The 55,679-nt window shown below is 56.4% G+C and carries 55 protein-coding genes and 5 tRNA genes (1 of these 60 running past the window's edge); 42 read left to right on the top strand and 18 right to left on the bottom strand.

Annotated elements, in window-relative coordinates; translation table 11 throughout:
* Window positions 1–156: 156 nt before the first annotated feature.
* Genes MJ257_RS13490 through MJ257_RS13500 form a run of 3 tightly spaced genes read right to left on the bottom strand, consistent with a single transcriptional unit; the run spans window position 157 to window position 3,583 of the window.
* The gene (locus MJ257_RS13490; RefSeq protein ID WP_240269731.1) at window positions 157–1,329 is read right to left on the bottom strand and encodes an ABC transporter permease; all 1,173 of its coding nucleotides are present in this window, start codon (window positions 1,327–1,329) and stop codon (window positions 157–159) included.
* Window positions 1,326–2,027 (bottom strand): ABC transporter ATP-binding protein, encoded by a 702-nt coding sequence (locus MJ257_RS13495; RefSeq protein WP_240269732.1) that lies wholly within the window; start codon window positions 2,025–2,027, stop codon window positions 1,326–1,328. The genes MJ257_RS13490 and MJ257_RS13495 overlap by 4 nt, the downstream gene beginning before the upstream one ends.
* The gene (locus MJ257_RS13500) at window positions 2,027–3,583 is read right to left on the bottom strand and encodes an efflux RND transporter periplasmic adaptor subunit (protein ID WP_240269733.1); all 1,557 of its coding nucleotides are present in this window, start codon (window positions 3,581–3,583) and stop codon (window positions 2,027–2,029) included. The genes MJ257_RS13495 and MJ257_RS13500 overlap by 1 nt, the downstream gene beginning before the upstream one ends.
* A gap of 236 nt (window positions 3,584–3,819) precedes the next feature.
* On the opposite strand from MJ257_RS13500, the gene MJ257_RS13505 reads away from it, so the two are divergent.
* Both MJ257_RS13505 and MJ257_RS13510 read left to right on the top strand, forming a co-directional pair.
* Window positions 3,820–4,176, top strand: coding sequence for a DUF4190 domain-containing protein (locus MJ257_RS13505; protein WP_240269734.1), 357 nt, complete (start codon window positions 3,820–3,822; stop codon window positions 4,174–4,176).
* Window positions 4,177–4,325: 149 nt separating this feature from the next.
* Window positions 4,326–6,560, top strand: a complete 2,235-nt coding sequence (locus MJ257_RS13510) for a Tex family protein (RefSeq protein WP_240269735.1) — start codon at window positions 4,326–4,328, stop codon at window positions 6,558–6,560.
* Between the two features lie 101 nt (window positions 6,561–6,661).
* Here the strand turns inward: MJ257_RS13510 and MJ257_RS13515 are convergent, their stop codons facing one another.
* Window positions 6,662–7,345 carry a Crp/Fnr family transcriptional regulator gene (locus MJ257_RS13515; protein ID WP_240269736.1) on the bottom strand — a complete coding sequence of 228 codons (684 nt, stop codon included), beginning with the start codon at window positions 7,343–7,345 and terminating at the stop codon, window positions 6,662–6,664.
* A 238-nt stretch (window positions 7,346–7,583) separates the two neighbouring features.
* Here MJ257_RS13515 and MJ257_RS13520 point away from each other — a divergent pair, with 238 nt between their 5' ends.
* The 4 genes from MJ257_RS13520 (at window position 7,584) to MJ257_RS13535 (ending at window position 14,029) form a co-directional block, all read left to right on the top strand.
* Entirely contained in the window at window positions 7,584–8,738 is a 1,155-nt protein-coding gene (locus MJ257_RS13520) for an HD-GYP domain-containing protein (protein ID WP_240269737.1), read from the top strand.
* A 162-nt stretch (window positions 8,739–8,900) separates the two neighbouring features.
* Window positions 8,901–10,679 carry a CHASE2 domain-containing protein gene (locus tag MJ257_RS13525; protein ID WP_240269738.1) on the top strand — a complete coding sequence of 593 codons (1,779 nt, stop codon included), beginning with the start codon at window positions 8,901–8,903 and terminating at the stop codon, window positions 10,677–10,679.
* The gene (locus MJ257_RS13530; protein WP_240269739.1) at window positions 10,676–12,502 is read left to right on the top strand and encodes a FecR family protein; all 1,827 of its coding nucleotides are present in this window, start codon (window positions 10,676–10,678) and stop codon (window positions 12,500–12,502) included. Before MJ257_RS13525 ends, MJ257_RS13530 begins: the two co-directional genes overlap by 4 nt.
* 171 nt (window positions 12,503–12,673) lie before the next feature.
* On the top strand, window positions 12,674–14,029 hold the full coding sequence (locus tag MJ257_RS13535) for a stalk domain-containing protein (RefSeq protein WP_240269740.1): 1,356 nt from the start codon (window positions 12,674–12,676) through the stop codon (window positions 14,027–14,029).
* Window positions 14,030–14,131: 102 nt separating this feature from the next.
* Here MJ257_RS13535 and cmpA read toward each other — a convergent pair whose 3' ends face one another.
* Both cmpA and MJ257_RS13545 read right to left on the bottom strand, forming a co-directional pair.
* Window positions 14,132–14,272, bottom strand: a complete 141-nt coding sequence (cmpA, locus tag MJ257_RS13540) for a cortex morphogenetic protein CmpA (RefSeq protein ID WP_178023892.1) — start codon at window positions 14,270–14,272, stop codon at window positions 14,132–14,134.
* An 854-nt stretch (window positions 14,273–15,126) separates the two neighbouring features.
* Entirely contained in the window at window positions 15,127–15,477 is a 351-nt protein-coding gene (locus MJ257_RS13545) for a hydrolase/acyltransferase (RefSeq protein WP_240269741.1), read from the bottom strand.
* A gap of 120 nt (window positions 15,478–15,597) precedes the next feature.
* On the opposite strand from MJ257_RS13545, the gene MJ257_RS13550 reads away from it, so the two are divergent.
* Together MJ257_RS13550 and brfA are read left to right on the top strand one after the other, a co-directional pair.
* Complete coding sequence (locus tag MJ257_RS13550) at window positions 15,598–16,068, top strand: SprT family protein (RefSeq protein WP_240269742.1); 471 nt, start codon at window positions 15,598–15,600, stop codon at window positions 16,066–16,068.
* A gap of 45 nt (window positions 16,069–16,113) precedes the next feature.
* Window positions 16,114–16,344 carry a ribosome rescue factor BrfA gene (gene brfA, locus MJ257_RS25075; RefSeq protein ID WP_240269743.1) on the top strand — a complete coding sequence of 77 codons (231 nt, stop codon included), beginning with the start codon at window positions 16,114–16,116 and terminating at the stop codon, window positions 16,342–16,344.
* Here brfA and MJ257_RS13560 read toward each other — a convergent pair.
* Window positions 16,307–16,864 carry an ArsR/SmtB family transcription factor gene (locus tag MJ257_RS13560; RefSeq protein ID WP_240269744.1) on the bottom strand — a complete coding sequence of 186 codons (558 nt, stop codon included), beginning with the start codon at window positions 16,862–16,864 and terminating at the stop codon, window positions 16,307–16,309. The genes brfA and MJ257_RS13560 overlap by 38 nt on opposite strands.
* Window positions 16,865–16,954: 90 nt before the next feature.
* Window positions 16,955–18,223: an MFS transporter gene (locus MJ257_RS13565; RefSeq protein ID WP_240269745.1), complete on the bottom strand. Its 1,269-nt coding sequence runs from the start codon at window positions 18,221–18,223 to the stop codon at window positions 16,955–16,957.
* Between the two features lie 243 nt (window positions 18,224–18,466).
* On the opposite strand from MJ257_RS13565, the gene MJ257_RS13570 reads away from it, so the two are divergent.
* The 4 genes from MJ257_RS13570 to MJ257_RS13585 all read left to right on the top strand — a co-directional run bounded on the left by MJ257_RS13570 (window position 18,467) and on the right by MJ257_RS13585 (window position 18,979).
* Window positions 18,467–18,542, top strand: a tRNA-Asn gene (locus MJ257_RS13570).
* Between the two features lie 10 nt (window positions 18,543–18,552).
* Window positions 18,553–18,641: transfer RNA gene (locus MJ257_RS13575), tRNA-Ser, on the top strand.
* Window positions 18,642–18,791: 150 nt separating this feature from the next.
* Window positions 18,792–18,866: transfer RNA gene (locus MJ257_RS13580), tRNA-Glu, on the top strand.
* Between the two features lie 30 nt (window positions 18,867–18,896).
* A tRNA-Leu gene (locus MJ257_RS13585) sits at window positions 18,897–18,979 on the top strand.
* A gap of 67 nt (window positions 18,980–19,046) precedes the next feature.
* On the opposite strand, the gene MJ257_RS13590 is transcribed toward MJ257_RS13585, so the two are convergent.
* Entirely contained in the window at window positions 19,047–19,898 is an 852-nt protein-coding gene (locus MJ257_RS13590) for a Cof-type HAD-IIB family hydrolase (RefSeq protein WP_240269746.1), read from the bottom strand.
* A 96-nt stretch (window positions 19,899–19,994) separates the two neighbouring features.
* Between MJ257_RS13590 and MJ257_RS13595 the strand changes: the two genes are divergently transcribed.
* Together MJ257_RS13595 and MJ257_RS13600 are read left to right on the top strand one after the other, a co-directional pair.
* Entirely contained in the window at window positions 19,995–20,315 is a 321-nt protein-coding gene (locus tag MJ257_RS13595) for an AzlD domain-containing protein (protein ID WP_240269747.1), read from the top strand.
* Window positions 20,316–20,354: 39 nt separating this feature from the next.
* Window positions 20,355–21,104, top strand: coding sequence for an AzlC family ABC transporter permease (locus MJ257_RS13600; protein ID WP_240269748.1), 750 nt, complete (start codon window positions 20,355–20,357; stop codon window positions 21,102–21,104).
* Window positions 21,105–21,115: 11 nt separating this feature from the next.
* Here the strand turns inward: MJ257_RS13600 and MJ257_RS13605 are convergent, their stop codons facing one another.
* A complete protein-coding gene (locus tag MJ257_RS13605) occupies window positions 21,116–21,748 on the bottom strand; it encodes a nitrogen regulation protein NR(II) (protein ID WP_240269749.1) in 633 nt (210 codons plus the stop codon).
* A 208-nt stretch (window positions 21,749–21,956) separates the two neighbouring features.
* Here MJ257_RS13605 and MJ257_RS13610 point away from each other — a divergent pair, with 208 nt between their 5' ends.
* The 16 genes from MJ257_RS13610 to MJ257_RS13685 all read left to right on the top strand — a co-directional run bounded on the left by MJ257_RS13610 (window position 21,957) and on the right by MJ257_RS13685 (window position 36,425).
* Window positions 21,957–22,346, top strand: a complete 390-nt coding sequence (locus MJ257_RS13610; protein WP_372489802.1) for a helix-turn-helix domain-containing protein — start codon at window positions 21,957–21,959, stop codon at window positions 22,344–22,346.
* 69 nt (window positions 22,347–22,415) lie between these two features.
* A tRNA-Leu gene (locus MJ257_RS13615) sits at window positions 22,416–22,498 on the top strand.
* A 256-nt stretch (window positions 22,499–22,754) separates the two neighbouring features.
* Window positions 22,755–23,033 (top strand): hypothetical protein, encoded by a 279-nt coding sequence (locus MJ257_RS13620; RefSeq protein WP_068787039.1) that lies wholly within the window; start codon window positions 22,755–22,757, stop codon window positions 23,031–23,033.
* Window positions 23,034–23,140: 107 nt separating this feature from the next.
* A complete protein-coding gene (locus MJ257_RS13625; RefSeq protein ID WP_240269751.1) occupies window positions 23,141–23,566 on the top strand; it encodes a thiol-disulfide oxidoreductase DCC family protein in 426 nt (141 codons plus the stop codon).
* A gap of 174 nt (window positions 23,567–23,740) precedes the next feature.
* Window positions 23,741–24,883 carry a nucleotide-binding protein gene (locus tag MJ257_RS13630; protein WP_240269752.1) on the top strand — a complete coding sequence of 381 codons (1,143 nt, stop codon included), beginning with the start codon at window positions 23,741–23,743 and terminating at the stop codon, window positions 24,881–24,883.
* A gap of 3 nt (window positions 24,884–24,886) precedes the next feature.
* Window positions 24,887–26,107: a TadA family conjugal transfer-associated ATPase gene (locus MJ257_RS13635; protein ID WP_240269753.1), complete on the top strand. Its 1,221-nt coding sequence runs from the start codon at window positions 24,887–24,889 to the stop codon at window positions 26,105–26,107.
* Window positions 26,107–26,943: a type II secretion system F family protein gene (locus tag MJ257_RS13640; RefSeq protein ID WP_372489803.1), complete on the top strand. Its 837-nt coding sequence runs from the start codon at window positions 26,107–26,109 to the stop codon at window positions 26,941–26,943. The genes MJ257_RS13635 and MJ257_RS13640 overlap by 1 nt, the downstream gene beginning before the upstream one ends.
* A gap of 15 nt (window positions 26,944–26,958) precedes the next feature.
* Window positions 26,959–27,834, top strand: a complete 876-nt coding sequence (locus MJ257_RS13645) for a type II secretion system F family protein (RefSeq protein ID WP_240269755.1) — start codon at window positions 26,959–26,961, stop codon at window positions 27,832–27,834.
* A gap of 22 nt (window positions 27,835–27,856) precedes the next feature.
* Entirely contained in the window at window positions 27,857–28,051 is a 195-nt protein-coding gene (locus tag MJ257_RS13650) for a Flp1 family type IVb pilin (RefSeq protein WP_240269756.1), read from the top strand.
* Between the two features lie 2 nt (window positions 28,052–28,053).
* On the top strand, window positions 28,054–28,713 hold the full coding sequence (locus MJ257_RS13655) for a pilus assembly protein (protein WP_240269757.1): 660 nt from the start codon (window positions 28,054–28,056) through the stop codon (window positions 28,711–28,713).
* 26 nt (window positions 28,714–28,739) lie between these two features.
* The gene (locus MJ257_RS13660; protein ID WP_240269758.1) at window positions 28,740–30,974 is read left to right on the top strand and encodes a hypothetical protein; all 2,235 of its coding nucleotides are present in this window, start codon (window positions 28,740–28,742) and stop codon (window positions 30,972–30,974) included.
* The gene (locus tag MJ257_RS13665; protein ID WP_240269759.1) at window positions 30,943–32,019 is read left to right on the top strand and encodes a pilus assembly protein; all 1,077 of its coding nucleotides are present in this window, start codon (window positions 30,943–30,945) and stop codon (window positions 32,017–32,019) included. Before MJ257_RS13660 ends, MJ257_RS13665 begins: the two co-directional genes overlap by 32 nt.
* A gap of 7 nt (window positions 32,020–32,026) precedes the next feature.
* Window positions 32,027–32,542 (top strand): A24 family peptidase, encoded by a 516-nt coding sequence (locus tag MJ257_RS13670; protein ID WP_372489804.1) that lies wholly within the window; start codon window positions 32,027–32,029, stop codon window positions 32,540–32,542.
* A gap of 20 nt (window positions 32,543–32,562) precedes the next feature.
* Window positions 32,563–34,185 carry a DUF6382 domain-containing protein gene (locus MJ257_RS13675; protein WP_240269760.1) on the top strand — a complete coding sequence of 541 codons (1,623 nt, stop codon included), beginning with the start codon at window positions 32,563–32,565 and terminating at the stop codon, window positions 34,183–34,185.
* 171 nt (window positions 34,186–34,356) lie between these two features.
* Window positions 34,357–35,394, top strand: a complete 1,038-nt coding sequence (locus MJ257_RS13680) for a FecCD family ABC transporter permease (protein ID WP_240269761.1) — start codon at window positions 34,357–34,359, stop codon at window positions 35,392–35,394.
* Entirely contained in the window at window positions 35,391–36,425 is a 1,035-nt protein-coding gene (locus tag MJ257_RS13685) for a FecCD family ABC transporter permease (protein ID WP_240269762.1), read from the top strand. The genes MJ257_RS13680 and MJ257_RS13685 overlap by 4 nt, the downstream gene beginning before the upstream one ends.
* Before the next feature lie 70 nt (window positions 36,426–36,495).
* On the opposite strand, the gene MJ257_RS13690 is transcribed toward MJ257_RS13685, so the two are convergent.
* Both MJ257_RS13690 and MJ257_RS13695 read right to left on the bottom strand, forming a co-directional pair.
* Window positions 36,496–37,425 carry a TIGR01777 family oxidoreductase gene (locus MJ257_RS13690; RefSeq protein ID WP_240269763.1) on the bottom strand — a complete coding sequence of 310 codons (930 nt, stop codon included), beginning with the start codon at window positions 37,423–37,425 and terminating at the stop codon, window positions 36,496–36,498.
* A gap of 80 nt (window positions 37,426–37,505) precedes the next feature.
* Window positions 37,506–37,919, bottom strand: a complete 414-nt coding sequence (locus MJ257_RS13695) for a DUF2621 domain-containing protein (RefSeq protein WP_240269786.1) — start codon at window positions 37,917–37,919, stop codon at window positions 37,506–37,508.
* Window positions 37,920–38,155: 236 nt separating this feature from the next.
* Here MJ257_RS13695 and MJ257_RS13700 point away from each other — a divergent pair, with 236 nt between their 5' ends.
* Both MJ257_RS13700 and purU read left to right on the top strand, forming a co-directional pair.
* Window positions 38,156–39,271 (top strand): deoxyribonuclease IV, encoded by a 1,116-nt coding sequence (locus MJ257_RS13700; protein ID WP_240269764.1) that lies wholly within the window; start codon window positions 38,156–38,158, stop codon window positions 39,269–39,271.
* Window positions 39,272–39,308: 37 nt separating this feature from the next.
* Window positions 39,309–40,208 (top strand): formyltetrahydrofolate deformylase, encoded by a 900-nt coding sequence (gene purU, locus MJ257_RS13705; protein WP_240269765.1) that lies wholly within the window; start codon window positions 39,309–39,311, stop codon window positions 40,206–40,208.
* A 77-nt stretch (window positions 40,209–40,285) separates the two neighbouring features.
* Here the strand turns inward: purU and MJ257_RS13710 are convergent, their stop codons facing one another.
* Window positions 40,286–40,633 carry a RidA family protein gene (locus tag MJ257_RS13710; RefSeq protein WP_240269766.1) on the bottom strand — a complete coding sequence of 116 codons (348 nt, stop codon included), beginning with the start codon at window positions 40,631–40,633 and terminating at the stop codon, window positions 40,286–40,288.
* Window positions 40,634–40,933: 300 nt separating this feature from the next.
* On the opposite strand from MJ257_RS13710, the gene tkt reads away from it, so the two are divergent.
* Window positions 40,934–42,958, top strand: a complete 2,025-nt coding sequence (tkt, locus tag MJ257_RS13715; RefSeq protein WP_240269767.1) for a transketolase — start codon at window positions 40,934–40,936, stop codon at window positions 42,956–42,958.
* A 33-nt stretch (window positions 42,959–42,991) separates the two neighbouring features.
* On the top strand, window positions 42,992–43,312 hold the full coding sequence (gene ppnP, locus MJ257_RS13720) for a pyrimidine/purine nucleoside phosphorylase (RefSeq protein WP_240269768.1): 321 nt from the start codon (window positions 42,992–42,994) through the stop codon (window positions 43,310–43,312).
* A 98-nt stretch (window positions 43,313–43,410) separates the two neighbouring features.
* Here the strand turns inward: ppnP and MJ257_RS13725 are convergent, their stop codons facing one another.
* Window positions 43,411–44,298, bottom strand: coding sequence for an NAD(P)-dependent oxidoreductase (locus MJ257_RS13725; RefSeq protein ID WP_240269787.1), 888 nt, complete (start codon window positions 44,296–44,298; stop codon window positions 43,411–43,413).
* Between the two features lie 227 nt (window positions 44,299–44,525).
* Here MJ257_RS13725 and MJ257_RS13730 point away from each other — a divergent pair, with 227 nt between their 5' ends.
* From MJ257_RS13730 to MJ257_RS13750, 5 genes are all read left to right on the top strand, one after another.
* Window positions 44,526–45,881, top strand: coding sequence for a glucose-6-phosphate isomerase (locus MJ257_RS13730; protein ID WP_240269769.1), 1,356 nt, complete (start codon window positions 44,526–44,528; stop codon window positions 45,879–45,881).
* 99 nt (window positions 45,882–45,980) lie between these two features.
* Window positions 45,981–46,613 carry a YigZ family protein gene (locus MJ257_RS13735; RefSeq protein ID WP_240269770.1) on the top strand — a complete coding sequence of 211 codons (633 nt, stop codon included), beginning with the start codon at window positions 45,981–45,983 and terminating at the stop codon, window positions 46,611–46,613.
* Between the two features lie 5 nt (window positions 46,614–46,618).
* Window positions 46,619–47,215 (top strand): TetR/AcrR family transcriptional regulator, encoded by a 597-nt coding sequence (locus MJ257_RS13740; protein WP_059046549.1) that lies wholly within the window; start codon window positions 46,619–46,621, stop codon window positions 47,213–47,215.
* 339 nt (window positions 47,216–47,554) lie between these two features.
* Window positions 47,555–48,619 (top strand): sulfate/molybdate ABC transporter ATP-binding protein, encoded by a 1,065-nt coding sequence (locus MJ257_RS13745; RefSeq protein ID WP_240269788.1) that lies wholly within the window; start codon window positions 47,555–47,557, stop codon window positions 48,617–48,619.
* Window positions 48,620–48,631: 12 nt separating this feature from the next.
* Window positions 48,632–48,934: a hypothetical protein gene (locus tag MJ257_RS13750; RefSeq protein WP_240269771.1), complete on the top strand. Its 303-nt coding sequence runs from the start codon at window positions 48,632–48,634 to the stop codon at window positions 48,932–48,934.
* Here the strand turns inward: MJ257_RS13750 and MJ257_RS13755 are convergent.
* The 3 genes from MJ257_RS13755 to MJ257_RS13765 are packed head-to-tail and all read right to left on the bottom strand — an operon-like array spanning window position 48,903 to window position 52,177.
* Window positions 48,903–50,003 carry an ABC transporter permease gene (locus tag MJ257_RS13755; protein ID WP_240269772.1) on the bottom strand — a complete coding sequence of 367 codons (1,101 nt, stop codon included), beginning with the start codon at window positions 50,001–50,003 and terminating at the stop codon, window positions 48,903–48,905. The two genes, MJ257_RS13750 and MJ257_RS13755, sit on opposite strands and share 32 nt — an antisense overlap.
* On the bottom strand, window positions 50,000–51,013 hold the full coding sequence (locus MJ257_RS13760) for an ABC transporter ATP-binding protein (RefSeq protein ID WP_240269773.1): 1,014 nt from the start codon (window positions 51,011–51,013) through the stop codon (window positions 50,000–50,002). The genes MJ257_RS13755 and MJ257_RS13760 overlap by 4 nt, the downstream gene beginning before the upstream one ends.
* Window positions 51,014–51,016: 3 nt before the next feature.
* The gene (locus MJ257_RS13765) at window positions 51,017–52,177 is read right to left on the bottom strand and encodes a COG1470 family protein (RefSeq protein ID WP_240269774.1); all 1,161 of its coding nucleotides are present in this window, start codon (window positions 52,175–52,177) and stop codon (window positions 51,017–51,019) included.
* A gap of 161 nt (window positions 52,178–52,338) precedes the next feature.
* Between MJ257_RS13765 and MJ257_RS13770 the strand changes: the two genes are divergently transcribed.
* The 3 genes from MJ257_RS13770 (at window position 52,339) to MJ257_RS13780 (ending at window position 54,929) form a co-directional block, all read left to right on the top strand.
* The gene (locus MJ257_RS13770; protein ID WP_240269775.1) at window positions 52,339–52,947 is read left to right on the top strand and encodes an RNA polymerase sigma factor; all 609 of its coding nucleotides are present in this window, start codon (window positions 52,339–52,341) and stop codon (window positions 52,945–52,947) included.
* Window positions 52,925–53,866 (top strand): anti-sigma factor, encoded by a 942-nt coding sequence (locus MJ257_RS13775; RefSeq protein ID WP_240269776.1) that lies wholly within the window; start codon window positions 52,925–52,927, stop codon window positions 53,864–53,866. The genes MJ257_RS13770 and MJ257_RS13775 overlap by 23 nt, the downstream gene beginning before the upstream one ends.
* Before the next feature lie 277 nt (window positions 53,867–54,143).
* Window positions 54,144–54,929: an MBL fold metallo-hydrolase gene (locus MJ257_RS13780; RefSeq protein ID WP_240269777.1), complete on the top strand. Its 786-nt coding sequence runs from the start codon at window positions 54,144–54,146 to the stop codon at window positions 54,927–54,929.
* 273 nt (window positions 54,930–55,202) lie between these two features.
* On the opposite strand, the gene MJ257_RS13785 is transcribed toward MJ257_RS13780, so the two are convergent.
* On the bottom strand, window positions 55,203–55,679 hold the 3' portion of the coding sequence (locus tag MJ257_RS13785; RefSeq protein ID WP_240269778.1) for a Cof-type HAD-IIB family hydrolase. It continues 321 nt past the right edge of the window; 477 of the gene's 798 nt are visible here — the last part of the coding sequence; its start codon lies off the right edge, out of view; the stop codon is at window positions 55,203–55,205.

Genomic DNA, 55,679 nt, shown 5'->3' on the forward strand with positions numbered 1-55,679 from the left:
CCGAAGGGGATATTCTATATGAAATTTCATATACATTTCGCCCGAAACCGCGGAATCGAGTGAATTCTATTCGATTTTTCATATATAAATGTGCTAATCACCGGGCTAACGGCGAAATGTATTCGATTTTTCGAACACATTTGGTGACTAAGCGGCTTAATCGGTCCGCAGGGCGTAAATCGGGCGGAGCTTGGCGGCCTTGTTGGCCGGAATCATCCCAAACACGACGCCGATAAACAGCGAGAAGCCGAAAGCGATGAGGACGATCGGGATGGATACGGTGGTCGTCAGCGACGAGTAGCGGCCGATCAACGCGCTGGCCCCGTAGCCCAGCCCGATGCCGATCAAGCCGCCGAAACCGCTGAGCGCCGTCGATTCGACCATGAACTGCATCAGGATGTCGCGCTTCTTGGCGCCGATCGCTTTGCGGACGCCGATTTCCCGGGTACGTTCGCTGACCGAGACGAGCATGATGTTCATGATACCGATGCCGCCGACGAGCAGCGAGATGCCGGCGATGCCGCCCAGCGCCAGCGATAGCATCTGGGTCGTCGAGTTCAGCGTATCCAGCATCTCCTGGGAGTTAAAGATGCTGTACGCGTTGTCGGCGTTCAGAAACTTTTTGTCCAGGGCGGCTTCCAGCGACGTTTTGACTGTTTCGATCTCCTTCGTGTCCTGCACCTGGACCGTAATGGAGCGCACGCCGCGGCTTTGGAGAAAACGCTCCGCCGTGGCGATCGGAATCAACAGCTTGTTATCGTTGGAGGCGGTCAGGCTCGAGCCTTTGGACTCCAGCAAACCGACGATGGTGAAGCTGCTTCCGTTCAACTGAATCGTTTGTCCGACCGGGTTATCCGTACCGAAGTAAGTGCTGGCCGCCTCGGTGCCGATCAGCGCCACCTTCATGCGGAACTCGTTGTCCATATCGATGATGTAACGTCCGGCTTGGACGTGGAAATCCTGGACCTCCTCGTAGGAAGGGGCAATGCCCTCGATCGATAGGGTATCGTTGGTCGTCCCTTTCTTGGCGGTGACGGAGCCGCTGATCACGGGCGATACGGCCTTCACTCCTTCAAGGTCTCCCAAAGCCATCGCCTCTTCGAAGGATAGCGAAGTAGCGCTGCCCCGGCCCATGATATTCACCGTGAGCAGGTCGGTTCCCAGACCTTCGAGCTGGTCGGTAATTTGCGACGTCGTGCCTTGCCCTACGGAAACGAGCGTGATGACGGAGGAGACGCCGATAATGATGCCCAGCATCGTGAGAAAAGAGCGGATCTTGGCGCCGGCGATGCTCTTCCAAGCCATTTTGATGCTTTGCAGCAGGTTCATGCCGGGTTCCCCCGATCTTCGACGATCCGTCCATCCTGAATCCGAATGAGCCGCTTGGCTTGCTCGGCGATGGAGAGGTCATGGGTGATGATGATGATCGTATGACCCAGCGCATTTAGCTCCTTCATCTTGTCCATCACCTCGACGCCGGTTTTGCTGTCGAGCGCTCCGGTGGGTTCGTCCGCCAGCAACATCGGCGGCGCGCCGGCGATCGCCCGGGCGATCGCGACGCGCTGCTGCTGCCCGCCCGACAATTCGGACGGGCGATGGTGCATCCGGTCGTCCAAACCGACGAGACGGAGCGACTCCTCGACGGAGATTTTCCGCTCCTTATGCGGGACATTGCGGTAGATCAACGGCAGCTCGACATTTTCGTAGGCGGTTAATTTGGGCAACAGGTTAAACTGCTGGAAAATGAACCCGATCTTCTCGTTGCGAATCGTGGCCAGTTTATTGTCGGACAACTTGCGAACGTCCTGTCCGTCGAGCAGATACGTGCCTTCGTTCGCCACGTCCAGGCACCCCAGCATGTTCATCAGCGTGGATTTACCGGAGCCGGACGGCCCGATAATGGCCACGAATTCGCCGTGCCGAACCTGAAAGCTGATGTCGCTGAGCACGGTCATCATTTCACCGGCCATGCGATACCCGTGACCGAGGTGCTGCACGTCGATCAAGGGGGGAGTTGCCGTGCCCATTATCTTCCACCTCCGCCGCCGAATCCGCCTGCGCCGGTTGGAGCAGTCGCGCCCCCGCCGGGAGCCGCGCCTCCGCCGAAGCCGGCACCGTCTCCGCCGCCGAATCCGCTGCTTCCGCCAAATCCGCCTTGCATTCTCATCTGCTGCTGTTGGGCAGCGGAACCGGAGGAGGTGCTGATGACCGTCGGGATCACGACTTCTTGGCCTTCGGTTAATCCGCTGACGATTTCGATCAACGTTTCGTTATGCACGCCGACTTCCACGACCTGCATGCGGCCGCCCGTGCCGCCGGTTACCCCGGTAGCTCCGGGCGTTCCGTTGTCCCGAGCCTGGCCTTGGCGGTTCGTCGGGGCTTCCGCGGCGCTGCCGCTGCGGGCGGCGGCCCCGGCTTGCGGCGGCGTCCCCTCGGCAGCCGGCGCTGGTCCGCCGTCCGGCGCGGCCCCGGACTGGCCCTGGTCCACCCGGCCGTTGCCGGACGAACCCGCGCTAGGCGCACTGCCCGCGCCGGGGGTCGCATCGCCCGCGCTCGGCGCGTCGCCCGCACCAGAGCTGCCAGCGCCCGGCCGGCTCTCGGCGGCCCCGCCGGCGGGATTCGCCGCTCCGCCAGCCGCGCTCTCCGCGCCGCCCCCGGTCCCCGGCAGCAGGACCACGTACCGGCCGCCCCGCTGCTGAACCGCCTCGATCGGCAGGGTCAAGACGTCCTGCTTCTCCTCGGTGATGATCGTCGCTTCCGCCGACATGCCTACCCGCACGCCTTCGGAATCGTTCAGCGCGATCGTGACGTCGAATAACGACACGCCGCCCGAGGCCACCCCTTCGTCGGCGATGTCGGAGACGGTACCTTCAAAGGTCTGTTCCGGCAAAGCGTCGACCTTTACGGTCGCCTTCATGCCTTCCTTGACGCTGGGGATATCCAGCTCATCAACCTGAATCTTGACGCTCAGCTTCTGGTAATCGTTGATGACGAACAGCTCGCTTCCGCTTTTGGCCTGCTCGCCGGCCGTGATGTTGACGGCGGTGACGGTGCCGTCGATCGGCGAGGTTAACGGATCGGGCGGTACCGTGTCTTCCTGCAGCTTGGCAATCTCCGCCTCGGTGTTGCCGATGTTCAGCTCCTGCTTGGTGATCGACTTTTTCGTGGCGTTCAGCGTCTGCTCATCAGCGCCTTCCTGGACTTGCCGCTTAAACTGGTCCTGCAGATCCGCCAGGTCCAATTTTTGCGATTCCAGGGAGGATTGCTGCGCTTTGAGGTTGTCGGAGTTATCGGTGCCCTCAAACGTAAGCAGCACCTGCCCTTTCTTTACGACGTCGCCCGCCTTTACGCGGACCTCGCTGACTTTGCCTTCGTCCTTCGTGCGGACGCTTTCGCTCTCGGTGGAGACGGTAGAGCCCGAGCCGGACACGCTGACGGTAATGTCGCCTTTGCTGACCCGCGTCGTATTCTGAACGGGCGCCGCTGCTTGCTTGGGCTTGTTCGAAATCGTCAGGATTAAAATAAGCGCGATGGCGATTATCCCCACGCCTCCGATCCCGATCCACAACCACTTCTTGTTCAATCGAATCCCTCCAGCCTATGTATTCCGCCTGCAAGCTTCAGAGCTTGTACGGCATTTTGCACTAAACAAGTCGAGCTTATTTTAAAGGACGAAGATGAGGCCAACCTGAAGCCTAGCTGAAAGTTTTCTGAATGGATTTTTTTGCATGGACGGGGCAATCGGAAAAATATATCATGGCGTCATCTGCTGCGATCTAGTACAATAAATGTAACATTTTCCGGGGAGGACCTTTTTTCATGGATCAACGTCCGTCTGAAACGCCTTATTCGTATTCCACTTTCAACCAATATCCGCCGTCGGCACCGCCGGCGCCGCCAAAAACGAACGGCAAATCGATCGTATCGCTGGTGCTGGGCATTCTCTCGATTGTCATTCCGTACGTCGGATTTATTTTGGGGATCGTCGCCATCGTATTCTCCAGCTTGTCGTTTAAGGAGATTAAACGCACGGGCGAGCAGGGCAAGGGATTAAGCGTTGCCGGCCTCGTTTGCGGCATCATCGGCACGGCGCTGTACGGCATCATTATCGTGATCGCGATTATCGCGGTTTTGGTATATGCCACAACGTGGGATTCGACGTACAGCACGTTTTAAACGACTAGAACCAAAGCACCGCTGCCCCTGGGCGCGGTGTTTCTTCATTTTTCTCCGGCGTTGATCAAGCCGGGCGTGCTGGAAAAGGCGCGCAAAGTTTGTGATAATAGAAACAATCGCAATTTTTAGAATGAAAGAGGGATTCTGCCATGACGCAAACGGAGACGAACGGAACAGCGGGGCAAGGTAAGGCCGATGCGGGGGAACAGGAGCGGATCATCGCCCAAATCGCCAAGGAGCTGGGACTATCTCTGAAGCAGGTGCGAACGACGATCGGGCTGCTGGACGAAGGCAATACGATTCCGTTTATCGCGCGTTACCGGAAGGAAATGACCGGGGAGCTGGATGAGAACCAGCTTCGCAGCATCGAGGAGCGGACGCAATATCTCCGCAACCTGGAGGAGCGGAAGCGGGAAGTCGTGCGGATCATTGACGAGCAGGGCAAGCTGACGGACGAGCTGTCGGCGGCGATTGCCAAAGCGGTGAAGCTGCAGGAAGTGGAGGACCTCTATCGGCCATACCGGCAGAAACGGAAAACCCGGGCGAGCGTGGCCAAGGAGAAAGGGCTGGAACCGCTGGCGGAATGGCTGCTGTCGCAGCCGAAGCAGGGCGATCCGTTAGGGGAAGCGGCGAAGTTCACGGCGGCGGCCGGGATCGAAAACGGCGTGGAGACGGCCGAGGAGGCGCTGCAGGGGGCGATGGATATCGTCGCCGAGCAGGTTGCGGACGAAGCCGCCACCCGGGCCTGGGTCCGCAAATATACGATGGATCACGGACTGATGGTGTCCGAGGCGAAGACGCCGGAAGAGGAATCCGTCTACGAGATGTATTACAACTACCGGGAAGCGGCCAAAAAAATGCCGTCCCACCGCATCCTCGCCATGAACCGCGGCGAGCGGGAGAACGTGCTGAAGGTGTCGCTGGAATTGGACGCCGAGGCGATCTGCCGCTACATCGCCGGCCAGGTCATTCGCGGACGTTCCGCGACGGAGGACGTGTTGCGCGCGGCGATCGACGATGCTTATAAGCGCCTGATCGCCCCGTCGATCGAGCGTGAAGTCCGCGGCGAGCTGACGGAAAAAGCCGAAGCTCAGGCGATTTCGATCTTCGCCGGCAATTTGCGCAGCTTGCTGCTGCAGCCGCCGGTTCGCGGCAAAAACGTCCTTGGCGTTGACCCGGCTTACCGGACCGGCTGCAAGCTCGCCGTCGTGGACGACACCGGCAAGCTGCTGGAGGTGGAGGTCACCTACCCGACGCCGCCGAACAACAAGAAACGGGAAGCGGCGGCCAAGTTCCACGAGCTGATCGACAAATACGGCGTCGAACTGATCGTCATCGGCAACGGCACCGCTTCGCGGGAGACGGAGCAGTTCGTTGCCGAAGTCATCGCGGAACGCAAGGGCAAGGACCGCGAGCTGGCGTACCTGATCGTTAACGAGGCTGGCGCCAGCGTATATTCGGCCTCCAAGCTGGCGCAAGAAGAGTTCCCGGATCTGGACGTTGCCGAACGGAGCGCGGTGTCCATTGCACGGCGGCTTCAGGACCCGCTGGCCGAATTGGTCAAGATCGAGCCGAAGGCGATTGGCGTCGGCCAATACCAGCATGACGTATCCCAGAAGCATCTCGACGAAAGCCTGAAGAACGTCGTGGAATCGGCCGTCAACCACGTCGGCGTGGACGTCAATACCGCGTCGCCGGCGCTCTTGTCCTACGTGTCCGGCGTAAACGCGACGACGGCGAAGAACATTGTCAAGTTCCGCGAGGAGAACGGACGCTTTAAGAGCCGTAAACAGCTGCAAAAGGTGCCGCGGCTTGGCGCCAAGACGTTCGAGCAGTGCGTCGGCTTCCTGCGGATCGACGGAGGCGAGCATCCGCTCGACAAGACGCCGATCCACCCGGAATCCTACGACGTGGTGAACCGGCTGTTCGCCGAGCTGGGCGTCTCGCTGAATCAGCTGGGCTCCAAGGAGCTCAACGAGAAGCTGGCCGCGCTGGATCCAAGCGAACTGGCGCCGCGCCTCGAGGTTGGCGTGCCCACGCTGCGCGACATTCTCGAAAGCCTGCAGCGTCCGGGGCGGGACCCTCGCGAGGAGCTGCCGCTGCCGATTTTCCGTACCGACGTGCTGAAGATCGAGGATTTGGTCCCAGGCATGGAGCTGCAAGGCACCGTACGCAATGTCATCGATTTTGGCGCTTTCGTCGATATCGGGATCAAGAACGACGGGCTCGTGCACATCTCCCAGCTGAGCAACGGATACGTGAAGCATCCGATGGACGTCGTATCCGTCGGCGACAACGTCACCGTCTGGGTGCTGAACGTGGACGTCAAGAAAGGCCGGGTCGGCTTAACGATGCGAGGCCCTGCCGAGGTAAAGGCACAATAAGGCAGTCACAAAAAAGAGCCGAAGCTGTGGAAATTTCCGCGGCTTACGGCTCTTTTTTGTGCGATCCAGGATTAGGATTCCCCATCGTCCAGGCTCTCGTTCTACATCCCGGCGGATTGCCTGAGCTTGTCCGGGGCGAGGACGAGAATCATCTTCTTGTCGACCCGGATCTGCTCGCTGTACTGCAGATCCAGCATGACCTTGGTTACCGTCTCGCGCACGGTACCGGACATATCGGCGAGCTGTTGGTGCGTCAGCTTGAAGGCGATGAGAATGCCGTCCGGCTTCGGCGAACCATGCTGTTCCATCAAGCGCAGCAGCGTCCGCACGATCCGCGTCCGGGCGTCCAGCAGCGTCAGGTCCATAATCAGCTCATTGGCTTTCCGCAGGCGTCCAAGCGTCGTCTCCAGAATTTTCAGGGAAATCAGCGGGTTTTGCTGCAGCAGGCCAATGAAGTCCCGCCGTTTCAGCACGTACAGGATCGACTTCTCAATCGTCCGCGCTGAAGCAGATCGCAGTTGAACGCTCTCCAGGAGCGCCATTTCCCCAAAGAAGTCCCCTTCGCTCAACACCGATAAAATAATGTCCCGGTTCTCGTCATTCCGGTAGATATGGATGAGGCCGGATTGGATCAGGTACAGCTCGTCCCCTTCCTCGTCTTCCAGAAAAATGGTCGTCCCTTTATCGTATTCCCGGGTGATGAACAGCGGCGCCATCTTGGCCAGATCCACGGGATCCAGATGCTCGAAATACGGAAAACGCCGGATTAATTCGAAATCGTTCATCAGCATGCCTCCTTTAGTAAAAATGGCGTCGGACCGAAAGACCCATTTCTTAAAGCAGGGTTTCGGGATCGAAACACGAAAAAAAGTGACTTTTTTCATATTTTGTAGCTTGGGCCACAAAATTTTGGATTTCATCCTGATAAAGTAGTCCCTAAGAATTAAATTCGAGATGATTCGACAGTTTCCTTCCATCTTGAAATATCGGATGGGGGACGGTAGAAATATAGGGGGTTGGAGCATGAAATCGATACGTGTGGAGTTGTTGAAGCCCGGCGACGTTCTCGGAAGAGCCATATTGAGTCGTTCCGGCTTGTCGATTTTGGAAGAAGGCACGGTGTTTACGGAGGCTTACATAAAGCGGATGAAAGAACTTGGCATCACCTCGGTTGTTGTGCGGGAGGTTCCGGAGCGGGGAAGTTTCGGGTTCCGGGCAAATCATATCTTCCCGTTATCGGGCGAAGCCGCAGAATCAGTTGCGGAAGTCATGGACAACGTGGACGTACCGGACCCGCTGGTCCGGAAACAAGCCATGGAGGAATTAGTGGCGTTAACCCTGCCGGAAAAAATCGAAGGCCGGCTGTCGGCCCCCCTGATCGAAGACCGGTTCAAGCGTTTGTTTCGCGGGATCATCTGCGATATTTCCTCGCATGCCAAGCTGATCGACCAGTTGGCTATGATGCTGCAATGCGATCGGCGACTCTTTGACCATTCGTTGAATGTGGCGAAGCTGTCCGCCATGTTGGGGGTTTCCCGTCAATTCGATAATGCCAGGCTGCTGGACTTGACGGTGGGGGGACTGTTGTTCGATATCGGCATGACCCGTATGCCGCGATCCTTGATTCGCGCCAACCGGCGGTTGTCCCGGGAGGAGCGGAGAACGCTGGAGAACCATGCGATCGAAGGCTACCGCATCATGATTGCGCTGGACGGGGTTTCGACCGAATCGGCGAAATGCGCCTTGCTGCACCACGAACGTTACGACGGCAGCGGATATCCGGTCCGGATGTCGGGCGGAGAAATTCCCGAAATGGCGCAGATCGTTGCGATGGCCGACGTCTTTGACGCTTTGACCTCGCCGCGTTACCATCGGCAGGCCTACACGGAGAACGAGGCCATCGAGTTTCTGTTCGGGGCCGGCGACCGATACTTCGATGCGGAGCTCGTCAAACAATTCGTAAAGCATATTTCCCTGTTTCCGGTGTCCACGCTCATCAAGCTAAGCAACGGTCAAATTGCGGAGGTTGCTTCCAATGCCAACGGCTTCGCGCATCGCCCGGTGGTACGCGTCCTGCGGGAAGCGGACGGAACTCGCGTCCGTTACCCTTACGAGCTGGATCTGTCCACGAAGCGGGACGTCGTCGTGCTTCATTCCTGCGAGGGTCTGCATTCCTAAACGCATTACCGAGCCAGCGAAACGGATTCGCTGGCTTTTCGGTTTCCGGGGCGAACCCGCCATGAAATCGTTGAGAAAATTTATCCAAAAAAACCGAAGACTAGGTCAAAAGTTGTGTTATTCTTAAAATGGAATCATTACAACCGATCGGGAAGTGAATGTGTGAGGCGCAGATTGTTTACCGTTTGGGGCGTGCTGATCGGCATCGCCTTGTTTCTGGTTTACCGGGGATATCCGAGCGAACTGGATTCCTGGGTAGAGGACCGGGTTTACCAGAGGCAGGGACTGGCTGACTCAAGAATCGTCCTGATCGGCATTGATGATGAAAGTATCCAAGCGCTGGGGCAATGGCCTTGGCCGCGCAGCGTTCATGCCGAGCTGCTGAACCGGATTTCAACCGGCCATCCGGCCGTTGTCGCGTTTGACTTGACGTTTCAGGTCCCGTCTTCGTCGCCTGACGAAGATGCGGCGTGGGTGGAGGCGGTCCGGGAAGCCGGAAACGTCGTATTGCCGACCTATGGGACTTTTGCCCTTTCCCAGAAGCGGGGGACGATCCAAGCCTTGACGTTGGCCGATCCCTTTGACGCTTTGCGCGAGGCCGCCGCGGCGGTCGGACATATTAACGTGATGGCGGATCAGGATCAGGTCGTACGCCGCGCCTTGCTTCGTATTGACCATGAAGGCCGTTCGGTGAACCATTTGGCATGGGAGATTTACCGGCTGTATGCCGCGCATTTGCCGCAAGGCGGTTCGTCCGCGGGGATGCGAACCCTCACATCGCCGCCGGTGGATGAATTCGGGCGGTTTGTCGTCCCGTTTACCGGCACACCCGGACAATATGAGATGTTTTCTTATGCCTCCGTGTTGCGCGGGGACATTCCCTCTGATTATTTTGCGGACAAGATCGTGATGATCGGGCCCTTTACGGCTTCTCTTCAAGACAATTACGCTACTCCTCTGGATCATCATACCCCTATGTACGGCGTGGAGATTCACGCCAACATCGTTCAAGCCCTGCTGGAGAACAATTTCAAGAAAGCTGCGGATTGGCAATGGAACGCCTTGTTGCTGCTTGTTGCGGGTGCCGCAGCCTATCTCTTTTTCCGTCTGGTTCATCCGGTTTATTCGCTGCTGATGCTCGCCGTCTTGGCTGGACTGTTGCTATACGGCGGAAAAATTTTATATGACCAGGGTTTGCTGGTTCCCGTCGGATATCCGCTGCTGTTCCTAGGCACTTTCTATTTGGCGGCGCTGCTGCTGCGCTATTTCTACGAATGGACGGAGCGGCGAAGAGTGACCGAGATATTTGGCCGTTATGTGGCGCCTCAAGTGGTCAAACAGATTCTGTCGGCCGGTAAGGACGGTTTGAAGCTGGGGGGAGTACGCCGCACGTTGACGGTGATGTTTATCGACATCCGAGGGTTTACGTCCTTATCCGAATCGTCGGAGCCGGAGGAGATCGTATCGGTCGTCAACGAGTATTTGGATTTGGCCGAGCGCTGTGTATTCCGTTATGAAGGGACGTTGGACAAGTTTATCGGGGATGCCGCAATGGCGATTTTTAATGCGCCGCTGGAGCAAGAGGATCATGTATTCAAAGCCGTGCAGGCGGCTTTGGCGATCCAGAAGGGGGCCGCCGAGCTGGAAACGAAGTGGAAGACGCGGCTGGGCCGCGATATCCGGTTCGGTATCGGCATCCACACGGGGCCGGCGGTATTCGGGAACATCGGCTCGCGGAAGCGGATGGATTATACCGCTATCGGAGATACGGTGAACACGGCGGCGAGATTGGAAAACCGGGCGGAGCCGGGACGGATCTTGCTCAGCGAAGCCGCTTATGCCGAAGTGGATGATAGGGTAGCCGTCTCGAGACCCGGCTTCTATCAACTCAAAGGCAAGGAACAGGAAATCGTGGCGTATGAAGTGGAGGGGTTCCTTTGAAATTCATAAAAATCGCGTTGTCCCTGCTGCTGGCGGTAACCCTGCTGGCGCCGGGAGCGGCGGAAGCGAAGGACGCGAAAAAGATCGGCAAAATCTTGGACGTCACCGGCAGCGCCGAAGTGAAAAAAGGCGGCGAGAAGAAGTTTAAAGCCGTGAAAAATATGGCCGTTACCGAGGGCGACGTGCTGCTTACCGGCGAGGAAGGACGCGTCGAGCTGGAGCTGGATAGCGACAAGCTGGTTTATGTCGGCCCGGACACGAAGCTGATCATCAATGAATTGGTCAAAAGCGCCAAGGCGATGGAGGGCAAGACGAGCTTGTCCCTCCAAAAGGGCAGCGTGCTGATCAAGGTGAAGAAGAAGCTGACCCAAGATTCGCGGTTCGAAATCAAAACGCCAACCACCGTCATGGGCGTGATGGGCACGGAGTTTATCGTCGGGTACGCGCAGGCGCAGACATATGTTGGCGTCCTGGAAGGCCGCGTCGCGGTAAGTCGGGCAGCAGCCTCGGCCGAAGCGACCGCCGATGTCACGCTTCTTCACGGGGAGCAGTTGCTGCGGGCGGCCGACGGAACCGGGACGGTCGAAGCGCTCGACTGGGAAGATGTCCCTTTGTTCGCTTTGGAGCAGCATTATGCCGATCTGAAATTGGCGGGGGAGACTCCGTCCGATGTATTGGACCTAATAAATCGTACGATCGAGCGCAGAAGCGAAGAGGAGATTCGCGAACGGCAAGGTAGGGCAGCTACGCCAGCTTCGGTCATTCGATTCGAAAATGAGGTCGGGCCGGGTTTGCCCGGTCATTCGGGCGGAGGATCAGGCGGCGGCAGCGGGCAAGACCCCGCGCCTTCTTCCCCTCAGGTTGTCTCCGTGCCCAAGTTTGAGCCGGACCCGGATCGACGTTCCGATGCCAACATCGTGTTGAAGCTGTACGGAGACCGGATAACAAGGGTGATGCGTGCCGACACGGGAACGGATCTGGTGGAAGGTGTGGATTACATAGTCACGGTGGGAGCCAATTCCGATCAAACGGTATTGGTGATCCAGGCTTCTTATATGCAGGGCGTCGAGAACGGGATCGAATCGCTGGGGTTGAAGCTGTTTTTTGCCTCCGGGTTTCAGCTGCCGATCATCGAGCTGCATGCCCGCGTGCCACAACCGCCGGAGCTGGATATGGAGCTGATTGGGAATGAACCTTATTCCTTGGTCTGGGATCTGTCCACCCTCTCCATTCCGTTTACGACGCCAATCGAGTTTAATACGGGTGCCGGAGCTCCTGACCCGGTAGAATCGGCGGTTACCTTATATAACGTCGTGGGTTATGACCCGGATAACCCGAAACCCATCGACGTTTCCGGTTTGAGTATTGAAGGGAACCGTCTGATTATCCAACTTAACGGGAATCTCGAGCTGATCTCGGAAATCACCTTCTATATTCAGGAAGGGTTACTGCGGAATCCGAATACCGGAGACTTGCAGCCGCTTATCGAGTTCTCGTCGGAGGTTAAACCGCATGCGGACCGTGAGCAAGTGACCTACCGCAAATCGCAGCCGGGGGATCTCGTCTGGCTTGTGAATGGGCTTGGCGATGCCTTTGGACCGGACGATGATTACGATACCGTGCTGACTGATCCGAGCGGTGGGGAACGAATCTTGATGCCGCTACAGGACTTCAACTCGGCTAATGATGGTTCTCAACTGCGGTTCACGTTAAGACAAGCTTTCTTGAATACGTTAGACCCGGGAGTATATGTTCTTCGGATTCCGTTTGAGTATCTGGACGTCTTAGACCAAGCGGAAATAACGATTACCGTGGAAAATTGACGACATGGATGGCTTTGAGGCGATTTGAGAAGGAGGAGTCTGTAGTTGGCGAACAGAAAAAAGCCGTTGAGTGCAAGAGCCGTTTTAATAGGCGTTCTATGCTTGAGTTGGCTGTGCGGAGGGATGGGGAATTCCTTTGCTGCGGGGCGGGCACTAGCTTCTGCTTCTTCAGTGGGCTTCATTGAGCCGGCAGGGCTTGCTTTAGATTCGGACGGATCTTTACTGGTTGCGGATGCCGGTGCCCACCGGATTTGGTCTTGGGACGGAAACAGCTGGAGTGCACGTACCGGCTCGGCGGCGGCGGCGGAGAACGGCGGATACTGGGATGGTCCAGCCGGACAAGCTTTGTTTGAGCGTCCCGCTTTTCTCGTCAGCGATGGAAAAGGTACGGTGTATGTCAGCGATCCCGACAATCAGGTGATCCGCAAAATCAAAAACGGCATGGTATATACGTTTGCGGGAACCGGGAAAGCGGGGTATCGCGACGGAGCGGTGAAGGAGGCGGAGTTTCACAATCCGACGGGGCTGGCGCTGGATGGAGAAGGAAATTTGTACGTGGCCGACACGTTGAATCACGTGATTCGCCGGATTGCGCCGGACGGTTCGGTCAGCACTTGGGCCGGGCAACCGGGGGAGACGGGCGGTTATGTGGACGGAGCCGGTTCGTCAGCCCGGTTTAACGAACCGGTGGGACTGGCCTGGGGAGATGACGGGTTGTATGTCGCCGACAGCGGCAACCAGGTCATTCGCCATATCCGGGCGGGGGGCGTGGCGACCTATGCCGGGTTACCGGGTCAGCCCGATCGCGACACCGGTTATTTGGGCGGAGGCTATCGCAATGGTGAGCGGAATCAAGCCCGGTTTAACCGTCCGACGGGATTGGCTTATGGGGAAGGGGTCCTTTACGTGGCCGACCGGCTCAACCATCGCATCCGCGCCATCACACCTGCCGGACGCGTCGTCACGCTGGATCTCGGCCAGGCGGAGTCGCTGCACCCGTCGGACGGCGGTTTGCTGGAGCAACCGGCGGGTTTCTTGACTTCCTCAGGGCTTGAACAGCCCTACGGTCTGGTTTACCGCTCTGGAGAGCTTTACGTGAGCGACGCGACCGGCGGTGCGGTCCGGAAGATTCAGGCGGGTCCAAATCGGCTGCCGGTGCTGCGCAGCGGCGACGATTTGCTGGACAGCGTTGATCTTCAGCCTGCCGGGGTCCAGCTTCAGGTATGGTTTGACGGCCAGCTTGTCCGGTTTTCGGAAGCCGGGCAGCCTATCGTTCGCCAGGAGCAAATCTTTTTGCCGCTGCGGGAGTTGTTTGAAGCTTGGGGCGCTCAGGTTGCATGGCGATCGGACCGGGAAGAACTCTTTCTCCGCAAGGGGACGTGGCAGGTGGCGTTTTCGACTCGGGCATCAGGCGTAGCGCGGATCGGGGGGACGTTTTATCTGGAGTCCCGGTTTCTTTCCGGTGCGCTGGGGTTGCTCGTCGCCCGGGACGAGGAGTTTCACGCGCTGGTGATCGGCAGCTACTAACGTGGGGGTTGCCCATCCGGTGCGACACATAACGAGAATGCGGGGCTGTTCCAAGCAGGCAAGCGCTGCTGCGGAGCCGCCCCTTATGTTTATGATGAGCCGCTATTGCATCGAGTTGGTGTTGTCGGTATGGCTGTTCCGGCGGCTATAGTAAAAAAACCAACAGTCGTTGAGCAGTCGAATCTGACGACGGTCTCTCTTGTTAAAGGCACGCATGATCTGATTGCTGAGCCAGTTCGGCAAGCGTATCCCCTCCTCCGGTAACCCATTGGTATGGTTAGGGTATGGGGCATTCCCCCAATCCGTGCAAGTCCTCTCATAAATGTAACTAAAATTCCGGCTTTTGATCACGAAGCGGACTCGGAGAGGGGGGATTCGGCGTCGAATCTTGCGTTCAGCCGGGCCTTCCGCTGCTCACGTAGGTTTACCTACGCTGCGCTGCTCAGTCCCTAGCTTCATTCAACCTTCTCGGTGCTGAAAAGCCTGCATTTTCGTCTTCATTGGAAGGTGAAACTAAAATTCCGGCTTTTGATCACGAAGCGGACTCGGAGGTGGGGATTCGGCGTTGAATCTTGAATTCAGCCGGGCCTTCCGCTGCTCGCCAGATTCTAACGGAACCCAGAGACGTTATTCGCTCGAAAAGGGGCATGATCCGATTCTAACGGAACGAGGAGACCTTATTTGCGGCAAAAGCAGGGGAATGGCTGACCAAACCGGCAAATAAGGCCGTTACGTTCCGTTACAGTGGGAAATAGCCGGGAAATGTGCGAATAAGGGCTTTACGTTCCGTTAGAACGACTTCGGGAACAGCGGGTGCGACATTTGGAACTACGAGCGCGACCTTTCAGCCTACGATGGTGACGTTGGGAACAACGGGTGCGGCTTGAAGCTAGCGGAGAGCATGCCGACGTATGAGGAGAGCGCTACTGAAGCACGCGGGGAGCAAAGTTGGAATTAGCGCGAACGCTCCCTCGAGCCTAGCGAGAAGAGGCGGGTGGCCCAAAGGTCTAGCAAGCAAATTAAAAAGCCGGCTCGATAGCCCCCATTGCGATGGACAGCTAGTTCGGCCGGCTTTATTTTTACGGTATTCGATAGAGTTACGCGCCTTCTTCCTCGTACCATTGCTCCAGCTGAGCCTGGAGGGCGCGAATTTCGGTAAGCAGCGAGATCAGCGGATAGTTCTCTTCGCGAATCGCGGAAAAAGCGGACTCCAATCCGTTAATATATTCCAAACCGCTCGTAATCTGAAGCGATTCCTGCAGGAGATCGAGCTGGTCGCATTCGGCAATCGCGCGCGGCAGCGCCGGAACCTCAAGGGCCGTCAGTTTATCGATTTCCTTGTTCAGCCGCAAATTCAAAGCGCTGAGCTGGTAGGCATAGTCACGGGGCATTTCAACGAAGATTAGATCCTGGCCTTGCTGCAGAATGACGTATCTCATTAGGGACATGCTCGAGATTCTCCTTTTCTATCTATCCTACTTGACAGTGTAGCGTAAGGAGAAGTTAAAATTCAAGTAAGGAATCTAGCAGATTTCTTGCGCTCACGACAACAGGAAGGGGAGAGGACGATGACGAACGAGCAGCTACAAGCCTGGATCGAGCAAATCTCGCTGCGTTCCTTCGGCGTGCCTTTCCGGCACCAAGCCCGTTTCAACAGCCGGCTAAGAACCACCGGGGGGCGATATTTTATGAAAACCCACCATATCGAAATCAATCCCGCCCAGCTCACCGCTTATGGGGAAGAGGAAGTCGAGCGAATCATCAAACACGAATTATGCCACTACCACCTGCACCTGGCGGGACGAGGGTATCAGCATCGCGACGCGGACTTCAAAGCCCTGCTCCAAAAAGTTGGCGGCAGCCGTTACTGCCACGCTTTGCCCGGGAGCAAGCAACGTAAAACACTGCCGCACCGCTACAAGCTGGTCTGTGCCGATTGCGGAATGGAATATCTGCGGAAACGCCGCGTCGACCCGAGCCGTTACCGCTGCGGCAAATGTGCCGGGATCCTGCGCCTTTATGCGTTATCCGGCAGCTAAGGATGTGTTATACTTAAATCAAACGACGTAAGGAGTGATTTAACCATGGCCCAATCCCAAGCCAAAAAACAGCGGCAGAAACTCATCCGCGAAGGAAAACGTAGCCCGGAACTTAGCCGCAGCCCGTTTGCGTTCCAAGATTTGCGAACCCGAAAGACGAAAACGAAACAAGACCATCTGCATCAGAAAAAATATAAGAACCACGCTTCCATTTACGGAGACGATGGTTCTTTTTATTTTAATCCTCGGTTTCGCTGCTTTTCGCTACGGTCATAAAGATTTCGTATTGTTTGCTTTCCTCGGACGTTTTGGTCTGGTGTTTTTTTAGAAACGCCGTGACCCACTCCTGAAATTCCTCCACTTCCTGCGGGGTCAGATACACGTGATCGTTGCTCAATTGCCCGGAAGACGTATGGGAGCGGGATGATTTCAAAAATCGCTTTTTGCTTTCGTCGTATAAATTGCTCAGCAATTTTTCGGTTTCCGTTAAGGCAACCTGCTTGAGCGAATCGTCGAAATAGCTTTTCTTGATATGGATGGCACCCTCATAAGGCTCATAGTATTTCGCGGTAATGCCGTTGATCACCTTGGTGTCCACGAGCTGCAGGAGACCGATGCTCTCCAGCTTCTTGGCATGATAATAGACCTTGGCCGGTACCTCTCCCATCGTGTCCGCCACTTCCTTCATCGTCGCCGGACGATTCAATTGCTTGAACGTATCCAGGATTTGAAGGCGATACGGGTCGGAGTAAATCCGAATGTCCTCCAGCGTTTTTAATTCCTTCGCTTCGTTCACCCTGCAAGCCCCCTACCGAACATAAGACGGTTGACCGTCATTTCTTTTAGTATAGCTCGGGTCCTACAAATGCGCAAAACCTGATAGGTTTCAAATCTCCATGAATCTACGCTGTCTCAGCAGTAAAATGACCGGAATCAGCAGGAAGATCCCAAAGCTCACGTAAAGCAAATGGACTTGCACCCATTCGCCCAGGATTCCGGCCAGGGCACTCCCCGCCGGTATGGCGCAGGTACATACCATCCCGTATAGCGCGCCGACACGGCCAAGCAGTTCCTTCGGTACGGTCTCCATAAAATAGGTGGTGGAGGGCGTACTGCATAACGAAACGGAGAGACCCATACCAAAGCTGAACAACGTGGCCATGCCCAACGGTTGAATCGGCAAGACCGCAGGCAAATACATCAGCGCGTAGTTCGCTCCAAGCAGCAGGTAACCGGTCAAGATGAGCCGGCTTTTTTTATAGGCAGCTCCTCTTTTGCCGATCCATAACCCACTGACAATCGTGCCGCAGATCAAGCTAATTCCCATGAAGCTTAAACCGGCGGGACCCGAACCCAAGATTTCATCGACATAAACGGCATTCAGCACGTTAAAAGGCGACAAGCAGAAGTTCACAAAAGCGGCAGCTAGAACGATCGTGATGAGTAGTTGATTGGATTTGAGATACTGCAATCCTTCCTTCAGTTCATGAATGAGGGAGGTGTTACCTGGTTGGCTGTCGTGAAGTTCAGGCGAGGTCTGGCGGGCCACCCGGATCAGCATGATGAAAGCCGCGGCAAGGGTAAAGGTCAGTCCGTCGATCAAAATGGCCGTGGAAATGCCGAAGCTCGCGATGATCCCGCCAACGGCCGCCATGCCCGCTAATTCTGCCGCACGCGAAGCGGAGGTACTGAAGGAATTGCCGCTAAGTAATTTCTCCTTGGGCAGCAACTGGGGAACCAGGGCCAGCTTAGCCGGAGAAGCGAAACATTCTAATGTTGAGGTGAGCAGCGTCAACACGTAAAGATGCCAGGGAACAAGCAAGCCTTGCCAATACAGAAATGCCGTGGAGCAGACGATCAGGCCGCGCCCCAGATAGGTGATCGCGACGACCTTTCGTTTGGACCAGCGGTCCACCAGCGTACCTGCAAGAAAACTGAAAGCGATATTCGGAATGAAATTCAGCGCGAACAAGGTTCCCATCATCAGTTTGGAGCCGGTCAGCATGTATACCATCCAGCTGTAAGCAATGGAATCGACGGAATCGCCGAAACGGGAAATGACGCGGGCCAGTAGAAGGTACATAAATGATTGGTAGACAGCCAGTTCTCTGAACCCGGTAAACGGTCGACTTTTGACCCGAACTTCCTCACTCATCGTGCACCCATCCTTTTAAAATAATCATACGTTAAAAATAATTTAACGTTATGTTTATTTTATTGATTTTTCGATGGAATGCAACCCTTTTTTAGCTAAGCTTGTCCATGAGTTTTCAAGCGGGCGATGATTCACCTTGTGCCCGAACGGATTGGGGAATGAAGGAAGGCCACGAAAGCGCTTTGAACCTTGACTTTGCCGCGGAAGCGTGATAAATTAATTGGTGTTCTCAGTTTTTGTCGTTCCCCGATAGCTCAGTCGGTAGAGCACTCGACTGTTAATCGAGTTGTCACAGGTTCGAGTCCTGTTCGGGGAGCCATTTCATTCTTGGAGAGATACCCAAGTGGCTATAAGGGGACCCTCTGCTAAGGGGTTAGACTGCGTAAGCGGTGCGAGGGTTCGAATCCCTCTCTCTCCGTTCCAACTTTTTCAGATAAATAAACCCCCGGAACCCGGGGGTTTTTCCATTTATGCGCCAATTTTTGGTGCAGCAAAAAATAGCTTGCAACCCACATCGCTTTTTGCTATACTCAATTTTGTCGCCGCTTCAAGGCGGTTGTTAAAATGCGGCCCGTTGGTCAAGGGGTTAAGACACCTCCCTTTCACGGAGGTAACAGGGGTTCGAATCCCCTACGGGTCACCATTTTCTTTAACTGTTTCAGAAACTTCATATGCGGTAGTGGTGGAATGGCAGACACGCTATCTTGAGGGGGTAGTGGGCGTACGCCCGTGGAGGTTCGAGTCCTCTCTACCGCATCCCAGAAAGAAAGAACCTTGCGTTTAGCAAGGTTCTTTCTTCATACCTGCAGCTATGAACAAGGGGCTAGATTTCCAGCAAAGAGCGGATGGCATAGGCGACCCCGTGATCGTTATTGGTTTTTGTGGTCACCGTAGCGAGTCGCTTGATATCGTCTACGGCATTGCCCATCGCAATTTTGGTACCAGCGGCTTCAAACATCGAGATGTCATTGTAGCTGTCCCCGATCACGACGGTATCGGACATGTCTACCCCCAAATGGTCGGCCAGAAATCGCAAGGCGCTTCCTTTATCCGTTTCCTTCGCGATCACCTCGACGATATGGTTGGCGGAGGAAGTGGTATGCACCTGCGGCTGGTCGTCGAAATGCTGCGTGATTTCGTTCAGCTTATCCTCATTGAATGTATATACCAAGAGTTTATATACGGGACGGCCTTGTTCTAGAAGCTGCAACGGTTGATCGGTCCCTCGAAAGCCGAATTGGACGAACTGGATCTTTGCGCTCTCCCACAGTTTGTCTCGATCGACGTTTGGATTAGCGCTGACCAGCATATCCATTTCGGCCAGCAGCTTTTGCTCGCCGTCGGAAGGGGAATAGATGGCTTCCGGACAAAAGATTTCGAAATAGACGTTATGTTTCAATAGATAACGAACGGCCTCTGCGGCTGCGCCCGGGTCAATCGGCGTTTCGCGAAGCAGCTTTCCTTCCCGGTCGAAAACTTCCGCTCCATTGGAAGCGATAATCGGAATGGACAGCTCTCCGGTTAAATGTCTGGCGTCAAAACTCGCTCTTCCGGTACATAGCGTAACGGCATGACCCTTGCTGACGGCATGCGAAATGGCGTCCAAGCCTTGGGAACTCGGACGGCTGTCCGACGTAAGCAGCGTTCCGTCCAGATCTACGGCGATCAGTTTCATCGATAGTTTCCTCCTAGCCCATCGTTTGGTGGGTGTTGTCTGTCTTTTTAGAGTATAAATTATGAAATGCATTTCAGGTCAAGGAGAGATCAAGACGTGGCAACCCAGCTTTGGATTATTATTCTGATTGGAGCAGGAACTTATTTATTGCGGGCAGGTTCCTTGGTTTTAGGGAGCCGGGTCCGATGGTCCGACTCGACGAAGGAATGGCTGTCCTACGTGTCTCCTGCCGTGCTCGGCGCTTTGATCGGCCCGCTTCTGCTGCTCAAGGACGGAAAGTGGATTCCGCTTGCGGAGAATTCGATGCTGTTCGCCGCCATACCAACGATGATCATCGCCTGGTGGTCGCGCCGGCTTCTGTTGACGGTCGCTGCGGGCGTGTTATTTTATGCCGGCTTCCATGCTTGGATAGGATAGGCTGGATAGATAAAGATTAGAGAAGAGAGGGGAGCACGCATGGACCGAATGAATCGGCCGAATCGAAGAGAAGAGATCCAGATGGGTCTGCGGGATGCATTCGCGATCATGCTTGCATATTTTCCGCTGTCCATGACATATGGCGTGCTCGCTGCGTCGGGTGGGCTGAATGAAGGAATTGCCGTGTTCAGCTCGGTATGGATTTTCTCGGGAGGAGCCCAATTTATGCTGCTTGGCATGTTGGCTTCCGCCGCGGCTCCCGTTACGATCGTAACGACCTTGCTGCTGTTAAGCATGCGTCATGTCCTGTATGGAGCGACGATGGGACCCTATTTGGCACATTGGCGGGAATCCCGAAAGTGGTTGGCGGCGATGGGCCTTACGGACGAAGGGTTTGCGGTGACTGCTAGCCGGGCTGCGCAAGGGGAACCATTGCTGCCTTCCTATTATATAACCTTCGCGATGGCGATCTATGGATCTTGGGTTGCAGGGACGGCTGTGGGCACCGGACTGGGCAGCTTTGTCACCGCGGAGCTGGCCGAAGTACTGACTTTTGCGCTGCCGGCGCTCTTCATTGCGCTGCTTGCCGGAGGTGAACGTACGTTGCCGTTAATGGCTGCCGCAGGCTGCGGAGCCGTGCTCGCTACTTTGGCGGGTATGCTTCAATTAGGCGGGATCGGCTTAATCGTCGGCGGCTTGGCCGGCGCTACGTTAGGGCAGCAGATCAGCCGGATGAGATCGGGGCGGACAGAAACCGCCCGGCCCAAAGCCGAAAAATCGATAGGCTAGCAAGTACAACATTATTCCGGCTGGGGCGGCAGATCCAGGATTGAGGAATACTTGGGATACAATACCCGAATGCAATCGGGGCAAATATCGTGGGTGAATTCCGCGTGGGTATGTTTGATCAGGTAGGCTTCAATCGTGCTCCACATCTCGTTTTCGTCCTTGATTTTCTTGCAAACGGCACAAATCGGCAAAAGCCCCCGGAGCGTTCGGATTTGCTCCAATGCATGCTGCATTTGCATTTCCTGACGCTTCAGCCGGGTGATATCGGTGCAGGTGATCACGATGCCTTGGGGAGGGGCGGTTGCTTCTTCAATATACGGGGTGAATTCGGCGAGAAACCATAACCCCTCTTCGGCGGTTGGCGCCTTGAATTCGAATGCGAATATCTCGACGTCTCCGTTCAGGATCCGTGAAAATTGCTCCAGCAGCTGGCGGACGTTAAAATAAGTAAGGTGATGCGGCCCATGCTTGAAATACTGAAAGAGATTAAATCCGGGTTGAGCCCAACCGGGAGCAACGCCCAAAAAAACGGCTCGGTTTGCCCAGGTCCGATTGACGGAGACGATCATTCCGCTAGGGTCCAAGATGGCAACACTCTGATTCAACGAATGATAGGGTTCTTTCCAACGGGGATTCTCATTCACGGCGGGTGCGCTCCTGTCATGAAATCAGGGCAGTCTTCCGACCTATTAAGTACTTGCCGGCCCTGTGATAAGATATAGGCGTATGTTTACCTCGATAAGGCCCTTTCTTTAAACGAAAATACGCATGGAAAAGAATCGCATTATTTCACTCTATTATATACGCAGATGCGTTACTTCACAATGATTAAATTACTTAAATGCGTCATTAATGTTTTTTAGGAAGGTTGGAGAGAAGTTGTCGATCTATGAGCGCATTGAATTGCTGATCAAAAACAACGGAATGACCAAAAAGGCGTTTTGCCTTGAACTGGGAATCAGTACAGGGAATCTCGGGGATTGGAAGCGCGGCAAATCCACGCCGAGTACGAATAAATTGATGGAAATCGCCGCCTTTTTCGATGTGAGCCTGGACTGGTTAATGACCGGAAGAGAGAAACAGGCCGAACACGTGCAAGACCAGCGAACGGAATATGTCTCCATCGAAAAAGATTGGAACGCGTTTGTGGTCTCGCTTACGGAATCCGAGCGGGCTTTCGTTCGGGAGTACATCGAATTTACCCGTTATCGGAGGATGAAGGGCGGCCGGATGGACAAATAATTCCACTTTACTTTTCATGACCGCGAAGATATAATAATCCATGTTCGTCTGAACGTTGCCTTAACAAACGCGGTCGTGGTGGAATGGCAGACACGCTATCTTGAGGGGGTAGTGGGCTTACGCCCGTGGAGGTTCGAGTCCTCTCGACCGCATCAATTGAAGCTTTAACGAAGAACTTTCCGGAGCATCCGGGAAGTTCTTTTTTTGGGTTGCCAACGGTTGTTTTTCGCCGTCTGGGGTATGGAGCGGTGATTTAATGCACATTCTAACAGAGATCATGCAAAATGTGCGCCAGATCAAGCCGTCTGGGCGGGTTTTCAAGTTGACATGCCGATCAAAATTATTTAATATGTCTAAGTACTAAAAGAGCTGCGCTCTGGAATGAAATTTGATAATACGGGTGATAACATGTCCTACAGACCGAATGTTGTAAATGTAACCAAGGCCGGCAGCAACAAAAATGACGGATTGTATGAGTTTATCGTTAACATGGCCGACGGTACGGCGTGCCGCGTGTTTTACCACCGTAATCCCGAATGGCGGTTAACCAACGTCAGCAGGCTGCAAAAGACACCTTGCCCGGTCTGCCGTAAAGACTTCATTTGCCAATGCATGGAGAAATTTTCGGGTGAAATCAACCGTCAGATGGTCGAAGGACAGTGGCTCGACAAGCTTGCGTCCGAGTAAATGCTTTGACCAGCTGGCGACAGCGAGCACGGGAAACTTCCCGTGCTTTTTTCATATATACGTAGGATAAAGGCGTCGAACCTTCAAGGTGGGGAGGGGGCGGAAGCATGCCAGAGATACCCAATGAACGGGATGAGCGCGTGATCTTATTTGACGGCGTCTGCCATTTGTGCCAGGGAGCGGTCAAATTCATTATCAAGCGTGACCCGGCCGGGCGGTTCCGTTTTGCCTCGCTGCAATCGCAGGCCGGCAGCCGGATGCTGCGAGCTGCGGGAGCGCGGGAGGAATCGCTGGATAGCGTTGTATTAATAGAACGCGGGACTTATTATACCCGCTCGGCGGCGGCCCTACGCATAGCCAGAGGCTTGCGATACCCTTGGCCGCTATTGTATGCGCTGATCGTCGTGCCGCGGGGACTTCGGGATGCGGCATATCAATTCGTCGCCAGGCATCGTTACCGGTGGTTCGGGAAGGATGAGTCCTGCCTGGTGCCGACCCGCGAGCTCAAGGAGCGTTTTTTGGAGGAAGGGTAGGGTAGAAGGAGGAGTGCCCCTTTCTATAAAAAAGGTCTTGTCTACCATCCATAATTGTGATATTCTTACTGTAAATTTCAGGAATGCGGAACGGTAGCACCGTCCATGATCCGATTTATATCGGGTTTTGGGCGGTGCTTTTTTTGTTTTCGTTCCGGTGAAGGAGGGTGGAGCATGGTACCGATCAAATTGGTGCTGGCCGTGCAAGAGGAGGAGTATATCGACCCGTTTTTGCGGTATGTGCATGCGAGCGAGTTTGACCGGCGGTTGGCGGTGACGGCGTTCAGCCGAAGGGAGGCATTGGCTCAATATGTAGCGGAATCCGGCAGGGACATCGACGTGATATTAGGCGATCCGGCATATCTGGAGGCGATCGATACGCTGAAGTGGCAGGGGCTTTGCTGCGTCGAACTGGGGGAAGGGGGCGTTTCGCAGGAACCCGGCAGCCTTCGCGTAGAGAAGTATCAGCCGCTGCATCAGTTACTTTCCTCGGTGGTCGAGCTCGTTCGGGGGGGCCCGGGGAAACAGATGCGGTCCGGCGGGCAGCCGCTGGTCATCGGCGTTTACTCTACCGTTGGCGGCTGCGGCAAAACGACGGTAGCGCTTCATCTCGCCCGGCAGCTGGCGACGGAAGGGGGGAAGGTGTTCTACCTGAACCTGGAGACGATCGGCAGCGAATTGCCGTTTGCCGGACAGAGCTCGCGGGAGGGGCAGTCGGGGTTTGCCCGGCTACTGTACGACCTGAAGGCGGCGGACGATCGGAGGGAGACGCCCCGGTTTCCGATTTCCGCCTACGCCTACAGGCATCCCGTCCTGCAAGGAGATACGCTGGCTCCCCCGGACAACCTCAACGAGCTGCTGGAAATGGAACGCAAGGATACGGCGGAACTGATGGATTACATCGCCGGCAGCGGCTTGTATGATACGGTGATCGTGGATATGGACTCCTTTCCGGACGGCCGCACGGAAGCGGTGCTGGAGCGGGCGGACCGCATCGTTTGGATTGTTGCGGACGATTGGGGGGTCATGCGCAAAACCGGAGGCTGGCTCACTCATCTTGAACGGACTCGTCCTGATTTTTACCGGTCGCTGCTCGGGAAAACCCGTTTTGCCCTCAATCGGTACACGGGGAAACGGTCGGCGGACTTGCCGAGGCCGGATTTGAAGCTGCAGGCAACGTTATCCTATATTCCCGCTTGGAATCAAGGCAGCCGTCAAGGGGATTTGCTGCATTCTCCGCTATTTCAGCGCGACATCATCCGCCTTTGCCATGAACTCCACGGCGAAGGGCCGGTTCCTCTGGCGCGGGAGGGATAAGCGATGGAAGAAGCGGACTTTGCGGCGCTGCGCGGTGAAATCCGCCTGGGGCTGGACGTCACCTCCGTCCTGAACGACGACCAGCTGCTGGATTATATCGAGCGGCGCGTGCTGGAGGACCGGCGGTTGAGCGGGGCCACCGCCGCTGAGAAGCGCAAATGGGTGCGCAGGCTGTACGATTCGTTCCGCGGCCTGGATGTGCTTCAACCGCTCGTCGAGGACCGCAGCGTCACGGAAATCATGATAAACAGCCATGAAGAGATTTTCGTTGAACGGGAGGGTCAGGTTCAGCGGATTCCCGTCTGCTTCGAATCCCGGGAGCGCTTGGAGGATATCATCCAAACGATTGTGTCCGGCGTCAATCGGATGGTGAACGAATCGTCGCCGATCGTCGATGCTCGGCTGCGGGACGGGTCGCGGGTGAATATCGTGCTGCCCCCCGTCGCTTTAAAAGGCCCGACGATGACGATCCGCAAATTTCCGGAACGACCTTTAACGATGGAGCAACTGGTCGCGATCGGTTCTCTTAGCGAGGAAGCGGCGGAGATGCTGCGTCGGCTCGTGCGGAGCAAATACAACATCTTTATCAGCGGCGGGACGGGCTCGGGGAAAACGACGTTCTTAAACGCCTTGTCCCAGTTCATCCCTTCCGATGAGAGGGTGATCACGATCGAGGATTCGGCTGAGCTGCAGATCGTCACGGTACCCAATCTGGTGTCGCTCGAAACCCGGAACGCGAATACGGAAGGGAAAGGCGAAATCACCGTCCGTGAGTTGATCCGCTCCTCCCTGCGCATGCGGCCCAACCGGATCATCGTCGGCGAGGTCCGGGGGGCGGAGGCGCTGGACATGCTGCAGGCGATGAATACCGGCCATGACGGCAGCCTTTCGACCGGCCATGCCAATAGTACGGCGGATATGATCAGCCGGCTGGAGACGATGGTGCTGAGCGGAGCCGAATTGCCGCTTCCGGTCGTTCGGCAGCAAATCGCCTCGTCCATCGATGTTTTCGTGCATTTGTCGCGATTGAGGGACCGTTCGCGCCGGGTGACGGAAATTTCCGAGGTCGCGGGTTTAAGCGAAGGGGAGGTGGTGCTTCGGCCGCTGTTTACGTTCCGGGAAGAAGGGGAACGGAACGGCCGGATCGTCGGTGACCTGCGAAACAGCGGCAGCGGGTTAATCCATACGGACAAGCTGCGCATGGCGGGATTGCCGATAAGCTGATGCGCGGGAAGGAGAGGATACGTTTGTTGCTTAATAGACGGGCCGATCTGCTGCGGCGGAAAGCTGGAGTGGGGTCTACAGAGGATTCGGCAAAGCTGGCGGATTATCGGGTATATCCGCTGACCCCGCGGCAGAAAGGGGTTTGCATGCTGGTTGGCGGAGCGGCTTTCTTTGCATTAGGTTATATCTTCTTCCGCGTCGTCCCGCTGGCGCTGCTGCTTTCGCTAGGCGGCGCGTATACGCCGAAGTATTGGAGCAGCTACTTGCTGCGCAGGCGAAGGGATAACCTGGGCCTGCATTTTAAACAGGCGCTGTATTCACTCTCCTCCTCGCTGGCTGCCGGCCGCTCGGTGGAGAACGGCTTTCGCGAGGCGATCGATGATTTGAAGCTGTTATATCCGGACGGAGACAACGATATGATGCGGGAGCTTGCGATCATTTGCGCTCGTATGGATTACGGTCAGCCGATTGAGGAAGCCTTGCTGGATTTCAGCCGCCGGGCGGCGCTGGAGGACATCGATAACTTTGCGGATGTATTTACGACCTGCAAGCGTTCAGGCGGAGATCTGGTGGAGGTTGTCCGGCGGACCTCGAACCTGATCGGCGAGAAGCTGGAAATCAGCCAGGAAATCGGCGTGATGATCGCCCAAAAGCGGTTCGAAGCCAAGGCGATGCTGGCGGCACCCGTTTTGTTTTTGCTTTTTATGCAGATGACGTCCCCGGACTATATGCGTCCGTTGCACCATGGATCCGGACTATTGATCTCGGGGCTGGCTTTGTTGCTATTTGCGGTCTGCGCCTGGCTGATGCTAAAGATCATCGATATTCGGATATAGAGGGGGCGTTTGCGGATGTACCTGTTGGTTGCGGGACTGCTGCTGTTCTTATTGGGCGGAACCTGGATCTATGCCTATCACAAATCCCGGCGACTCTACCGCGGTCACGCGGGACTGGCCCTAGACGGATTAAAGCTTGTTCGCCTGGCGCCGCCGATGCTGTTGCTTCTGGAGCGGATCAAGGTTTCGCAGCGATTTCCCGGCTTCTTCTTTAAAGTCCAGCGTGCGGTGCAGAAAATCGGCGGTAACCGGCGCAGCGGCGATATGACGCTGCTGCTGTTGGCAGAAGTGCTCACGTATGGCTATCTATGCCTCGTCTTTGGGAGTTTGATGACACTGCTGAGCAACGGCGTCGCCGGTTTCGTCATCGGCGGCCTCCTGGCCGTGTTGGTGCCGATGGCATTGATCAACGACTTGCATCGAAAGGTGCAGCGGCGAGAGCAGGCCGTCTTGCTGGAGCTGCCCGAGCTGCTGAACAAAATCGTGCTGCTCGTGGGCGCCGGCTCGACAGTTCAGCAGGCGATCAAGCTGTGTCTTGACCGCAAGCGGGAGCAGGCCGGCCATCCGCTATACCGGGAACTGCTGCAAATGCAAAAGGAATGGGAAGGAGGCGATTCGTTTCAGCAAGCGATGGAAGGGTTCAGCAAACGTTGCGGCATTCAGGAGGTAGCGGCCTTTACGACCGCGGTTTTGTTAAACTACCGCCGCGGCGGGGAAGAGTTTGCTTTAGCCCTGCGGGACTTGTCCCATTCGCTCTGGGAGAAACGCAAGGCGGTCGGCAAAACCCTGGGCGAACAAGCTTCGTCCAAGCTGGTGTTTCCCATGGTGCTGCTGTTTATGGCGGTGCTGATTCTGGTTGGAGCACCGGCGTTTATGATCATGAATTTGTAGTGCATGCAAAGGAGGAGTAACTATGTTAACCGCATTTCGCAAAGAAATCAGAGGGATCTGGCGTAATGAAGAAGGGCTCGGAATGCTTGAAATGATTTTGATCATCGCGGTGATCGTCATTATCGCCGTCATCTTCCGCAATCAATTGAAGGCGATCATCGAGAGCTTACTCGGGAAAGCCAAGTCGAAGACTGAAAGCTTCATGGACGGGAACTAGGAATGAAGCTGTGGAGAGATCAACGCGGGGCCTTTACGCTTGAAGCCTCTTTGGTGCTGCCGATGATTTTTTGCACGGTGCTGCTTCTCTTATTCTTCTGTCTCTACCTGTACCAACACGCGCTGTTGGGGCAAGCTGCCGTCGTCGCAGCCGAGCGAACCGCCTACACCTGGGACAACAGCCATCGGGAAGTCATGACCGGGTCTTTGGCCGAAGGGGAGTACGATTCTCTCTATTGGCGCCTGGGGGATGACGGAATGCTGAAAACGATTTTTGGATGGGGCGGTGAAGGCGGAGCCGTAAAGCTGGATTTGCCTGCAGGTGCAGGCGGGGAAGGAGAGTCGCTCCCGCTTAAGAAGCTAAGTCGGACAGGAGTCGGGCTGCCTGAGGGGATCCATGGGGAGATGCGCTACGACAACCGGGTGCTGCTGCGCAAGGTCAGTGTTGCACTGGATCGGTTGGTGCCGCTGGCCCCGCTGGAGGGTTGGATGGACGACGTCAGCCAGAGGGCACGTGCGGAGGCCTATGTCGTCGAGCCGGTGGAATGGATCCGAACCGTTGAACTCGCACGTTATTACGGCGAGAAATTCCGGAGCGGAAAGGATAAAGCGGGAATGGACAAGCAGGAGGCGCAGGAAGCGCTGAAGCTGTTCGGCAAATAACCGGGACGGTAGGAAAGGAGGTGAAAATGCCGGTGTTTCAACGGAACCGCTCGGAGCAAGGGGCAGTCACGGTATTTTTTATCGTGATTTTTGCCGCGGTGTTTGCGTTTGTCGCTCTGTTTATCGATTTTTCCCGCATGTTCGCTCTGCAAGCCCAAGCGGAGGCTTTGGCGCATGCGGCTTCAAGGTCCGTCCTGTCCGCTTATGACCGCGAGCTGGCCGAACGGTACGGCTTGTTTGCCTATGGCGAAACCGACGGGAATTATATCATGTCGAAGGTGCTTCAGGACCAGTTCGAGCTGGTAAAGCGCAGCGAGGGGCTGCCTCTGCTGGGGGCCCGACTGGATTCCTCCACCGTCGAATTGTTGCGCCCCATCGGAACCTATCCGGTATTTGAGCAGCAGATTCGCGAGCAAATGAAATACCGGGCGCCGATCGATGTTGCCATCGAGCTGTTAAACCGCTTCAAACCGATGGCCGAAGTGATGAAGGAAACCTCGAATACGGTGAATTTGCTGGGAAAATTGCAAAAGCTGTACGACCGGCGGGAAGCCAAACTGGATGAGCTCCTGGATAAACAGCGGCAAGCCGCCGAAACGGTGAAGCCTTATGCGGAAGTGTTGTCAGGGGGAGGCGGAGGAATCCGCGGTGGAGCCTGGAGCGAAAGCATTTCCTCGCTGGCCGATGCCGCGGCTGAATACCCCGACTATGTGAGCAAAGTCGAAGCGGATGCGGGCAAAGAACCCGAGGATCGGATGTATACGGCGGAAATCAGCCGGTACCGTTCCGAAACCGGCAGCCTGTTTGCCGAACTGAACCGCGATCAACTTGCCGCGGAGCAAAAGCATGCCTCGCATCTGCCGCAGGCGCAGGCTCTGCTTGAGGAGGTTCGGCAGATTAATGAACAGATGCGGCAAACGATCGAAGAAGCGGAGCGGCGTCCGGAGCAGGCAGGTTATAACGAAGTGGCCGCCGGACCGAGCACCCGCGGCGGCAATTCCGATCCAGTCAGCGATGGGAATGTCATCGCCGATATCCGGGCACAAGCTGGTTCCCTGCTGCTGCCCGAGGAGACGTTCGCCGGCCTGGCCGCGGAGATTAACCGGCAGACGGCGGCGTTCGCCGGGCTTCGGAACGCCGGAAGCTCGCTGCTTGCGCAAGCCGGATCCGTGGCAGCGGCGACGGCTTCGTCCCTGTCCTTCGCTTCGGGCGTAAACAGCGCCGCCCGGGCATGCGAAACTTATTTGCGCCAGTTCGTCGCTCCTGGACCGGACAACGTCCTGGAGGCGAGTGCCCGCAAGCTGGAAGCCCACCGTTCCTCCGACAAGGAGCGAAAGGCCACGGAGCAAGCGGCAAGCGCCAAACTGAAGGATGCCGCCGGTTGGATCCGGGAAATCGAACAGCTTAGAAACGGACTAAACGAATACCAAACGAAGTTCGATCAGCTGGAGGCGAAAATGGAAGCGAATCGTTCATTGAACCGTTCCGTTGCCGGGGAGAAATCGGCTTCGACGTCCTTAAGCGATGACCCTAGCGAGGCGGGACGGGCCTCACTGGCTGGCATGGACGGCCTATATGGCGGTTTGGCGGGCCTGATGGGCGGAATGTCGGATTCCGTCTATCAAATGGAATACGTTGCGAGTTATTTTCGCTTCGTGGATGTCAGTGCTTTGAACGGACTGCTTGAAGGCAAGGGCCAGTCGGACAAGCCGGAAGCGATCCGTGGGCTCTTGGCGCCGGAGCACCAAGAGGTCGAATACATCTTATACGGGGCTCATCATCCGGGAGGAAATATCGCGGCGGCGTTTGGGGAGATTTTTGCCATGAGGCTGGCGATCCGAACGATGGAGGGCTTCAGCAAAAACGCGGCCAAAGGGAATCCGCTGCTGGTCTTTGCGGCGGCGCTGCTCTACGGGGTGCAGCACGCGATGCAGGATATGCTTGCGTTAACCCGGGAAGGGAAGATCCAATTGAGCGACTATCTCAAGGTCGATTTGACCTATCGGGACCATCTCCGATTGTTCCTGCTGCTGCATGGCCGCAGCGAGAAACGGTTGTCGCGAATGCTGGCCGTCATCTCGATGAATACGGGCATCGATCCGGCGGAGCGGCCCACTTACGCCCAAGGGAAAGTGACGGTGGCGATGCCGTTATGGTTCTTGCCCGGAGTGTGCAAAGCGCTGGGGAAGGCTGGCGTCGTGAAAGGAAACGTGGAAGGAAGCCGGTATTATGCTGCCAAACAAGCGGACTTTTCGTATTAAGGGACTGAAGTCCCGTCATTGGCAGGGCAAGGGGGCGGAAGGAAGCATCACTCTGGAGGCGGCCCTGATTACTCCCGTATTCGTGATGGTCGTGTTTTGGTTTGTTTTCCTTGTCCATATGACGCTGCTATCCGGACAATTGCACGCAGCCGCCGCAAATGCGGTTAAGCAAGTCTCCGCACATATCTACCCGGTGGCGATCGCGGTTGAGGCTCAGACCAGCGGGCAGCAAGGGACGTCGGCTCCAGCCGGGGAGACGGGACAGGGAAGCCCTGAGGCGGCCGAGATAGGGGGCTCCGGCAACAGGGAAACAACATCGGGGAACGGCCCGTTTTCCTGGCGTATGCCGTCCCTGTCGCTAGAGGAATGGGCGGGGCAATATGCCGCCGACCTGCCGGCCCCTCTGTCGACATGGGTAACGGATGCCGCGCGCAAAGGCGACGAGCCGCTGCAGGAGCTTAAGGCGAAAACGTCGGAGGCCATTTTGGATCCGTTGGTCAAGCCTTTGCTGCGCCCCTTTCTGCAAGGAACCCTGCTGGAAGAGGACCACCTGCATGTCAGCCGCGTCACGGTCCCGGACTTGAAGACGGGCAAACAGCCTTATTTCGGGCTCGAGGTAAGTTACGTGCTGCCGCTCAAGGTACCGTTCACCGGCCGGCGGATGGTGCTGCAAACGAGGGCGGAGGAACGGTTGTGGATCGGGGATACCGGAGAGCTCGATTCGGGAGCCGGAAACGGCGAAGGCCAAGCGGGTCAAGCGGCGGTCGTAATCGCCAAGCCCGACCCGGCATATGCCGGACACCGGGCTACGATCCAGGCCCAGGTCGCTCCGGGTTCAAGCGCCAAGCTGACCGTCTATTACAAAAGCGGAGTCAGCCAAGCGAAATATTTGGGGGAGGCGACGGCGGATGAGCAAGGCCGAATCGCCTGGACTTGGCTGGTCGGAGGAAACACCACGCCGGGGACGTGGAGTTTCGTGATTGAAACGGAGGAAGGCTTGCGAACGACGGCCGCGTTCGAGGTGGCAAGCCCGCATTCGGAATAGGAAGGAAGTGCGAGGATTGTTGATAGAAGTATGGGGTTGTTTGCTGATGCTGCTTGCGGCTTTCGTGACGGATTTAAGGACGATGAAAATTCCTAATGTCATCACGGTTACGGGAATCTGCACCGGACTATCTTATCACCTGTTGACGGAGGGGTGGAGGGGGGCTTGGTTCGCCGCATTGGGGGCGGCGGCCGGTTTTGGGCTGATGTTTGCGCTATATTTGCTGCGCGCGGTCGGAGGCGGCGATGTCAAGCTGTTTGCAGGAATTGGGGCCTGGACGGGCATCGGATTGACTCTATCGACGATGATGTATTCGATTTTGGCTGCGGGGTGCATCGGCATCATTCTCTTGATTTGGCGCCGCGAGGCCGGGGTTCGTCTGCGCCGGATTGCCGGCAGCGTCCTTGGAGCCGCAGTGCTGCGAAGTACGGCCCCGATCAAGGCGACCGCCAAGAACCAACTGCAGTTTCCGTTTATGTTAGCGGTGCTCCCGGGAGCGATGCTGGCGATCTACTATATGTAACGAACGAGGAGGGGCTTATCATGCCGGAGCTGGTTGCCGATTTTGTCAGGGACGGCGGAACCTATATGATCCTTGAGGCCAAAGAGGGGCTGAGGCCCGAGCATCTGAACCGCGTTCAGCGCTCCATGCTGGCAGCGGTGCCGGTTCCGAATCTATTGCGGTTGGATATCCGCGAGATCGATTACCGGATCAGCCTGTATTACGACATCACTGGAAAAAGAATGTTGTCCCAATGCCTGCGCAGCGACAAGATCGGCATGCCGGAGTTTTACGGTCTATTGCTCCAGGTCGTTGCCGTACTGGAGGACAGCAAAAGGTACATGTTGTCGCCGTCCGGGTTTCTGCTGGATGAAACGCATATTTTCGTGGAGGAGCCGTTATCCAACGGATCGTTATATTTTACTTACGTCCCCTGGAGGGAAGCGTCGGCCGTTCCCCCGCTGTCCCAGACGCTACTTTCGTTGATTACCCGGCTGCTGACTTGCGTCGCACGGGTAGAGGGGGAAGGGATCCCTCAGCTGGTCCGCTTATGCGGGGATGAGCTTTTCTCTTTGGGAGAACTTAAAAAGATACTGCTCCGTTTGTTGTCGAACGAACCGATCATCATGCCAGAGGACGATGCAGCGGTGGCAGGGGGGACGCCATCGCCGTCTCCACGGCTTGCGGAACCCTCGTTGCCGTCCTCTCGTTCCGTCGTCGTGAAGGAATACTTGCCGTTACGGGAACCGACGGAACCGGGGGCTTGGGCTGGCGTCGCCGATGACGTTGCTGATCCTACCGTTAATCGGGAAGAGTGGCCAGGACTTAGCGAGGAGAAAGCCCCGCGAGAGACGCCGGTCAAACCAACCTACCTTGTGCTCGGCTTTCTCCTTGTGGACGCCTTAGTTTGGAAGCTCCTCTACTTTGATCGTCCGGGAACAGTAGGGTTGTTGTTAGGTGTGGCGGCTACCATGCTTTTGGCGGTCGCCGGATTCGCGCTGTGGCGCAAGTTTCGCGGCAGCTCCGCTGACTTGGAAGACGAAGACGGAACGTTTCCGGTATCGGAGGGGACTGTCCGTCCGATAGGGATATCGGGACTGTTAGGGCTTTCCCCGGAACGTGCAGAGCGCCCGGGAGGAAGAAAGACGTCCCCGGCTCCATTGACGGACGGGACACCTTGGGAAACGTTCGCGCCGCGGACGGAGATTTCGTACGCGGGGCGGGAGGCTGCAGCGACAAGCGAGCCGGAAGTTAATCCTCACCCCGAACCCGAAGCCATGGCATCACCGCCTACGGTGCTGCTAAACCGGTCCATGCTGCAAGGACAAGACCAGCCGCTGAGCGGCCGCGCTCCGCGTTATTACCTAGAGCGGTACGAGTCCGCCGGCGGCGTGCCGGAAAAGATTCCGCTGGCGTCAGGCAGTTTCGTCATCGGCCGCTCCGAGGAGATCGCTCAATATGTAGAGCATACGACAGGCGTCTCCCGTGCCCATGTGGAAATTTTGATCACCTCGCGCGGCTGCCGGCTCAAGGATCTGGGATCGAAAAACGGAACCCGGCTGAACGGGGAGAGTGTGGCGCCATATAAAGAATATCCACTGCAGGCGGACGACGTGTTTATCTTGGCGGAAACGAGCTTTAGGTTCGGAGAGGAAGTTTCATGATTTAGGTTTTAGGGAAAGCTGACGCCTACGCTTGACCGGCAAATTATCGATCAAATTTGAAATGGCCGTAGATTCTCGCCGGAAAAGCAGGTATAATGAACGAGAATGATTCTCAATTACATATTCCTTGCTCTTATTTTCTGCAAAATTCATTAAAGGATGGTTCTCGACATGTCGGCAATAACCCAATCGCACAAACCCCGCTTGCGTTCCCGTCCGCTCGCGGCAACTTTGATTTTGTTCGGCGGCGCGGCGCTGCTGCTGTTTGCCATCAGCCTCTCGATTTCGGTCGGCGCGGCGGACATTAAACTTTCCACCGTCTGGGACGCCTTGTTCCACTTTCAGGCGGAGCAAACCCAGCATCAAATCATCATGGAACTACGGCTCCCGCGGGCCCTGGCGGCAGCCTTGATCGGCGCGGCGCTGGCGGTGGCCGGGGCGATCATGCAGGGGATGACCCGCAACCCGATGGCCGATTCCGGCTTATTGGGGCTCAACTCTGGCGCCGGTCTGGCCCTGGCCATTTGCTTCGCGTTGATGCCGGGAACCTCGTTCCTGCTAACGATGTTTTATTCGTTTATCGGAGCGGGACTTGGTGCCGGGCTCGTCTTTGGCATCGGCTCCATGACCAAGGGAGGCATGTCCCCGGTCAGGCTGACGTTGGCAGGCGCGGCCGTCAGCATGCTGCTCACCGCGATCAGCGAAGGGATCGCGATTTACTTCAAGATCGGACAGGATCTTGCTTTCTGGTACGCCGGCGCGATCGCCGGCGCCAACTGGCTGCAAATCAAGCTGGTTTCGCCTTGGGTGTTCGCGGGGTTGATCTGCGCCCTGTTGTTGTCCAGGTCGATTACCCTGCTCAGTCTCGGCGAAGAGGTGGCGACCGGCCTGGGCCAAAGAACTCGTCTGATCAAGGCGCTTGGCATGATCATCGTATTAGTCCTGGCCGGTAGTGCCGTTTCGATCGTCGGAGCCATCGGTTTCGTTGGCTTGATGGTTCCGCACGTCGCCCGTTTTCTCGTTGGCGTCGATTACCGCTGGGTCATCCCGTCTTCGGCGTTGCTGGGCAGCTTGCTGATGGTGTTCGCGGATATTTTGGCACGAATGGTTCATCCGCCTCATGAAACGCCGATCGGCGCTTTGATCGCCGTCATCGGGGTTCCGTTCTTCCTCTACCTCGCCATGAAGCAGAAAGGGGGATTGGAATGAACCGCATCGAAGCTCCCGTGCATTTGCGGCAAAAAGCCCGTAAAGCTTATATCGTGATGACCGTGTTTGCGCTGTTGATCCTCGCGGTGTTCATCTTTAGCATGAATACCGGGTTTATCCGGCTGTCGCCGCTCGACGTGTTCAAGACGCTGCTGGGTCTCGGGACGGATAAGCAAGAGCTGATTCTATACGAGTTTCGGTTGCCGCGGATCGTGATTTCCGTCCTGATCGGGATGGGGATGGCGGTTGCCGGCTGCATCTTCCAAGGCATCTCGCGTAATCCGCTGGCCGATCCCGGCGTGCTGGGCATCAATGCAGGAGCCGGCTTGGCGGTAACGCTGTTTATTTCGTTCTATCCGACAACGGCCAGTGCGCCCGTGTATCTGATGCCGGTATTGGCGCTGCTCGGGGCAGCCGGGGCAGCAACCCTGATTTACGTGCTCTCCTTCAAGAAGAATTACGGCTTGCTCCCGATACGGATGGTCCTGGTCGGGATCGCAGTGGCTGCCGGCATCAACGCGGCGATGATCGTGCTCCAGCTGCGGTTGCGTCCGGAGAACTTCCAGATGCTGCAGATCTGGCTGGTCGGCAGCATTTGGGGCACGTCGTGGAAGTACGTGCTGGCGCTGCTGCCATGGCTGATCGTGTTGCTTCCTTACGTGTTCCTGAAGGCCCGCGCCCTCAATGTGCTCAACCTGGGCGATCAAACCGCGACCGGCCTTGGCACCCCGCTGGAGCGTTCCCGTCTTGGCCTTCTGGCGGCTGCGGTTGGCTTGACCGGCTCCTGCGTCGCGGTAGGCGGCGGCATTTCTTTCGTCGGGCTGATCGCGCCGCATTTGGCTCGCCGGTTGGTTGGGCCCAAGCACGAGTATTTGCTCCCGGCCTCCGCACTGGCCGGCGGTCTGCTCGTCATCTTGGGCGACACGCTGGGCAGATGGGTGCTGCAGCCCGCCGAGATCCCGACGGGGATCGTCGTGGCGATCATCGGTGCGCCGTATTTCCTGTATTTGTTGACGAAGTCCCGAGTGTAAGTTTCGGGCAGGAGAAACAACGACGGCCCGGAGACTGGTTTTCCCAGTCTCCGAGCCGTTTCTGCATATGTTATGACTTCTTCAGGTCGGCGACCGCCGATTCCAAATCGGGGAAGGCAAAAGCAAATCCCGCATCAAGCGCGGCATGAGGGGCCACCTTCTGCCCTTCGAGCAGCAGCAGCGACATCTCGCCCAGTACGGTTCGAAGCACCGTTGCCGGCAACGGCAGCCAGAAGGGGCGACGATGCACGCGGCATACGGTGCGGCCGAATTCAAGATTCGTGACCGGCTGCGGACTCACCGCGTTTACCGGGCCGTGGACCTCCGGATGCGTTGCGCAGTAATCGATCAGCCTTACCATGTCCTGAAGATGAATCCACGGGACCCATTGCTTGCCGCTGCCGATGCTGCCGCCGATGCCTAGCAAATAGGGGAGGCGCATCAACGGATACGCGCCGCCGTCTAGTCCCAGCACGACTCCGGTGCGCAGCTTGACCATACGAACGCCGCGGAACTCCCGATCCGCCGTCTCCTCCCAGGCCGTGGTCACTTCAGCAAGAAAATCGGAGGGAGGGAAGGGAACCGCCGAGTTCTCGGCATACTCTTCCGTGAAAGAGGTGCCATAGATGCCCACCGCAGAGCCCTGCAAGATCACCTCGGGTTTCCGGTTCATCCGTTCAACGGCGCGGGCAACCGCCCGGGTGGATTCCAGGCGGGACTCCAAAATCTGCCGTTTGGTCGGCTTCGACCACCGCTGATTCAGCGAAGCTCCGGCCAGATTCACGATCGTCGAAGTACCTTCCAGCCGCGACGGGCTGCTTTCAAGCTCTGCCCAAGTGACGGAGGTAAACAAAGCTGCGGAAGCGTCAGCCTCCCGCAGCCAGCGGGTTCCCCCAGCACCACCCCGCGTGACGATCAACACCTCATGCCCTTGGCTCAGCCAAAACTCGGCCAACGCCCGGCCGATAAACCCCGATCCCCCGAAGATGGCCGTTTTCATGTCTCCGAATCCTCCCTAACGCAAACCATCCGGCTGCCTGGTGCAAGACAAGGAGCCGGATGGTTTTCGCGCGAGTTCATTTATTTATTCATCAAATGCCGGTAAGGCCGGTAATCGATCTGGTTCTTTTCCAGGAACTTGACGAGGAACTTGTTGTCGCGTTTCGGCGTGGCGACGATATATCCCCGGATGCAGTGTTCCTGCGTGACTTCGGAAGCCTTCTCCTGCAGCGCGATTTTACCGATCTCCGCGGCGATCGAATGCTTGGCGATATCGCGGAACGGCCCCGGCACGGGTTCGACCAGCCGGTCGAGGAAAGCTTTGGCTTCGTCCGTCCAAAGATGACGGCTTTGCTCGACCCAATGGTTTTGCCAGTCCAGCTTCGACTTGCCGTCCGCCTTCGGGAGCACCTTCAAAAACTTGCGGAACATAAAGAAGCCGCCGATCGCCATCATGCCAAGCAGCACGAAACCCCAGAACGCGATGCTGTTCATGAACCAGCGATTCGGGCCTTGGGCGGTCAGTATGTAAACGGTAGATTGCAACACGATTCATCACCTCGGAACGGATTTCGCTTTTCGCTAAGATTCGGATATTATGATAGTAGAAATTGAATCTTTCAAAACTGAGATATTCTGCTAAAAATTATACCTTATTTCTTTATTTATTTCAGCATTCAAGCTAAAATAGGTTTGTTTAGCGATTTAATGTCCAAAAGGGGGAAAACACCTTGCTGAAAATTGGTTCCCATGTTTCGTTCTCGGACAAGGGCCTGCCGAGCGCTACGGCCGAGGCGGTAACCTACGGCTCCAGCTCCTTCATGATATACACCGGGGCACCGCAAAATACGCGGCGTAAACCGATCGAATCGATGAATATTGAAGAAGGCAAGGCGGCGATGGAACAGGCCGGCATCGGCGAAATCGTCGTCCACGCGCCTTACATTATCAACTTGGGTTCTTACAAATCGAATACGTACCAGCTTGCCGTCGATTTCCTGCAGGAGGAGATCCGGCGTACCCATGCGCTTGGCGTACGCAACATCGTGCTTCATCCCGGCGCCTTTACGGACAAGGATGCCGAATACGGGGTCAACCGCATTGCGGAGGGTCTTAACGAAGTGCTGAACGGTACGGGCGAAACCGACGTTTGCATCGCGCTGGAAACGATGGCCGGAAAAGGGACGGAAATCGGCCGCAGCTTCGAGGAAATCGCGCAAATCATCGATAAGGTTCAACACAACGAGCGTTTAACCATCTGCCTGGATACCTGTCACATTCATGATGCCGGCTATGATATCGTGAATGATCTGGACGGCGTCCTGAAGAAGTTCGACGATACGATCGGACTAAAGCGGATCGAAGTCGTTCATATCAATGACAGCAAAAACCCGGTAGGAGCGGCCAAAGACCGCCATACGCCGATCGGCTCGGGGTGGATCGGGTTCGATGCGATCCACCGCGTCGTCCACCACGAGGCGTTGCAGGGCCGTCCGTTCATTCTGGAGACGCCTTGGGTTGGGAAGGATGCGAAAACCCAACGTCCGATGTACGAAGTGGAAATCGCGCTGCTACGCGGGAACGTCGGCGAGCGGTTCGGCGAATCGTTCCTGAACGACGTGGAGCGCCTGGCCGGCTTTTTCGCCAAGCAGGATATCGAGTCCCGTTCCTTTGTGCTGGATACATGGGCGCTGCTTAAGAACGATGCCAAAGCCAAGAAAGCCGATCCTCGCGAGCCGATGGAGCGGCTGTATGACCTCGCGATGGAAGCCGGTTTGTTCCCGGAGCTTACGGAAGAGCAGGTGAACCAACGTCTGGTGGCCTGGTTCGCCGGCGCGGGTAAATAACGAAGACATCATTTGGGGCAAGGGGAATGAGCGAACAATGGATACGCATATCAAAACGGGGGGACAACCCGTCAAACCTTATGAGAGCAACCGCGCGCGCATGTTGATCTCCTGTCCGGACGGGCCGGGGATCGTCGCCGCGGTCTCCCGCTTCCTGTACGAGCACGGAGCGAATATCGTGCAATCGGACCAGTATACGATGGACCCGGAGGGCGGCATGTTTTTTATGCGGGTGGAATTCGATCTGGATGGATTGGACGGGCGGATTGCGGCGCTGAGGAGCGATTTCGAAGCGATCGCCTCGCAGTTCCGGATGGGGTGGAACATCTATCAGCTGAGCCGCAAGAAGAAGCTGGCGATCTTCGTGTCCAAGGAGGATCATTGCTTGGTCGAGCTGCTTTGGCAGTGGCAAGCCGGCGATCTGGACGCCGAAATTTCCATGGTCGTGAGCAATCATCCGGATATGAAGGAATACGTGGAATCGTTTGGGATTCCTTATTACCACATTCCGGTCACGCCGGAGACGAAACGCGAAGCCGAGCAAAAACAGCTGGAGATCGTCGGCGGCAACGTTGATTTGATCGTGTTGGCGAGATACATGCAAATCGTCTCCCCGGCGTTAATCGAGCCGTACCGTAACCGGTTGATCAACATTCACCACTCGTTCCTGCCGGCCTTCGTGGGAGGCAAGCCGTATGCCCAAGCGTATGACCGCGGAGTCAAGATCATCGGCGCCACCGCGCATTACGTCACCGAGGAGCTGGACGGCGGTCCGATCATCGAGCAGGACGTGCAGCGCGTCAGCCACCGCGACGACGTGAACGAGCTGAAGCGAATCGGGCGGACCATCGAGCGGGTCGTCCTGGCCCGAGCCGTGAAATGGCATATCGAGGACCGGATTTTGGTGCATCAAAACAAGACGGTCGTTTTCAACTAACCGACCTTGCCGATTACAATCGGGCAAAGAAAAACCGGCATCCTAGACGGCTCGTCCTGGTGCCGGTTTTTGCTTATTTACTCCGCTCCCCGATAAGCGATCCCGTCGATCATCAGCAGACAGTCGCCGTCGAAGAACTCCGTGGTGGAGGTCATGCGGGCGGGACATTGGTTTTGCTCGAAATACTCGAAAAATACCTTTTCCATCTCAGGCAGGTCCTGAATATGCTTGAGATACACATTCACTTTCACCAACCGCTCGAGCGGGCATCCGCAGGTGGATAAGGTGGTCTTCAGCTGGCTGAACGCATCGTGAATTTGCGCGGTAAAGCCGTCGCCGAAACCCCGGTGCAGACCGAGAAATACATAATCGCCGGCGGAAACGGCGGAGGAATAACTAAACGGAGTTGGAACTCGGGTAATCATGGAACGAACGCCTCCTCGGATGGAATGTTAGCCGATTCATGGAGTGAATGTTTTCACATAGTATAGAACATATGTTCCTGAAGAGCAAGCTATTTTTGAAGACCGGACAGGAACCACACAAAAAATGCTCATTTGCGGGGGAAGGGTTGGGAATAATGGAATAAGGGTATGGAAAAGGGGAGTAGGAAGTGCTACAATAGATAAAGTCAAAATGATTTTTTCAAAATGATTGTTTTGTAATCGGAGCGTTAAAGTTTCATGGTTTTCAACGATCTTTTCATAATTAAGGAGGAAACACGAATGCCACTTTCAGACAACAATACGATCGACAATCTCTCGATCACCACCATTCGTACGCTGGCGATCGACGCGATCGAGAAAGCGAAATCCGGCCATCCGGGCATGCCGATGGGCTCCGCCCCGATGGGTTATCAACTGTTCGCCAAAACGATGAACCATAATCCGGACGAACCAACCTGGATCAACCGCGACCGCTTCGTCTTGTCCGCCGGCCACGGCTCCATGCTGCTGTACAGCTTGCTGCACCTGTCCGGTTACGACCTCCCGATGGAAGAAATCAAACAATTCCGCCAATGGGGCAGCAAAACCCCGGGTCACCCGGAGTTCGGCCACACCGCCGGCGTCGATGCGACAACCGGTCCGCTTGGCCAAGGCTTGGCGATGGCCGTGGGGATGGCGCTTGCGGAAACTCAGCTGGCGGCGACTTATAATAAAGGCGATTTGAAAGTGATCGACCACTATACGTACGGAATTTGCGGCGACGGCGACCTGATGGAAGGCGTAGCCAGCGAAGCGGCATCGCTTGCCGGACACCTGAAGCTCGGTAAATTGATTTTCCTGTATGACTCCAACGACATCTCGCTGGACGGCAAGCTGAACCTCAGTTTCTCGGAGAACGTACGCCAACGTTTCGAGGCTTACGGCTGGCAAACGCTGCGCGTGGAAGACGGCAACGATCTGGCGGCCATCGAAGCGGCGCTCGAAGAAGCGAAACGCGACACTGAACGTCCGACCCTGATCGAAGTGAAGACGATCATCGGCTACGGCAGCCCGAACAAGCAAGGCAAAGGCGGCCATGGCGGTACGCACGGCTCCCCGCTGGGCGCTGAGGAAGCGAAGCTGACCAAAGAGAACTACAAATGGGTATATGAAGAAGATTTCTATGTTCCGCAGGAAGTGCGCGAGCATTTTGCCAAAGTCAAAGAACGCGGGATTGCTACCTATCAGGCTTGGCAAGAAACGTTCAAGCAATATAAAGCGCAATATCCGGAGCTGGCTGCGCAATTCGAGCAAGCCATTGCCGGCGATCTGCCGTCCGGTTGGGACGCGAAGCTGCCGAAATACAGCGTAACGGACAAAGCGGTATCCACGCGCGTAGCTTCCGGTAACGCTCTTAACGGACTCGCTCCAAACGTACCGCAGCTGCTGGGCGGCTCCGCCGACCTGGAGAGCTCGACGATGACGCATTTGAACGATCTGGCCATGTATACGCCGGAAACCCGCGACGGCCGCAACCTGTACTTCGGCGTACGCGAATTCGGCATGGCAGCTGCGATGAACGGCATCATGCTGCACGGCGGCCTGAAAGTGTTCGGCGGCACGTTCTTCGTGTTCACCGATTACCTGCGCCCGGCCGTACGTTTGTCCGCGCTGATGAAGCTGCCGGTCACTTACGTGCTGACGCATGACAGCATCGCGGTCGGCGAAGACGGCCCAACGCATGAGCCGATCGAACAGCTGGCTTCCCTGCGCATCATTCCAGGCTTGACGGTCCTTCGTCCGGCGGACGGCAACGAAACGTCGGCGGCATGGGCTTACGCGGTGGAAAACAAATCGAATCCGGTTGCGCTGGTGCTGACCCGTCAAAACCTGCCGATCCTGGAGAAAACGGCTGAAGCGGCGCGCGAAGGCGTAAAACGCGGCGGTTATGTCGTATCCGATGCGAAGGACGGCAAACCGGTTGCTCAGATCCTCGCCACGGGTTCCGAAGTCCAGCTCGCGGTTAAAGCGCAAGCCGCTTTGGCTGAAGAAGGCATCCAGGTTCGCGTCATCAGCTTGCCGAGCTGGGATCTGTTCGATAAGCAGGATCAAGCTTACAAGGACTCCGTCATCCTGCCGGACGTCAAAGCCCGCGTTGCCGTGGAAATGGCGCATCCATTCGGATGGGAGCGTTTCGTTGGCGAGAAGGGTTCGATCATCGCCATCGACAAGTTCGGGGCTTCCGCGCCTGGCGACAAGGTCATCGAAGAGTACGGCTTTACGGTCGAGAACGTGGTGAACCACGTGAAAGCTCAATTGAAGTAAATTAGAGCAGGAAGGAAGAAGGGAGAGGGGAACGTGAAACAACTGCAAAATGTGACCGTAGAGAAGCAAGCCAACATTTATTTCGACGGGAAAGTCACGAGCCGGACCGTTTGGCTTCCGGACGGAAGCAAACTGACGCTGGGGATCATGCTCCCCGGAGAATACGAATTCGGCACGGATTCGCTGGAAGTGATGGACATTTTGTCCGGAGACCTGAAGGTTCTGCTTCCGGGCGAAACGCTGTGGCGGGAAATCAGCGGGCGCGGGACGTTCACCGTTCCGGCCAAGTCTTCCTTCAAGCTGGAGGTGCGCAGCGTCACCGATTACTGCTGCTCTTATGGGGCAGGAGCTTAAGACGTAGCGTCTACACGGCATGCAAAAAGGCAGGTATCAGCGATTCAACCTTCGCTGTACCTGCCTTTATGTTCATTTTCCAAAGCGTCAGCTTTCGCTTAGTCGCCGATTTGTTTGCCGATCCAGGCTTCATACACTTTAACGATGGAAGAGAGGTCCTCATCGCCGAAGCCTTGGGTTTGGCCCGCCTGGAACAGGCTTTTGGCCAAGCTCAGCATCGGCGCCGGAATGCTTGAGCCGTCGGTCAGCGCGGAGGCGAGCTTCAGATCCTTCAGCATCAGCGCCAGCGAGAACTGGTTCGTGAAGTCATGCTCGATGATTTTGCGTCCCTTGAGCTCCGCGGCTTTGCTGCCGGCGGAACCCAACTGCACGAGTTCCAGGAAGCGGTCCGCCGGCAGCCCCGATTTGGAGGCGATGGCAAAACCTTCGGCGAGCGCCAGGTTGTTGATGCCGACGATCGTGTTGTGGGCCAGCTTGGCGACGGCGCCGCTGCCGTTGTCGCCCATGTGCAGCACTTTTTTGCCCATAATGTCGAACAAGTCCATCACCTGAGTGAGCGCGTCCGTGGAGCCGCCGACCATAAATACGAGCGTGCCGTCGATCGCGGCCGGCGAGCTGCCGGTGACCGGAGCGTCAAGGAACGCGCCTCCAAGCTCAGCGATCTGCGATGCCAGCCGTTTGACGAGCGCCGGCGAGATGGTCGAGCAGTCGATGACGGTGGTTCCGGGACGGATTCCGGCTAACAGGCCTTCCGTACCTTCATATACTTCGACGATGGACTCGTCGTTGCTGACCATCGTGATTACGGCGTCCGCCCCGGCGGCGGCTTCCTTCGGCGAAGATGCTACCGCGGCTCCCTGCTCGGCAAGGGGGGCGGCTTTGGATGCAGTCCGGTTAAACACGGTTACGGGATAACCTGCTTTCAGCAGGTTCGATGCCATAGGCGCACCCATCGTCCCGAGGCCGATAAATCCGATTTTTTTCAAGTTCGTCACCATCTTCCAAAAGAATTGAACATCATTTAATTATTTTAGCACGGCGCGTGGAAACCTGTATATTGTGCCCTTGTCATTGCCGGGAATTTACAGTATCCTAGTTTTAAGTTGTTTGAGGCGGCGTTCAGACCGGCTTTTTTTACCAGACAGCAGCATTTGAACGTTTCCTCTTGGATAGGTGCAGTGTGATAAATATTAGACGGAGGAGAGTTTCAGCAATGTCCAAAAAAGTGACGTTTGACTACAGCAAAGCCCTGCAATTCGTCGGGCAGCATGAGGTCGATTATTTTGCGGAGCCCGTTCGCACGGCTCATGAGCAGCTACATAAAGGTACCGGGGCAGGTTCCGACTTCTTGGGTTGGATCAACCTGCCGACCGACTACGATAAAGAAGAGTTCGCCCGCATCCAGAAAGCGGCAGCCAAAATCCAAAGCGATTCCGACGTCCTGATCGTCATCGGCATCGGCGGGTCCTACCTGGGCGCGCGCGCCGCAATCGAATCGCTGTCCCATTCGTTCTACAACCTGCTGCCGAAGGACAAGCGTAAGACGCCGGAAATTTATTTCGCCGGCAACAACATCAGCTCGACTTACGTGAATCACCTGCTTGACCTAATCGAAGGCAAGGATTTCTCCGTGAACGTGATCTCCAAATCGGGGACGACGACGGAACCGGCCATCGCATTCCGCATTTTCCGTGCGGCACTGGAGAAGAAATACGGCAAGGAAGAAGCCCGCAAACGCATTTACGCGACGACCGACAAAGCCAGAGGGGCGCTGAAGAAGCTGTCCACCGAAGAGGGCTACGAAACGTTCGTCATTCCGGACGACGTGGGCGGACGTTACTCCGTGCTGACTGCGGTTGGCCTGTTGCCGATTGCGACCGCCGGTATTAATATTGAAGAAATGATGCAAGGCGCAGCCGACGCGGCGAAGGAATTCAGCAACCCGAACCTCGCCGAGAACGCCAGCTACCAATATGCGGCTGTCCGCAACGCGTTGTACCGCAAAGGCAAAGTGACGGAAATCCTCGTCAACTACGAGCCTTCCCTGCATTACGTATCGGAATGGTGGAAACAGCTGTACGGCGAAAGCGAAGGCAAGGATTACAAAGGCATCTATCCGGCTTCGGTTGATTTCTCCACCGACCTGCACTCCATGGGGCAATTCATCCAAGAGGGCAACCGGAACATCTTCGAAACGGTGATCCAAGTGACCGAAGTGCCTAGCCACATCACGATCGAATCCGATCCGGCCGATTTGGACGGCTTGAACTTCCTGGCCGGCAAAACGCTCGACTTCGTCAACAAGAAAGCGTTCCAGGGTACGCTGCTGGCGCATACCGACGGCCAAGTGCCGAACCTGGTCGTGAACGTGCCGGACATGACGCCGTACTCTTTTGGTTACCTGGTTTATTTCTTTGAAAAAGCCTGCGGCATCAGCGGTTACCTGCTGGGCGTCAACCCGTTTGACCAACCGGGCGTCGAAGCGTACAAGAAGAACATGTTTGCGCTGCTAGGCAAACCGGGTTACGAGAAGGAAAAGGCCGAGCTGGAAGCTCGTCTTTCCGAATAAGGCCAGGCAAATTCGTTCAAGTTAGTTAGCGCCAGGAAGCAGTTCGCCGGAAGGTACCGGAGGAGCTGCTTCTTGGCACATTCATAAGGATGGTCTCATATGCTGGAAAAGTACAAGACGGTCAGGCAAGCCGGAGAACAAGAAATCGTCATCAAGAAATCAAGGTTTATCGGACATGTGAAACCGGTGGAAACCGAAGCCGAGGCGCTTCAGTTTATCGAGGAAATCAAAAAGAAGCATTGGAACGCCACGCATAACTGTTCCGCGTACATGATTGGGGAACGGGACGAAATCCAAAAGCAATCGGACGACGGGGAGCCGAGCGGAACGGCCGGCAAGCCGATTTTGGAGGTGATGAAAAATCAGGGCCTCAAAAACGTCGCCATCGTCGTAACCCGGTATTTCGGAGGCATCATGCTTGGGGCGGGCGGCTTGATCCGTGCTTATACTGACGGAGCCGTCGCGGCGATCGAAGCGGGCGAAGCGATTACTCGCGTGCTTCACCAGGAAGTGTTCGTGGAGCTGGATTACACCTGGCTGGGCAAGGTGGAGAATGAATTGCGTAACCGCGGCATCCGTACGGGAGATACGGGGTTTGCGGATAAGGTGACATTATGCTGTCTGCCGCTTCATCCGGAGGCGCAAGCCTTCATGGATTGGATGACCGATTTGACGGGAGGGCAGGCCGTGATGACGGAAGGTGAAAAGGTTTATTTTATTGAAGGGGAATAATGCCTATGGCAAGAAGAGCAGTTGATCAGGAGTTGTCGAGAGAAAGAATTATGGAAGCGGCCCGGCACTTGTTCATCACCAAAGGGTACCGCGGGATTTCCATGAGGAGCATCGGTCAGCATTTGGGATACAGTCACGGCTCGCTTTATTATCACTTCAAGGAAAAGGCCGAGTTGTTTTACGCCATCGTGGTAAAAGACTTCGAGTCGCTGACCCATCTATGCGAGCAGGTGACCAAACGGCCGCCTACCGACGGGCTGACCAAAGCGGAGCAGCTCATGCTGGAATTCATCAAATTCGGCTTGGAACATCCGCACCAATACGAAATCATGTTTATGCTCAGGGACGAGGAAATATTGGCGTACTGTCGCAGCGAACAGGCCAAATGCTTCAATATGTTCGAGTCCATCATCCGCAGTTTTTTGCAGGAGGAGAGGCATCCGCTGGAGAACAATCCGTCTCTTCCGCTCAGTATGTTTTTGGGTATGCATGGATTTATCTCTTACTACATCCAGGATCGGCTGACCTTTGAAGAGATTAAGCCGGCCGCTGTCGCGCACGTCAAAATGTTAAGCCACAGCATTTACCGCATAACGTCATAAGGCGTTTTTGTTTTCACTTCTCGCTTTATCCAATTACACCAGCATAGCATCAATACTTTATAACACTAATTGACAAAACCGGCCAACCCGAGGTGGAGGATACTGGGGAAGGCTGGTTTTTTGTTCGTCTGCATGGCGAAAAAAGCCGCTCAAACCGCTTGGCTACAACTTTTTTTCAGATTGACGGAAGGCTTGCGGTTTGGTAATCTATTCTTATAGATAAATCCAAGTAAATTCATCAGAATTCCACGAATGATAGAGGTTAGATCTGGCAGCATGCGGAGGAACGGCAGCGACTTGACTTGGGCTTTCGAAACCGGAAAGGATGTGTGGTTTGGCATGCATGTAGAAGTGCGGAATTTGGATAAGCATTTTGGCAGCTTCCATGCCGTCCAAAATGTCAGCTTTGGCATCGAAAAGGGGCAATTAATCGGCTTGCTTGGGCCGAGCGGCGGCGGCAAAACGTCGATACTGCGCATGCTCGCAGGACTGGAGCAACCGGATAGCGGGGAAATTCTGTTCCATGGGCAGCGCGTTAACGAGCTGGCACCGCAGGATCGCGGGATCGGCTTCGTATTCCAGAGCTACGCCCTCTTTAAGCATATGACCGTATTCGATAATATTGCCTTCGGCTTGCAGGTGAAGAAGGTGTCCAAGGCGGATACCCGGGAGCGGGTCATGGAGCTGGTCGAGCTGACCGGACTGCGGGGATTCGAGAACCGCTATCCGCATCAGCTGTCGGGGGGGCAGCGCCAACGGGTCGCATTTGCCCGCGCTTTGGCGCCGCAGCCGCAGCTGCTGCTGCTGGATGAGCCGTTTGCCGCAATCGACGCCAAGATCCGCCAGGAGCTGCGTTCGTGGCTGCGCGAGTTAATCGAGCGGGTGGGCATCACTTCGATTTTCGTCACCCATGACCAGGATGAAGCGATTGAGGTGGCCGACGAAATCATGATTATCAACCAAGGGCGGCTGGAGCAAAAAGGGACGCCTTGGGATATTTACAAGGAGCCGGAGACTCCGTTCGTGGCCTCGTTCATCGGGCAATCGACGCTGGTGGAGCGCGCCTCCGACCTGAAGGGCTTCGAGGAGGAAAGCGGAGGACCGGACACGAAAGCCTTGATCCGTCCGGAGTATGTCGAAGTGGGTACTGAACACGAATTTTCGCTGTTGTCCGCGACCGCTCCCGCCGTCGTGAAGCATCTGCACTTCCGCGGCAGCGAATGGCTGGTGGAGGTGGAGGTCGGCGGGCACACCCTAACGACGTTCCGCTCTCTGGAGAAGGAAACGTTGAAGGCAGGCCAGGAGGTTCGCGTCCTGGTGCACCGCGCCTATCTCTTCGATAATGAGCGGAGCTGGATTCTCGAAAATCCGCTGAAGCGCGATCCGCTGAGCGTGATGATTTAATAGGAGTGGAGGATGGAAATAAGGGTACAAAATACCCTTATTTCACTTTATGGGGGCCTAGTCCCAAACGATAACGGTAAAAAATGGCCTTATTTTGCGAGAGTGAGGCTGGAATCCCCTATTTGCGGGGCATTTGGCGAAAATAAGGCCCTAAAATGGCCTTATTTCTCCCTAAAGAGGAGTAAAGCTAGAAATAAGGCCCTCAAGTACCGCTATTATGGGCGGGAAGAAAACGAAGCCGCTGAAAAACCATTCAGCGGCTTCTTTGCGTTCTCGTATTCGTTTACGCTCTCGACCGTACTTCCTGGCGCATGAACAGGATGTAGGACAGGCCGAAGCAGATCATCGTGGCGGCGAGCAGGCCGGTCAACTGCGGCCAGATCAGCAGCAGGCTTTGGCCCAGCGACAAGGGGCTTGCGATCGCCCCGACGAGCTGGTCCATCGTGAGCGGCCCCAAAGCGCGGACGCCGGGCGAGAGCATCGTCGAGATCGTCTCCGAGAACAGCTCCGTCGGGGATATGCGGTTCAGCGTCAGCACGAGGTTCATCTGGCGAAGCTGCGCATCCGGCGCCGCCATCTGCGAGACAGCTGTGGCGCTGTCGATCATGTTGATGATCATGCCGTAGAAGATCGTAAAGAACAGCCAGATGGCGATGGACGACAGCGCCGACGTCGCCGCCTGCCGGAAGCGGATCGAGAACAGGATCGACAGACAGAGCCAGAAGCCGATGTAGACCACCGCGATCAGCAGAAAGATCAGGATGCGGGCGAACTCCTCCGGCGTTGGCGGATAGCCGATCGTAAACAAGCCAAGCCCCATGACGAGCAGGCCCAGCGAAAAGACGACTACGGCGATCATTGCCAAAGCGGACACGAACTTGGCCTTAATGAAATCGTCGCGATAAATCGGCTGCGACAGCAGGCGGCCGAGGGTCCCTTTGTTCCGCTCGGAGTTGACGGCGTCGAACCCCAGCGTGATCCCGATCAGCGGCCCCAACCAGGAGAGGAACGTGGAAAAGGAAGGAACCGCCAGCGCGGAGCTGGTTAAGGTGTACATTTTCAGGAACAGGAATGTATCGCCCGCCCCGCCGTCCGCTGCACTGCCACCTGCCCGAATCGCCGAAACGGCCGAATAAATCGAGCCGATACAGGCCAACACGATGATGCCCATCAGAATCCCAAAGCGCCAGCTGCTCAAATGGTCGCCGATTTCCTTCTGCACCATTACCCAAAAAGAGGAGGACGAGCGTTCCCGGGGGCGATTCGCATCGCCGGCATTCTGCCGCAGCTCTGCCCACAGCTTGCCAGCTCGCTCCCGCCATTCGTTCAGGCGCAGCAGCTCCATGAGAGAACGGGCGTTAGCTGCTTTGTTTGGCTGCATCATTGCTCACCTCTTCTTTCGAAATAACGATGATAAATGTCGTCCAGTCCGTATTCCTTCCGGCGGATGTAAACGAGCTCCGCGTTCCCGTGAAACACGGCTTCGGCGATTTGGGCGGTCAGGTCGCGTTCGCATACTACAGTTGCGGTCACGCCACGCTCATGCTCATCGTCCCCTTGAACCGGGTAACGAATGTCGCGGACGCCTTCCAAGCCGGAGATGTGCCGGGCCAACTCCTCCGTCCAACCTTTGGCGCCGACCTCGACGTAGACGTTGCCGTCCGCGTCCAGCTGTTTGGAAAGGGAGCGGATGTCGCCGGAGGCGATCAACCGACCTTGGACGAACAAGCCGACGCGGTCGCAAATTTGTTGCACTTGATGCAGGTGGTGCGAGGATAACAGCACCGTCAGCTTCTCATCCCGACTCAGCGAGGAAATGAGGGCGAGCAGCTCCCGCACCCCTTCGGGGTCGATCCCGAGCGTGGGCTCGTCGAGGATGATGACCTCGGGGTTTTTAATGAGCACGTCGGCCAGCCCCAGGCGCTGCCGCATCCCGCGGGAGAACGCCCCGACCTTTTTGCCGGCGTTGTCCGCAAGTCCGGTTTTCTCCAGAAGGGCTTTGGCGCGCTGCAGGGCCTCTTGTTCCGATACGCCGTTGAGCCGTGCCGTGTACACGAGGTTATCCAGCGCCGTCCGGTCCTCATAGAACCCGACGTCATCAGGCAGGTAACCAACCTTTCGCTTCACCTTAAGCGCCTCGCGCGTCGGATCGAATCCGCAAATTCGCGCATGCCCCGAGGTCGGTTCGGTCAGCCCCAGCATCATCAGGATCGTTGTCGTTTTTCCCGCGCCGTTGGGGCCAAGCAAACCGAAAATCTCCCCGCGGGCGATGCTCAAGTTCAGATGGTCGACGGCTGTGGCTTCGCCGTATTTCTTCGTCAGCTGTACCAGCTCGACGACCGGACGTTCGCCGGTCGCCGATGGGGTGGGTGTCATTCCGGTCGCTGTAACCATGGATTATCTTCTCCCGTATTTCCGGAACAGGTAGTAAATGCCTCCGCAAACCGCCAGTATGATGAGAACCCCCACCCATCCCCATAATACGGACGATTTCACGGTCACCCGCAAATCGGCGTTCGCGCTTTTGTTCGCGGAGGAAGCGGTCAGACTGACCACGTAGTCCCCGGGCAACGATTTCTTGCTCGACTTGATCGTGGCTTGAACCTGCTTGCTTTCACCCGGGGCAATCGTCGTGATCGAGGAAGGCTCGAAGGATACTTCCCAATCCGTCGGGGCGGACGAGGAGAAGGAGAGATCCTGCAGCTCGGCGGAACCGGTATTTTGGACCACGAAGGTCAGCTTGCGTTCGGAACCCGCACCTACGTCCGTGCTCAGCCGATCATCCGTCGTGGAAAATTTCATGTCGTACGTCCCCGTCACGACGGCTTCGATTTTGGCGTTGGCCGTGGTATCCCCGCTCGTTGCCGCGATCGGGATTTCGTATGTGCCGGCTTTGATTTGCTCCGGCGGCTTGACTTCAATCGTAACCGTCTTCTCGGCGTTCGGTTCGACTTCGACCGAGGTCACGCTGTTGCCGTCGGCTTTAAAACGGACGTCCCATCCTTGCTCGGCTTGCGCGCTGAAGGCATAAGTTTGTTTTTGCGTCGTCCGGTTGCGCAGCACCGCGCTGTACGTGAACGTCGAGTCGGAATGGCCTTCCATGTTGGCCTGGTCCAGGGTCAGCTCGGTTTTGAAGGTGCCCTGCTCCGAAACGTTGACGACGAGCGGCAAGGTGGCATCATCCGCTTTGAGATTAAACACGTACCGGCCCTTGTTGATTTGCAGCGGCACGTCAAGGTCGAGGTTGAAGGTCTGGGTCTCCCCGGCCTTGACCGCCAGTCGCGACACCTCGCGGCCGCCCGCGGTCAATTCGTATTTCCAATCCTTGCTTTGCGTCTCCAAAGAGAGATTGGCCGAAGCCGTACTGCCGCCATGATTGACCAGATCGATCGTATAAGACACGGATTCGCCCGGCGCGGCGGACCATTCTAAGTAAGGCGTGTAGAGCTCCAGCGAGCCCGCCGCCGAGGTTTTGCCCGCTCCGGCTAAAGCGCCGCCGAGGGCCGTGACCAGAATGAGCAGCAGGAACGCCGCTTTTCGATAGGTTTGTTGAAGCATCTCTTGTTCCCCCTATGAAAATAATGATGGTTCATCAAGGGTACGCACGAAAAGCTGCCTTGGATTTATTCCGGCCAAAAAAATTTTTGGGGTTTTCAAGCGAATCCATTTTTGATAAAACGGGAGGTAAGAAGAGGAGAAATTTTGCGGGAGGGACAAACATGGACCTGCAAAATGAAGAGATGACCAGGCGGCTGCGCGAAATGTGCGACGGTTCGGTACCGGCCTTCGATGCGTTTTACGCCTGTTATTCTCCTTTTGTCATGCAGGTGGCCGGCCGTCTGGTAGGGGAGCGGATGGAGGCCGAAGATATTTGCCATGAGGTGTTTTTGGAGGTGCTGCGGCGCGGACTGGACTATGATCCGTCGCGCGGCTCGATCAAGGCCTGGCTGGCGGTCATGACCCGCAGCCGCAGCCTGGACCGCTTGCGGCGCAAAGCGCGGCTGCAATATCCAGGCGACGAGGCGCTGCGCCGGGATGCGGTGGACGAAGACGGCTCGGGCGAGAACGAAGCCTTGTCCCGGCTGGAGCGGGAAGCGCTCCGCACGGCGATTTACGCGCTGCCGGAGCCGCAGAAGAAGGCGATCATGGGCTCCTATTTTGCCCTGCAGACCCAGCGCGAAATGGCGGAAGCCTGGAGCGTGCCGATCGGCACCGTGAAGTCCTGGGTGCGATACGGACTGAGCAATTTGCGCAAGCAGTTGGAGAAGCAGGGCTGGGGAGAACCGCTGGAAGGAGGGAACGAGCATGAACGGGCAAGCCGGCGATAATCATCGTAAGATCGATGGCACGGAAAACGAGCGCGTATGCGTTCGGATGTATTCCGAGCAGGAATGGATCGATTGGCTGCTGGGAACGCTGACGGAGGCGAAACGCTCCGAAATGGCGAAGCACCTGGACACCTGTACGGTATGTCTGGAGCAAAAAACGTATTGGGAGAACGTTTTAGGGATCAGCGGCGAAAACGAATTACTGCCGGACATGCCGGACATGTCGACGATGCCAGGTGCCGGAGAACCGGGGCCGGCGCAAGTCATGACGGCGCATCCGGAGTTAGCGGAGCCGCACCTGCTGAAGCAAGCCGCCTCTCCTTCCGCGCAGCGCCTTGACCCATGGTCGGAAGCCGTTCCTTCCGAACGGATTCGGCGCAGCCTGCGGCATCGGGTAAGATGGATCGGATGGCGACGCCGGGCGTTACGCTTGCTGACGTTTCGTTGGAAATGGACGGTGTCGCTGGCGGCAGCTTTGATGGTGCTGGTCGGCATGGGGTTCGCCATGGATCGACTGACCCAACCTGAGGCCGGCTGGGACCGCTATGTGCAAACCTACGAGCCGGAAGCGCTGCCGGTCCTGTCCAAGCCGGATACGATCTCTTATCCGATCGCCATGGGCCGCTTGGAGCCGGAGAACGGAAGGGTCTGGTACAACGCGGCAACCCGGGAAATGCTGATGCTGGTCGGCGGGCTCGTTCCGGACAAAGGGCAGACGATTCGGGTCTGGATCGTAAAAGAGGGCGCGCGCGACAGCCTGGGATTGCTGCAATACCACGCGAACCGGGCGCATCTCTACGTCAAGGACAAGACGCTGGGTTATGGCGACAGTCTGGAGCTGACGATCGAACCGGCCTATGGGGAGCCGGAAGTCCACGAGTTACCCAACTCGATCTCGTTGGATTTACTGGGACGATGAGCCCTAAAAATACGCGAGGTCCGGGATACACCTGGAAATTCGCGTATTTTTAGGATATGAGCTGTATGAGAATTATATAAAATGCCGAAGCGATTATTTCTGTTGAACGATGTTCTCTTTCAATTTGTGAGCATAGCGGATCCTTATGATATGATAGTTCATATGGTTAGTTTGGCTTTGATCATTCTACTCTCGATCATCATCACAGTTCTTCTGGTTAGAGGGAATGAGAAATAATAGACTGGATAGGCTGTTCACCTTTAGGAGGGACTTCAACATGGATCGGCTTGAGTTTATCGGCACCGGGGACGCGATGGGGGTTCCTCGAGTGTATTGTGATTGCGAGGTGTGCGGGGAAGCGCGAAGCTCCAGCGGCGTGAACCGGCGATACCGCTCTCTGGTCGCGGTCGAAGGCGACGAAGGTGGTTTCCTGATCGATTGCGGCCCGGATTGGCGCTCCGGCATGGAGCGGCGGGGACAGCGTTTTGCGGAGCAAATCCTAGTCACGCACGCCCATTTCGACCATATCGGCGGGTTGCCCGAATGGGCGGACGCCTGCCGCTGGCTGGAAAGACGGGGGCAGCTCTACGCGCCGCAGGAGGTACTGGATACGATCATCCGGCAGTATCCGTGGTTGGGCGGCCATTTGGACCTGCACGCCGTCGGCGAAGAAGGGACCCGGCTAGCCGGGTGGAAGATCCGTGCGTGGAAGGTGTTCCACGGCAAAAACGGATTTTCGTATGCCTACCGATTGGAGAAAAACGGCTTCGCCTGGGCATACTGCTCCGATTCGATCGCTTTACCCGAGGAACAAAAGCAGCCGCTGTTCGGCCTTGACCTGCTGGTGCTCGGCACGAGCTTCTATCACGAGACGGCGGAGTTCGCGACCCGGTCAGTGTATGACGTGAAGGAAGCGCTGGAGCTCTTGAACGAGGTCCGCCCGGCACGGACGGTGTTTACGCATCTGTCGCACGACATCGACCTTCGCCGCGATTACGGATTGCCGGAAGGCATGGAGTTTGCCGCGACGGGGATGAGGGTACCGCTGCAGGCGGGGGAATGATGGCGGTGTGGGCGACTGGGCCGCGTTCCGTTCCAAGCAGATCGACCAAATCTATGCGAAAATTCGAATACAATTCGCCCACTACAGGCAGTTTCGATCGGATGTATGCGAAATTTCATGCTTATTCAATCCTTTGGGGAGCGAATACCCTAAATCTATATGAAAAACCGAATAGAATTCGCAGATTGGGCCGTAAGCGGCAATTTATATGCGAAAAATCGACTTTATACAAAAAAAGACTAACTGGAGGAGCTCCGGTTAGTCTTTTTCGCGCTAAGCATTCAGCACAAACTTGTCGATCACGTGCTTCACGCCGTCCTCGTTGTTGCCCAATGTGACGAAGTCGGCGATATCCTTCAACGCCGGGATGGCATTGCCCATGGCCACGCCCAGGCCGGCGGCCTCCAGCATCTCGTGATCGTTCCACGAATCGCCGATGGCGATCGTTTGCGACAAGTCGCAGCCGAAATGGGTCGCCAGGAAACGCAGGGCATGACCTTTCGTGCCTTCCGCATGCATGATTTCGAGGAAGTTCGGCTTGGACTTGGTGATATGAACGCCGTCCCCCAGCAGCTCGCGCAGCTCCGGCGCGATTTGGTCCAGGTAATCGGGATCGTCGATGATCAGCATTTTCGGCGTCGGTTGGGCTACCAGCTTGGCAAAATCCGGCTCCACATAATAACGCGTCCGGTTCAGCGCGGTATAGTCGATCAGCTTCTGGTTCTCTTCGCGGGCGTATAGCTTGTCGTC

Origin of the sequence: Paenibacillus timonensis, assembly GCF_022427145.1 — a bacterium.
Classification (GTDB): domain Bacteria; phylum Bacillota; class Bacilli; order Paenibacillales; family Paenibacillaceae; genus Fontibacillus; species Fontibacillus timonensis.

Bases quoted from the DNA above. Each gene is read 5' to 3' on its own strand.
- MJ257_RS13490 (WP_240269731.1), bottom strand. From the start codon at position 1,329: ATGAACCTGCTGCAAAGCATCAAAATGGCTTGGAAGAGCATCGCCGGC.
- MJ257_RS13495 (WP_240269732.1), bottom strand. From the start codon at position 2,027: ATGGGCACGGCAACTCCCCCCTTGATCGACGTGCAGCACCTCGGTCAC.
- MJ257_RS13505 (WP_240269734.1), top strand. From the start codon at position 3,820: ATGGATCAACGTCCGTCTGAAACGCCTTATTCGTATTCCACTTTCAAC.
- MJ257_RS13510 (WP_240269735.1), top strand. From the start codon at position 4,326: ATGACGCAAACGGAGACGAACGGAACAGCGGGGCAAGGTAAGGCCGAT.
- MJ257_RS13515 (WP_240269736.1), bottom strand. From the start codon at position 7,345: ATGAACGATTTCGAATTAATCCGGCGTTTTCCGTATTTCGAGCATCTG.
- MJ257_RS13520 (WP_240269737.1), top strand. From the start codon at position 7,584: ATGAAATCGATACGTGTGGAGTTGTTGAAGCCCGGCGACGTTCTCGGA.
- MJ257_RS13545 (WP_240269741.1), bottom strand. From the start codon at position 15,477: ATGTCCCTAATGAGATACGTCATTCTGCAGCAAGGCCAGGATCTAATC.
- MJ257_RS13550 (WP_240269742.1), top strand. From the start codon at position 15,598: ATGACGAACGAGCAGCTACAAGCCTGGATCGAGCAAATCTCGCTGCGT.
- brfA (WP_240269743.1), top strand. From the start codon at position 16,114: ATGGCCCAATCCCAAGCCAAAAAACAGCGGCAGAAACTCATCCGCGAA.
- MJ257_RS13565 (WP_240269745.1), bottom strand. From the start codon at position 18,223: ATGAGTGAGGAAGTTCGGGTCAAAAGTCGACCGTTTACCGGGTTCAGA.
- MJ257_RS13590 (WP_240269746.1), bottom strand. From the start codon at position 19,898: ATGAAACTGATCGCCGTAGATCTGGACGGAACGCTGCTTACGTCGGAC.
- MJ257_RS13600 (WP_240269748.1), top strand. From the start codon at position 20,355: ATGGACCGAATGAATCGGCCGAATCGAAGAGAAGAGATCCAGATGGGT.
- MJ257_RS13610 (WP_372489802.1), top strand. From the start codon at position 21,957: ATGTTTTTTAGGAAGGTTGGAGAGAAGTTGTCGATCTATGAGCGCATT.
- MJ257_RS13620 (WP_068787039.1), top strand. From the start codon at position 22,755: ATGTCCTACAGACCGAATGTTGTAAATGTAACCAAGGCCGGCAGCAAC.
- MJ257_RS13625 (WP_240269751.1), top strand. From the start codon at position 23,141: ATGCCAGAGATACCCAATGAACGGGATGAGCGCGTGATCTTATTTGAC.
- MJ257_RS13630 (WP_240269752.1), top strand. From the start codon at position 23,741: ATGGTACCGATCAAATTGGTGCTGGCCGTGCAAGAGGAGGAGTATATC.
- MJ257_RS13635 (WP_240269753.1), top strand. From the start codon at position 24,887: ATGGAAGAAGCGGACTTTGCGGCGCTGCGCGGTGAAATCCGCCTGGGG.
- MJ257_RS13640 (WP_372489803.1), top strand. From the start codon at position 26,107: ATGCGCGGGAAGGAGAGGATACGTTTGTTGCTTAATAGACGGGCCGAT.
- MJ257_RS13645 (WP_240269755.1), top strand. From the start codon at position 26,959: ATGTACCTGTTGGTTGCGGGACTGCTGCTGTTCTTATTGGGCGGAACC.
- MJ257_RS13650 (WP_240269756.1), top strand. From the start codon at position 27,857: ATGTTAACCGCATTTCGCAAAGAAATCAGAGGGATCTGGCGTAATGAA.
- MJ257_RS13655 (WP_240269757.1), top strand. From the start codon at position 28,054: ATGAAGCTGTGGAGAGATCAACGCGGGGCCTTTACGCTTGAAGCCTCT.
- MJ257_RS13660 (WP_240269758.1), top strand. From the start codon at position 28,740: ATGCCGGTGTTTCAACGGAACCGCTCGGAGCAAGGGGCAGTCACGGTA.
- MJ257_RS13665 (WP_240269759.1), top strand. From the start codon at position 30,943: ATGCTGCCAAACAAGCGGACTTTTCGTATTAAGGGACTGAAGTCCCGT.
- MJ257_RS13675 (WP_240269760.1), top strand. From the start codon at position 32,563: ATGCCGGAGCTGGTTGCCGATTTTGTCAGGGACGGCGGAACCTATATG.
- MJ257_RS13680 (WP_240269761.1), top strand. From the start codon at position 34,357: ATGTCGGCAATAACCCAATCGCACAAACCCCGCTTGCGTTCCCGTCCG.
- MJ257_RS13685 (WP_240269762.1), top strand. From the start codon at position 35,391: ATGAACCGCATCGAAGCTCCCGTGCATTTGCGGCAAAAAGCCCGTAAA.
- MJ257_RS13690 (WP_240269763.1), bottom strand. From the start codon at position 37,425: ATGAAAACGGCCATCTTCGGGGGATCGGGGTTTATCGGCCGGGCGTTG.
- MJ257_RS13695 (WP_240269786.1), bottom strand. From the start codon at position 37,919: ATGAACAGCATCGCGTTCTGGGGTTTCGTGCTGCTTGGCATGATGGCG.
- purU (WP_240269765.1), top strand. From the start codon at position 39,309: ATGGATACGCATATCAAAACGGGGGGACAACCCGTCAAACCTTATGAG.
- MJ257_RS13710 (WP_240269766.1), bottom strand. From the start codon at position 40,633: ATGATTACCCGAGTTCCAACTCCGTTTAGTTATTCCTCCGCCGTTTCC.
- tkt (WP_240269767.1), top strand. From the start codon at position 40,934: ATGCCACTTTCAGACAACAATACGATCGACAATCTCTCGATCACCACC.
- MJ257_RS13730 (WP_240269769.1), top strand. From the start codon at position 44,526: ATGTCCAAAAAAGTGACGTTTGACTACAGCAAAGCCCTGCAATTCGTC.
- MJ257_RS13735 (WP_240269770.1), top strand. From the start codon at position 45,981: ATGCTGGAAAAGTACAAGACGGTCAGGCAAGCCGGAGAACAAGAAATC.
- MJ257_RS13740 (WP_059046549.1), top strand. From the start codon at position 46,619: ATGGCAAGAAGAGCAGTTGATCAGGAGTTGTCGAGAGAAAGAATTATG.
- MJ257_RS13745 (WP_240269788.1), top strand. From the start codon at position 47,555: ATGCATGTAGAAGTGCGGAATTTGGATAAGCATTTTGGCAGCTTCCAT.
- MJ257_RS13750 (WP_240269771.1), top strand. From the start codon at position 48,632: ATGGAAATAAGGGTACAAAATACCCTTATTTCACTTTATGGGGGCCTA.
- MJ257_RS13755 (WP_240269772.1), bottom strand. From the start codon at position 50,003: ATGATGCAGCCAAACAAAGCAGCTAACGCCCGTTCTCTCATGGAGCTG.
- MJ257_RS13760 (WP_240269773.1), bottom strand. From the start codon at position 51,013: ATGGTTACAGCGACCGGAATGACACCCACCCCATCGGCGACCGGCGAA.
- MJ257_RS13765 (WP_240269774.1), bottom strand. From the start codon at position 52,177: ATGCTTCAACAAACCTATCGAAAAGCGGCGTTCCTGCTGCTCATTCTG.
- MJ257_RS13770 (WP_240269775.1), top strand. From the start codon at position 52,339: ATGGACCTGCAAAATGAAGAGATGACCAGGCGGCTGCGCGAAATGTGC.
- MJ257_RS13775 (WP_240269776.1), top strand. From the start codon at position 52,925: ATGAACGGGCAAGCCGGCGATAATCATCGTAAGATCGATGGCACGGAA.
- MJ257_RS13780 (WP_240269777.1), top strand. From the start codon at position 54,144: ATGGATCGGCTTGAGTTTATCGGCACCGGGGACGCGATGGGGGTTCCT.